This window comes from Enterobacter cloacae complex sp. IR5401 (assembly GCF_049238425.1).
In the GTDB taxonomy this organism is placed as follows: Bacteria; Pseudomonadota; Gammaproteobacteria; order Enterobacterales; family Enterobacteriaceae; genus Enterobacter; species Enterobacter hormaechei_C.
Genome location: NZ_JBMKHN010000021.1, coordinates 1 through 50,114, shown reverse-complemented (window position 1 = coordinate 50,114; position 50,114 = coordinate 1). Strand labels below are relative to the sequence as shown.

The following is a 50,114-nucleotide window of genomic DNA, read 5'->3' as shown; positions in this document are numbered from 1 at the left end:
TATGGTGATCCCCTGGGCGAAATGCGCCTGGTAAGCAGAGTTTTTGAAATGTAAGGCCTTTGAATAAGACAAAAGGCTGCCTCATCGCTAACTTTGCAACAGTGCCACAATGTGCGTAATGACCCCCCTGACCTCCAACCCGTCCTCATCGTCATCAGGTATAGCCCTGAAGTTATCCAGCTTATCGAGTTCCTGGAGACACCGCTTGGGGTGTAGTCGCAATCGCATGATCCTGAATTCTTGTTCCAGGACACAGAGCACCAAAGACCCGTCAACGGGCGTGCCCCCAAAATCTACTATGAGCAGCGCACCAGGCTTTATCCCTTCCCGGAAAGAGTAGGTATCACTTCGAAAAAAGAATACTCCCGGCGCTCCTGTATTACAGTGCTGATCGAGTGACAGCCTGTTTTCCTGGTAGTCGGTTGCTGGCGATGGAAAACCCATTTTTAACGGCCTCCGTTGGGGTTAAAAAGCATGAATGTCCGGTTCTCTCCTTCCTGAGTGGAAATGTCTTTAAAAACGGTCACGTAGGTTTCAATCCACTGATTTGCTTGGCGACAACTCCAGTGAAAATTAATCAGCGCAAGCTGGCTGACAAAGGCTTCTGTCGTAACTGTCTGACGACCGTTCGGCTCACGCTTAATGCTCGCACGCCAGGCTGAGTCAATTTCATAGTGTCTAGGCATGAAAAACCTCCGATCAATATAGCTGTATGCATATGGGTCTTCCCTTGTTGTGGTGGCTGAAGGCATGATAATGGTGTATTTAATCGCCAGAGGTCACCGCCATGGACGAAAAGTCCCTCTACGCTCATATTCTCAACCTGTCCGATCCGTGGCAGGTAAAGTCCCTTTCTCTCGATGAAAATGCCGGTTCTGTTACTGTCACTATTGAGATCGCTGAAAACACCCGGCTAGCCTGTCCGACCTGCGGTAAATCCTGTTCTGTTCACGATCACCGTCATCGTAAATGGCGCCATCTTGATACCTGCCAGTTCACCACTATTGTTGAAGCCGATGTTCCACGAATTATGTGTCCGGAGCATGGCTGCCTGACGTTGCCTGTTCCGTGGGCTGGCCCCGGAAGCCGGTATACGTTGCTATTCGAATCGTTCGTTCTCTCATGGCTGAAAATCAGCACCGTTGATGCTGTCAGGAAGCAACTTAAGCTCAGTTGGAATGCGGTTGACGGCATTATGACCCGGGCAGTTAAGCGAGGTCTTGCCCGGATAAAAAAGCCATTATCCGCCCGTCATATGAATGTGGATGAGGTCGCCTTTAAAAAAGGACATCGTTACATAACGGTGATCTCCGATCGCGATGGTCGGGCGCTGGCCTTAACGGATGATCGCGGCACAGAGAGTCTTGCCGGCTATCTTCGCACGCTCACTGATGGGCAGTTGCTGGCTATCAAAACGCTCTCAATGGACATGAACGCGGGCTATATAAGAGCAGCGCGTATCCACTTACCCAGTGCGGTTGAGAAAATCGCCTTTGACCGCTTCCATGTGGCGAAGCAACTGGGCGAGGTAGTTGATAAAACCCGTCAGAATGAACATCCGCACCTCCCTGTTGAAAGCCGACACCAGGCAAAAGGAACCCGCTTCCTGTGGCAGTACAGCGATAAGTGGATGACCGAATCCCGGCAGGAAAAGCTGATGTGGCTGCGTGCACAGATGAAGCTGACGAGCCAGTGCTGGGCGCTGAAAGAGCTGGCAAAGGATATCTGGAACAGGCCATGGAGCGAGGAAAGACGGAGTGACTGGCAGAGATGGTTGGCGCTGGCGGCTAACAGTGACGTTCCCATGATGAAAAATGCCGCGAAAACGATAGGAAAAAGGCTGTACGGGATCCTGAATGCGATGCGACACAGTGTCTCAAACGGAAATGCGGAGGCACTTAACAGCAAGATCAGGCTGCTGAGGATAAAAGCCAGGGGATACCGAAACCGGGAGCGCTTTAAACTGGGGGTGATGTTCCACTACGGAAAGCTGAATATGGCGTTCTGAGCCTTCCCACCATGATCGGGGAAGACCCATGCATATACAGTATAAAGAATCAGTTTTATTCTTCAACACACTGTTTATTATGTTGTAACTACTCCCTACCTTCAGGTTCATGGTTCATTTTGTTAACGGTCTGTTGCTTCACAGCTTTGCTGATAGTCGCCCGGCTACAACCCAGCACTTTTTGAATCTGGCTCCAGGAGCTGCCGCTCGCAATCAGCCTGTTTATGGCGTCATAGCGAGACTGATTAACCTGGCGGCCTTTATACTTCCCTTCCCTTTTCGCCCTGGCGATCCCCTGCTGCTGCCGTTCCCGGCGCTGTTCATAGTCTCGCCTGGCGACGGCGGCCAGCATATCCAGCAACATATCGTTTATGGCCGAAAACATTCGGCTGTCAAAATCATTGTGACCCGATGCGAGCCAGGTTGTCGGAACGTTGACGGCCACAACCCGGATATCTTTCTGCCGGATCATTTTCTTCAGTGTGTTCCAGTCCTCCCCTACCAGGCGTGAAAGCCTGTCCACATCCTCTACCAGCAAGATATCGTTTTGCTGACAATCTTTCAGGAGCCGGAACAACTCAGGGCGTTCAAGCTTAGAACCTGATTCATTTTCAATGTAGTAGTTACAGATGCTCAGGCCGCGCTCGATGGCGAAGGTATTTATCGTGTCCAGGGCGCGTGTTGCATCCTGTTCAGTCGTGGATGCGCGTAAGTAAGCTCTGACAAAGCCTTTCGGTACTGTTTGAGTCATTATAGGGAACCAGTTCATTTTGAGTTAACCAGACACACCCATACAGTACCCATTTCAGTTGGTTCAGGGAAGGCACACTCAAAAAGAACCAGCAAACAGACCCCAGCCCTATAGTGACAACGTCACACTAAAAATTTACAACATAAAGATGATGTAAAGACACACCAAGATTTACACCATAAAGCGCACATAAAGACACAGCAACATTTACCATGTAAAGACACCATAAAGATAAATATATCTTTATTTGTGCTTTACATGGTAAAGCCATTGCATTATAAAGACACTGTAAAGACAAAAGTATCTTTACGAAAAACACACCATGTAAAGACATTCATATCTTTACATGAGCTTTACAACATAAAGAGAGGGATTCTGAAATGGGTAAAATCTTGCTTGTCGTATCAGATAAAGGTGGGGTAGGCAAAAGCACCTACGTGGCTAACACAGGCTCAATGCTGGTCAACAAAGGTAAGTCGGTAATTATCCTGAAGACAGATAAAAACCACGATCTGTTGAGCTGGAACGAAAAGCGGACAGATAACGGCTTACTCACTATCCCGGTTCACGCAGCTTACGGAAACGTCAGCAACGAAATTAAGCGCCTTAGTAAGCTGTGTGAAGTTCTCATTGTCGATTGCCCCGGCCACGACAGCCAGGAGTTCCGTAGCGCCCTGACAGTATCAGATATCGTGGTGACACTGGTTAAGCCGTCCTCTGATTTCGAAAGCGAAACACTGACCAGTGTTACAGAGAAAATCCGCACCGCTCAGAAAGCTAACGCAGCTCTGGAACCGTGGGTGCTGTTCACCAGAATCAACTCAGCGAAACCCCGCCACAGAAAAGCGGCCATTGATCTGGATAAATTACTGCGTTCGGACAACATCTGGATTCAACCTCTGAAAACCCGGATATCCGAGCTGGATGTGTATGAAAGCGCCTGTAATGAAGGGGCAGGGGTACATGACGTTAGCCGGGCATCGAGCCTTTCAACAGCGAAAGCACAGATTGAACTTGTGGCACAGGAAATTGGCATTTTATAGAAATATCAACAATATTCATCGAAATCTTTACATTGTAAATACACCATAAAGATACTATGATATTTACAATTAATGCATACCGTACAAGGGGAAATTTTCATGGCTTTAAAACTAAACCGCCCGAACATCGATGAATCTCAGCAACCAGCAACAAACGCAGAAACCGCGCGTTTTATCTCCGGCGCTACCAGAGCGCCTGTAGCGGGTAAACCAAAGTTGATGAACTTCAGACTGCCAGCGTACTTTGAGGAGATCCTGGAAGCGGAGGCGCAGAGAACAGGCCAGAGCAAGACAACCGTTCTAAAGGCAGCGCTGGCCGCATTCGATAACCTGGACGAGAACCTGAAAAACCACTGGCTGCTTGAATCTGCAAAATTAGGGTAGCGTTATGGCTAAGAAAAAGAGATATGTTGTGATGGTTAGAGATAAACCAAATACAGCGGCAATCAGCGATTATTAGCCTGGTTAGTATGGTTCGCTAACAGGCATAATAAGGCCGTTGCCTATGACTGCGGAGAATGGATTGTCGAACCATCACATTGGTTAAGAATTGGAAATCCAAAATAGAAAGAAACCTAAGGAAAGAAAAATGTTCATATTCAGATATATTAAAACTCTTATTAATATCTACTTGTTATACATCCAACCGATATTGGGGATGTTCCTTATAGGTATAGGCTTATGGGGGTTCTATGCACCTGATGAGGGAACTTGTACTAATCTCAATATTGAGTTATGCGCTGTATCAGCTATTGATGTTCTGAAGCCTGCTATTTTTGTATTTTTAGGCATTATTACCGTTGCCGGATGGTACTTTACCGAACTTCAGCCGAAGCTAAGGGGGGAGGGCAAGTATATGAAGGTAAAAACAGGTGTAAAACCGGAAGATTTCGTTAAGTAAAAACCGAGCCTAAAGACGTTAACCGTGGGGGATTTATGAATAAATCATGGCTTGAACAACAGGTGCAAAATGAAAAATTAAAAAAAGTACAGGAAGAGAAAAAAGATGGCACTATCCAAAAAGGATTGTACAGGGTTCGTATAAAAGACAAATACAGGTGGGATTTGTGGGAAAATGATTTCAGAGTTGTTATTGCTTATTCGAAAGATGATGCAGAGCTAAAATTTACAGAAATGACAGGTTTTAATGAGCATTACTATATAGAAAGCATTGAAAAAATAGTGCTTTCAGATATAGAAAAAATCTTACTGGAAAACTGAAAAGATAGTTATCCAGAGGTTTAGTTAAATAATGGCGTCAGTTTTTCAACCAGTAGCAGATCGCTTAAACCGTCTAAAGAAACAACTTCTATACCAGAATCAACAAGTGAATCAACTCCACATACTTCACCGAAGCCGATAACCATAATCGGCTTTCGGTCTATCAAATCAAAAATCACCAAAGGCAATATTACACTGTTAATCGCTTCAAACTCCTGAAAAAACATTTCAGAGCCGTATTCGCTGGCAGGAAAAAGAATCTCACTTAATCTCAAACCATAAAAAATATGGTAGTGTTCTTTAAGGTTATCCTTTAAAATATTAACAGCCTTAGAATATTTTTCGTTAATAAACTCTTTAACCTGATATTTCATAACTCTCTCCAACAAGAACCGACTGTAGGTCACCGGGCAAACGTTGCGGAATGGCGTCAGAGACGTCATTTTGCGGCGTTTGCCCTATCCTGCATCGCAGTGAAAAGAACTCGCCTCGTGCGCTATGATTAACCGATGATAAAAGGCTGAAAGAAGCACTGCAAGCCGACTGGATAACATTGTTGCTTCACGGCTGATCATCATTGGTTGCCTCAGTGCTAGTGTGCTTTGCATCAGGAACCAGAAGACGATACCACGGCATTTTTTTGTTAAGCAGCTCCATCAGGGGAGTGGCAAACAAACTCAATCCCCACAGCGTTACGATTACTGGAATCGTGAAATTTTGCGGCGTCCAGAACTGGCGCTCAAGGTGGAACCATGTAACAACACAGAGCATTCCACCAATCCAGAAAATAGCTTTACTGAAAGCCCCCAGGACTGCCAGAGAAATAACAGAGACTAAATGCAGTGCGCCAGCCGTAGCAAGACGTAGATAAAACCAGAACCATTTAGCGTGCCGGATAACCGGGTTACCGTTCGTTTCTCGCAATCGTTTTTTACGTTCCCGGATGATTTCTTTTTTCAGCTTACTTCGTTCGGCTCCCTGCGGAAACTCATATATTTTAGCCATGTTTTGCCTCACTTATTCTTTTTTGGTGGAACGACTTTGTCAAACTCCTCTAAAAATGCCATATCATCTTCCGAAAAGGATGAGGATTTTTCATTTATACTAAACTCAAATCTAAGCATGTGAGCCATTCTCCCTTTTTTCCCAACAACAGAGAAAGATAACTGATTTATTTCCGTTTTCTCAATTATCTCATTAATGCTTTTATTGATAACATCACGAACAAAAAATGAGTATTTAGGATACTTATATTTCTTCTCCCCTTCCTCAATAGTATAAAGTCCCATTTCCTCTTTTAAATCATCCACGGATATATCAAAAGATTTTTTTGAACTATTCTGACTGTAATATTTCCTAATGACTTGATAAAGGTTTGTTGAGTTTACACTGTTCAACAACACAACTGATTTCAATACCTGAGTGGTATATCTATTTTCAGAACCAATCAACTTAGAAAAATATCGCTTAGCTGTATTTGTGAATTTTATCCGTACAGTTGCAAGATGATCGTAATAGGCACAGAATTCTGTTAAGTTTAAATCCAAGCGATCAGGTATTTTATTCTTAGATGATAGTATCCCAAGTTCATCAGCCAAATTTTTTAAATCATCTCTGTTTAAAACTAACGTAGTTGAAGAAAGAACTTTAGCTCCCTCTTTCAGAGCTGCATAAGAGGCATATTTATCTAAAGAAGTAGCTTTTGAAAAAAAGTCAGCATCAACCTCCAAAATATCATCATCTAACATTTCCTTTGTATCAATCTGGCAAAGAGCCAGAAAAAGCACTCTTTTTGCTGAAAGGGAAAGGGATGCAAGAGTTACCCCAACTTCATTTCTATGTCTAACTTTCGTTAATCCCGTTACTGTCTTCACGATAAGCCTCATATAACCTTTCCTATGTAGGCAAATCATAACCCCACAAAGGTTGTAATTCAAGACAACAATACAACCTTTAATTAAAAAACCTCTCACCTTTAGATATGAAGATCTGAGGATCTTCATATCTAAAGATAGCAACAACCGCATGTTTCACTTGATGTTCAGTCAAACTGTGGAAACCGTTAAAAATCTTCTCACCTTACGTGAAAAATCCTCTCATCTTTAGTGAAAAATCTAACTACCTTAACTTAAAAATCTTCTCACCTTACGTGAAAAATCCTCTCACCTTACGTGAAAAATCCTCTCACCTTTAGCAATTTTTTTCCATAATTTTCAGGTAATTGAAGCGAGCTAAGTTTTTAAGTTTTTAAGATCAAGAAGAAAATATAAGGCTTTTAATGCACAGCGTCTGTGGATAACTCAGCATAAATCCAGAGGATAGATCCGTCTGGCCTCCCTGAGCACTGCACCACCAAAAATTGAGCAAATATTAACCTTAGCGCGTAAGTGCTCTATTGAAACCCCGTGGAAATTCCGCTTCCTCGCTCACTCGCGGGCTTCGCCCTGTCGTTCGGCTGCGGCGAGCGGTGTAATCTCTCTAAAAGATCCAGACGGGATCCTTTTCCGATCCAATTCTTAAATGCTCTCAAAAGCCCTCAGAGGCGTTTTAACCGCTTTAACCCGGTCATGGTTCAACGGAGCGGGTAAAATGCGCTTAGAACGTCATACAGCTCGTTTTTAACCTGATCCCTAATCAGGGGGTATAACAGAGGCGGCCAAAAAATCCGGCCTTGCTCGTCAGAGTATCTACCGCGCATTATCCCCGAACGGAAACCCGACCATCACAACACTTGCACAGCTTGCAGCAGTAGCCGGGTTACAGTTCACTCTCAGTAAGCCCAACCACTAACCTTTCAGACAAGCCCCTCATACCGGGGGGATTATTTCTTATGCCAGCAAAATTTCACGACCGGCGAGGATGGCCAAGTGTTTTTTGCTGGCAATTTTCGTGCAGCAGCTGGCGCCCGGATTCATTTTTTGCTGTCAGGCATCAATCGGTTTCAGCAACCCGCCCCGTAATTCGCTGCTAACGCATCTCATAACGCGCAGATACAGCGCCCCGCGCCAGTGTTTCACACTGACCCGGCGTACCGTTCGCAAGCTCACGCGCTAACTGCGACAGGCTAAACATCGTCTGATAGTCAGAAATTGGCCTGGCAGGGGTGAGGGGGGTTATCGCTCTCATTCGGGCTTGTTGGTTCGCCAGTCCTGGCGAACGTCTCCGGCGCGATGTTACGACAGCGCATTATGTAACTACAGTTCGCGCCTCTTTCGGAAATCCCTTCATGCGCGGTAAAGCAATATACATCTTTATGTAATCTTTACAATGTAAAGCATTAAAAATGATTCCATAACCATCATTTGATGGTATAATGAATTTGTTGGTTGGGAATGGTTCCCTGCCAGATTCCAGAAGCCCACACGGGCGGGAGCGAAAAATGAATATTCAGGAAGCATTAAACGTTTTTGGTTTATCCGGTGATCTGACTGAAAAGGACATCAAGGCGGCATACAAAAAAGCGGCTTTAAAATATCATCCAGACCGCAATCCATTGGGTGCCGAGCTGATGAAAGCAGTAAATGCTGCGTTTGATTTTCTCATGGCTAACATTGATAAAATCAATCAGTTTCAAAGCACTGATGAAAACGCACGTTACAACTACGGTGAAGATCTGGAAAAAGTTCTGAATACGCTTTCCGGCCTTACAGGGATTGTCTATGAAGTTATTGGTAATTGGGTCTGGATTAGCGGAGAAACTAAAGAACACAAAGACATTTTAAAGGAAATGGGCTGTAAGTGGGCATCTAAGAAAAAACAATGGTTTTACCGTCCTGAAGAACACAAAAGCCGCTGGAACCGTAAAGAACACAGCATTGAAGAAATTCGTGAAATGTATGGTACAGCGGGTAAACGTAAGGCGTCAGGCTGGACACGTGTAGAAGCAAGCGCATAACCGGAATGGGGGCGAAAGCCCCCTAGAACATGGCAAAGATTGATTCGGAGACACGTTGATGAAAAACAAGACCATAACGGAAGCGGAGCTGATAAACATTTTTGAAAGTTACGGAGCCTACATTTGCCCGGATGAGATCGAAGTTACAGCCAAAGAATGCAATGAAAATGGTTCAGTCTTGCACCGTGGCTTAAACGCAGAAGGATGGGCGCATCTTTTTGCGAAGGAAGAAGCATATCAGCAGGAATGCGAAGCCCAGGAAGCTGCAAGTGATGATGGACACTTTGATGAATAGTCTTAAAACTGCCGTAATTCGATTTACGGCTTTTTTATTGAGTTCAAAAGGCTGAATCGATGAAAGAACAGAAAAATTTCTTTGAACGGTATAAACCGGTGTTTGAAATCGTTTGTCGAATCCTGGGGAACGGCTGGCGTGTAAATCTGCTCGATGATTGCCAGTACAGGATTAAGCTAACCTCACCTGATTTTAAAAATTACTCTATACATATTCGAATGGAGAAAGGAAGGTTAGTTATCATTGGAAGCGTAGATAGTCGCAGCTGGAGAAGTCCTTACCATACTTGCACAGTATCGCCAGAGCGTAACCCTGTAGAAATCGCCGCCGATATTGAAAAGAAAATCCTGTCGGATGCTTTAGATAATGTAGATATGGCGCGAGAGTATGAACAACAGTTACAGCAAAAACGCGAGAAAAAACTGATCCTGAAAGGAATGCTATCTCGTTTAGTGCATCTTGAAAGCTGGCATGGGACATTGACCGGGTTTAAAGTTGAGAATGGGTTAGATGGTAACGTATCAGAACGGGGCGACGGATATGAAATGGTAATTCGTGGCCTGAGTGTAGATCAGCTCATAAAGGTAGCGGGGTTTATTAAACAGCTATGAGGCAAAAAATGAATGAAGTCCTGAGCGACAGGAAAAACAAAGGTAATGTAACATACAGGATTGTTGTGTCTGAAGATGCAACACGTTTGTTTATTGAACTTGAAAAACTGATGAAGGTACGCTCTAAAGAAGCGGATAAAAAAACAACTAAAAAGATTGTTTTCCAAAAATCATTTTATTACGAAGAATTCTCGAACGTTAAAGATGAAATTGATGATCCAATTTTATTGAAATTCTATACAGATACTATTGTGAAGGTACAAAATCATGAGTTTTAAGCCAACACCTGAAGAGGTGAAACAAGCACGTATTAAAGCTGGCTTTACGCAGCAGGAAGCCGCTGAACGGTTTGGTTTTACGTTATCAGCCTGGCAAGCCAAAGAAACATCCGGTAAAACGTCTCGTGGTTTAGCCGCTGGTACGTATGAATTACTTTTGCTCCTGGCTGATGAACATCCAGATTACCAGCTCGTTAAGAGAGAAAAAAATCAGGATAAAGTGACTAAATAAATTGCATTACCATCATATGATGGTATAATTTATTTGTAGGTCGGGAATAGTTCCTTACCATGATCCAGTAGCCCAAACGGGCGGGAGACTAAAATGAACACGTATGTTATCACTTTCCAGGCTTTAAACACTAAGAAAGAAAAAATCACCTGCTCTGCTTTTGTCCATTCAGAAACTCTCTTCCTTGCCGTTCATTCTTTCGAAGATAAAAATCGCGGTCGTGGTTATGTTATCACGTCTGTTAGTGAATTGTTGTCCGAGGAACTGACGGCGAAAAATTCCCTCAAGAAAAATATTAACTTTTGGTTTAATGAGTGTGGTTTAAGTAAATCTGAGGTTATAAACGAAGTAATTAACTGGAAGAATTTCGCATATACCCTTAAAGAACTGGAGGAAGCCAAAAATGAAGCGATAAGAGAACTGCGGAGTTAATCAATTAGGGGTGGTATCAGGTTGTGGAGGCAACCTGATACCGTGACACTCAATTCCCTCGCGAGGAATATAAAATGTCGGAACGCATGTTATCAGCAATACAGACTGTTGAAAAGGGTGGGCGTCCGGTTTTTCCCTTGATGCCATTCTCTGCTTTTCCTGAGTACATGGCATTACTCAGAAAAGCCCTGGAAAAGAAAGAAACAAAAGCACTGATAGAAAAACAGGAGGTGCTATGAAAAAACAGGAGTTTTTAGATTTTATCAGTGCAGAACAGAGGCGGGGAGCTGTCCGGTTTTCGCTGGGATTTAACAGCAAAGGGGAAATTGTATTGCACTGGACTAACGAGGCCGGGTTAAGAGTCTGGAGTATACTAAGCGGTAACAGGGGAAAAAGTCCCAGCCGGGCAAACCGGGAAAGAATGAGTAACCTCCGCCGCTGGCTCCATGATGCCCGGCAGGGCATGGAAGGCGACACACCAGAGGCAGAATAAAATTCCCGTTCCTGAATCGCCGAAGCCCTCCCGTTTACGGGAGGTGCTTTTTTTGTATATTCCGTAAAACAGCGCTCGCGCCCCCTGCCAGGCCATTCGCGTAGCGAATTTATTTCCGCCCAAGTTAGCCGCGAATCCGTTGTCTCCGGTCGCAGACGCACCAGATCACAGCCACGATAGCCTTTCATTTTTTGCATTTCGATGGACGCTGAAGCACAATTTATGTGTGGAGGTAGTTCACTGCGATGCAGGATAGGGCAAACGCCGCAAAATGACGTCTCTGACGCCATTCCGCAACGTTTGCCCGGTGACCTACAGTCGGTTCTTGTTGGAGAGTTTTATGAAAAAAGTTCAATTCAGGATTGAAGAAAGCCAACATGATGATCTACTTGATTGTCTTAAAACACTTTATCCAGATGAACCGGGTTTAACCGTGGCAAAAGGAATGAAGCTGCTTGCCAATGCTTTACTGAAAAGCAAGGTTAAAAATGAAGATGTTAATGTGTCAAAAGACAATGATGATTTTATCAAAACCACAATGTATTTGACAGGGAAACAAAGAACTTTAATAGAGAAAGCGGCTCATCGTCATGGCTGGAATTTATCCAGAGAATGTCGTTATCGAATCCAGACGACACTTGAAAATGAACTTGATTTTTTCGATCAGGAACTTCTGGTGATGAATCGTTGCCGTAATGCAATAGATAAAATAGGGCGAAACTTTCATTATATTATCGTTAATGATAATGCCAGAGTACTTGATAAAGATGGGTTCTATCAGGACGCTGAGCGGTTGAGTTCAGAGATAATGAGTCTCAAAAGTGAGTTTGAAAACTACATTATGTTATGCAAAGGGCGAACTGTTTCTAACAAGGTTGAGGTGTAATCATGGGCGTTTATGTTGACAAGGAATTCAGGGTTAAGCGTAAGTCCTCTGAAGCTGGCCGCAAGTCTGCTTTCGCCCATAAAGTTAAAAATGGTGGTAAAAACTATCAACGCAACGTTCAGGAACGTATCAACCGCAAGGGTGCCAGTAAGGAGGTTGTTGTCAAAATCTCAGGAGGTGCGATTACCCGGCAGGGAGTTCGAAACAGTATTGACTATATGAGCCGGGAGTCAGAGCTGCCAGTGATGAGTGAAAGCGGTCAGGTATGGAAAGGTGATGAGATTCAGGAGGCTAAAGAGCACATGATAGATCGTGCTAATGACCCTCAAAATGTTTTCGATGATAAAGGTAAGGAAAATAAAAAAGTAACCCAAAATATTGTGTTTTCACCGCCTGTATCAGCAAAGGTAAAACCTGAAGATCTGCTTGAGTCTGTCAGGAAAACGATGAACAAGAAGTACCCAAATCATCGTTTTGTGCTTGGCTATCATAACGACAAAAAAGAACATCCACACGTGCATGTCGTTTTTCGTATTCGTGATAATGACGGTAAACGAGCTGATATCAGGAAAAAAGATTTACGGGAAATTCGTACAGGTTTTTGTGAAGAGCTGAAGATGAAGGGCTATGACGTTAAAGCCACTCATAAGCAGCAGCATGGACTTAACCAGTCTATTAAAGATGCGCACAAAACAGCGCCAAAACGACAGAAGGGCGTTTATGAGGTTGTTGATGTTGGCTACGACCATTATCAGAACGATAAAACCAAACCAAAGCAGCATTTCATAAAGCTTAAGACACTGAACAAGGGCGTGGAGAAAACATATTGGGGGGCTGATTTTGGTGAGTTAACCACTCGCGAGAACGTTAAGAAAGGTGATCTTGTTAAGCTGAAGAAGTTAGGACAAAAGGAGGTGAAAATCCCTGCACTTGATAAGAACGGTGTACAGCATGGCTGGAAGACTGCACACAGGAATGAGTGGCAGCTAGAGAACCTGGGGGTTAAGGGCATAGACAGAATCTCTTCATCCAGTAAAGAGCTGGTGCTGAACAGCGCGGAGATGATTAAGAAACAGCAACTCCAGATGAGAAATTTCTCGCAAATAAAACAGTCGATGATTCAAAGCGAACAGAAAGTGAAAATCGGAATTCGTTTAGGATAATTCATACTCTCCGGTAACTTATTGATTAAGATCGATTTATTTATCTTGTTAGCAGAGTTTTTGTAAAAAGTAACTAGCGGTAAAAAATTTAGTTAACTTGACTATAAAATAAGCGCATGGTGATCAATCGATCTGCTTTTTTGTTATCAAATAGCATATGTATCTAGATATAAATAAAATACAAGCACAAACAAAATGAAATGTGTCGTAAATGCGATCTAAAGATCTGCTTGTGTGGTTGAACGCAGCACATGTAGCTGATAAAGTTTTTATGAGATGTAAATTTGTCCTTTTGTTTTTTTTCTCTGATTCGGGGTCATCCGAGTCGAGAGAGCGCCTGAAAGGAAAAACTATGGAATGGTATGTTTTGCAATTCACCACTACGAGATTTGCAGCAGTTTTTGCTCATCTCGAACGCCTGAACTTCTCTTACTTCTGTCCTATGGAGACTGAAAGGTATCGTCGCCCGGATAAGATAATTTCATATCGAGAAAGACGTTTGCCGCTTTTTCCCGGTTATCTTTTTATCCAGGCAGATTTTGAAGAGGTTCATTCCACTACAATAACTGCTATCCCTTACGTACAACGCTTTATCTCATTTGGCGGTGAGCCTTTACCTGTACCAGAAGATGTGATGGCGGAGCTTTTGTACAGACAATCACATACAACAGCTCAGGCAAATCTTTTAAGGAAATCAATTCCACACGATTTTGCTGAAATTCTACTCATGGATAATCCGCAGCAAAGAAGTATGGCTTTCATCCACTACATCACAGAGAGAAGCTTAACCCACAAAATGAAACGGAAGAAAAATGACTGCTACCCGAAAAAAAACCGCAACGAGACGCAAGCCCCAACGTAATACACTCTACCTGCCCTCAGCTTCTCGTGAGGAACTGGATAAAATTGCTCTGGAGCTTGGCTATCGCAGGGGGCGACGTATTTCAAGCTCTGGTGTTGTCCAGTACCTCATAAAAAAATATTCCAGCCAGGCTATTGAGGAGCTGATAAACGAAGACGATGAAGACGATGACGACTTCGATGACTAACCATTCAGTCTAAACTTTCCGCGCTGTTCTGGCCGGGAGAAAATCATGTTATCTACTACTGCTTTTGCGGCGCTTGCTTTGCAATGCGCGGCCAGCGTTCATCCCGATACTGCGCATGAAGTTGCAAGGGTTGAATCTGGTTTTAACCCATATGCTATTGCCGAGATAATACCGAAGGTTGAACGTAAGCCCGGTGACAAAGGCGTAGTGTCCTACTTTCCCAAAACTAAGGAGGCTGCACTCCAGATCGTAAATCAAATTGAATCACGAAATCATCGTTACTCAGTCGGTCTTATGCAAATAACGAGTACGAATTTTGCAAACTTCAATACAACCGCTGAGAAAATGTTTGACCCCTGCGAAAATCTCAAGGTTTCAGAGCAAATTTTGGTGGATTGTTATAAACGTGGTGGCGATATTTTACGTGGCCTGAGTTGCTATTATTCCGGCAATCCAGAAACAGGAACTAAACCTGAATCAGATTTTAATAACACCAGTTATATACAGCGCATAGGGTTTAATCCGCCTGATAACAAAAAAAACTGGGTGGTTCCTTCAGTTAAAGATGCAATCAGAAAGGAGAATGTAACACAGAGTATCAAACCTAAAGAAGTTACCGTATATCCCCAATATGCCATGCGTGGCACTGTTTTAGATGAAAAGGAAACAAACGATGTTAAAACTCAATAAACGTTATTTAACTCTTTCTGTATTTATGGCTGCATTGATGCTTTGTGTAGCAGAACCCGCCTTTGCTGATGATGTATCCACTAAAACAACTGGCTTCTTGCAGAAGATTATCGATTTTCTGACGGATATCCGTAAGCCAGCAATCACCATCATTGCGCTGGTAATTGGTTATATCGCTATCTTCTCACGCCAGCATGCAGCGTGGATTACGCCTTTAATTATCGGGATTATCATCTTTATTGTTGCGCCATATCTGCCTGACTGGTTAGCGTAATATGTAATAAAAGGGGGCGTAAAAATGAGTACCGTTTTTAAAGGGCTGACACGCCCCGCTTTGATTAGGGGGCTGGGCGTTCCGCTCTACCCCTTTCTTGGAATGTGCGTTATCTGCGTTTTGCTTGGTGTCTGGATTCATGAGGCTATGTATGCCCTCATCCTCCCTGGCTGGTATGCCATCAAGCGAGTTACGAAGATAGATGAACGCTTTTTTGACCTGCTTTATCTGCGAATGCAAATCAAAGGTAATCCTCTGGCAAACAAGCGCTTCAATGCCGTCCATTATGCGGGGAGTTCGTACGACGCAGTCGATATATCGAAAGTGGACAATTTTATGAAGCTTAAAGACCAGTCTTCTCTTGAAGAGTTAATCCCGTATTCATCACACATCACTGATAACCTCATTGTTACCAGAAACCATGATCTACTGGCGACCTGGCAGATTGACGGAGCTTATTTTGAATGTGTAGATGAAGCGGATCTAGCCTTGCTTACTGACCAGCTCAATACGCTGATACGTAGTTTTGATGGGAAACCCGTTACCTTTTATACGCATCGTATTCGGGTTAGAAAAGAAGTGCGACCTGTATTTGACAGCAAGATCCCATTCGTCAACAGAGTGATGAACGATTATTACGAATCGCTTTCGGCGGCTGAGTATTTTGAAAACAAATTATACTTAACCGTATGCTATAAACCGTTCAGCGCTGAAGATAAAGTGACGCATTTTCTTTCAAGGAAAAAGGGTAATAAAAATATCTTCGAAGAACCCATTAATGATATGAATGAAATATGTGGCAGATTGAGCACCTATCTCTCCCGGTTTCATTCCCGTCGTCTTGGGTTATATGAAGAAAATAATATAGTTTATTCAGAACAGCTTACGCTGTTCCAGAAACTGCTATCCGGGCGCTGGCAGAAAGTCAGAGTCACCAATAGTCCGTTTTATACATACCTGGGTGGTAAAGACCTGTTCTTTGGTAACGATGCTGGACAAATCACTGCCTCTGACCATGCCCGGTACTTTCGTTGCATCGAGATCAAGGACTACTTTCAGGAAACGGATGCCGGAATTTTTGATGCACTGATGTATCTCCCGGTTGAGTATGTACAGACTTCCTCTTTAACTCCGATAGACAAGCAGTCTGCAATCAAGGCGCTGGATGATCAGATCGACAAACTCGAAATGACCGATGATGCCGCTAAATCCTTGCTCGCTGATTTGAAAGTTGGTCTCGATATGGTCTCCAGCGGCTATATTTCTTTCGGGAAAAGTCACCAGACACTGATTGTTTACGCAGATTCGCCGGAGCGTCTGGTGAAGGACACCAATATTGTAACGACGACCCTGGAGGATTTAGGGCTGATCGTAACCTATTCAACCTTGAGTCTTGGCGCAGCGTATTTTGCTCAGTTACCTGGTAACTACACGTTACGGCCACGCCTGAGTTCTATCAGCAGTCTGAACTTTGCCGAAATGGAAAGCTTCCATAATTTCTTTACGGGCAAGGAGAAAGGAAATACCTGGGGTAACAACCTTATCACCCTGGGCGGCTCAGGAAATGATATTTATAACCTGAACTATCACATGACTACCGAGCATCAAAATTACTTCGGTAAAAACCCCACGCTGGGGCATACCGAAATTCTTGGTACGTCAAACGTGGGTAAAACGGTAGTGATGATGACTAAGGCTTTCGCCGCCCAGCAGTTCGGAACGCCGGAGTCTTTTCCACCTGAGAGGAAATTAAAGAAGTTAACTACAGTATTTTTCGACAAAGATCGGGCAGCGGAACCCGGTATACGTTCAATGGGAGGTGCTTACTTTCGGGTGAAAGAAGGAGAGCCGACTGGCTGGAACCCTGCGGCTTTGCCACCAACCAAACGAAATATTTCCTTTATGAAAGACCTGGTGAGGCTACTTTGTACGCTTAACAGTGAGCCGCTTGATGATTACCAGAACCGCCTGATTTCTGATGCCGTTGAGCGCCTGATGCAGAGGTCAAACCGCTCTTATCCGATCAGTAAGTTGCGACCACTCATTCTGGAGCCTGATGATACTGAAACCCGGCGGCATGGGCTTAAAGCACGCCTGAATGCCTGGGTGCAGGGAGGGGAATTTGGCTGGGTGTTTGATAACCCGGACGATACGTTTGATGTGGACAACCTGGACGTTTTCGGTATAGACGGAACGGAGTTTCTGGATAACAAAGTACTTTCCAGCGCCGCTTCATTCTATCTCATCTACCGTGTCACCATGCTGGCTGATGGCCGCCGACTCCTTATCTACATGGATGAGTTCTGGCAATGGATTAACAACGAAGCGTTCAGAGATTTTGTTTATAACAAACTCAAAACCGCGCGTAAGCTGGATATGGTGCTTGTCGTAGCGACACAATCGCCGGATGAACTAATTAAATCACCTATCGCGGCTGCCGTTCGTGAGCAGTGCGCAACACATATTTATCTGGCGAACCCCAAAGCGAAACGTAGTGAGTACGTAGACGAGTTGGAAGTGAGAGAACTTTATTTTGACAAAATTAAAGCCATTGACCCGTTATCTCGTCAGTTCCTGGTCGTCAAAAACCCACAGAGGAAGGGGGAAAGTGATGATTTTGCGGCTTTCGCAAGACTGGATTTGGGAAAAGCGGCGTATTACCTACCGGTTCTCAGCGCATCGAAACCCCAGCTTGAACTGTTCGATGAAATCTGGAAAGAGGGTATGAAGCCGGAAGAGTGGCTTGATACCTATCTGGAACGTGCAAACCTGATTTAAGGAATCCCTATGAAAAAGCATATCGTTGCGGCACTTATCGCCTCTGTTACGGTTATTTCTGGTGCTCAGGCTGGTGTTCCCGTTGCCATTGATGCAAACCCTGAATGGGCTGTCGAAGCGCAGCGCTGGACAGAACGCCTCAAACAGTGGCAGGACACCGTGAACCACTACCAGAAACAGATTAATGCCTATAAGCAGGAGCTGCTGACCAAAACGGGCATTCGTGATGTTCAGGGACTGGTGCAGTCTGCGCAATCTGTCAGTAAGGAGCTGGAGAATATTTACGACCAGGGGAACTCCTTCATTGATGATTACATTAAGAACCCGGAAGCCACCCTGTCTGAGCAAGCCAGATCACTACTGGCCGATTATAAGGTGACAAACACCTGTAAGGGGCTGGGATATACGGGCGACCTGGTGCGGGGCTGTGAAGCCTCGTTCCTGTCCCAACTGGCGGGGATCGAGTACGGCAATAAGCTGGAAAGTAAACTGCGTGAAGATAATCAGGAAATGGCCGACCTTATCGACCAGGTGAAGAACGCCCAGGACACGAAAGCCACGCAGGACGCGACAAACGCTGTATCTCTGGCAAGCCTGAAATTTAACAAGCTCAAATTTCAGTATGAAATGTATCGCGATAAGCAGCGCGATCTTGCAGAATACAAGGAGAAAATGTTACAGGCTGCTTTCCAGGAGAAACAATTAGGGGCTGTTAATAAAGAAACTCCAGTTGTTGATTATAAGGCAGCATTTGAGCAGCAGAGTTATGAAATGAACTGAGGGGGCATTTTGAAAAAATATGGATTAGTTGCGGCGTTGGGGCTTACATTCTTTCTTACCGGGTGTGAAGAGGTTAAATCTGTAGACTGGTGGCAGTCTCACGTAGACGATGCAACGAAAAAAGTAGCTGAATGCAAAAAGTCTGGGAGTGATAGCGAAAATTGTAAAAACGCTAAGGAAGGTTTGTTTAGGTATAAGCAATTACATCCTAAGCATGTTGACTATAAAGATGCATTCAAAAATGTATTGGGTAAAGATGGAAGTTAAAAGGAGCCACTATGGCAACTTCTAGGTATTTCCAGGCCGCTCATGACGTTATTGTTAAAACTCTTGACCAGTCTTTGACTGGTCAGTTAGATAACTTTTCTTCAATAGCGTCTCAGTTGGGTAAGTATGGTATTTCCATTTATATATTGTGGTATGCTTATACCACAATAGTTGGGAAGCAAAAAACCGCAGTGCAGGATTTTTTATGGAATCTATGTCGATTCTGGTTAATTCTTGTTTTTGTCAAAAATATGGGGGGGTGGTTAGATAGTGCAACTCAGGCCATTGATGGGCTGAAGGAAACATTTGCAGGAGGTGATCCTTGGAAATGGGTTGACGAGCTTTGGGAGAAAGTTCAGCAGGTAGCTGCATATCTTATGTCCAAAGATACTTCGAAGTATGTGAAAACAGATGGGGCAATCGCATCTTTATTAACATATGCTGGAGGGATAATTGCATTATTGCTAACTTCAATAGTTTATCTCGCCGCCGAAGTTACTATTAAGATACTTACTATTACCGCGCCGTTGTTTATTATTTGTCTTTCATTTGGTTTTTTAAGGCAGATGTTTAATAGCTGGCTTCAGTTAATATTTAGCTCATGCTTCATATTCTTGTTTTGTGGACTGGCAATTAAAGCGGGAATGACGTTCCTTAATGGCATTCTGACAATCTCGATAGCTAACGCAGATGAATTAAATCTGATATCAACAGGTGCTCAGGCCGGGGTTGCAGGTGCATTTATGGCCTGGATTATCTGGCAAGCCAAAACCTATGCTTCCCAGCTCGCAGGGGTAGGTGTTGAAGGCGCGATGCAAGGGGCAGCCGCAATGGGGATTGGTGCTGGCGTGTTCGGCGCTTCCCGTATGGGGCGTAATCTGCTTGGTATGGGTAAAAATGCAGGGATTGGCGCATGGAAAGGCGTTCGCCGTCAGGATGGAGGGTTCAACCAGTCTCCTGGTGTATCCGGTAAGTTGGGGAATCTGACCGGGCAGGGCGTTAATATTGGCGCTAAGAGGCTTCGCCAGGCTGCGATAGATGCGGCGAAAAAGAAATATGGAGGTTAACCGATTTATTATTTAAATCTGTCAACTCTGAGTATTCCGCAGTAAATATTCACTCCTCTATTTAGGTTCTCACATTATGAAACTACTTATCACGGCTATCGTGACGCTTTGCCTTGTCGGATGCCAGGCGTCACATAAACAACCTCCGGTATCCGGAAAAAGCGAACCTGTTAATTCAGCAGAGGTAATGCGCAATGGGGTTTAAACTCTCAGGATTAAAACTTCCCGGTTTTAACAAGAAAAAAGAAGTAACAGACTCTTCAACTACTTTTGAAGAGAAAAATGTATTGATGCAGGAGAAAATGAACCGCATTTATAAATTCGGTGGTATTGCAGGAATTGCCGTAGGTGTGTTGTCTCTGCTGGCACTGAATGGAGCGCTACCGTTAAAGAGTACGGTTGTCGAAGCTTATCTTATTAATGGTGTCACTGGCGTTGCTGAAAGACTGACTTCTGTTAAAAAAGAAAACCTCTCTGAAAATGAAGCGCTGGCGAAATACTTCATTACTCAGTATGTGAAGCGTCGTGAAGGGTATAACTATTTCAGTCTCCAGCATGATTATGATTATGTTCTGTTATACAGCGCTGAGAATGTGGCGACGGATTACAACGCTTTAATCAACGGCAACCAGTCACCAAAGGTTATTTATAATAAAGCGGAAAAAACCGCATCTGTTCAGGATAATCCGTCCGTGATTATCAGTCCGTCATCCCGGCGCGATGATAAGGATATGGGAGCATATATCCGGTTTAAATTAACCATTCGAAATGTCGCGACAGGCCAGGATGATTATGAATACTGGAACGTCCGGTTGACCTACCGTATTGAACCACAGGTCGAAATGGCATCGGGTGACCGAAACAATAACCCGCTTAAATTCGTTGTAACGAGCTATGTACGCGATAAAGAAGTGAAAGGGTGAAAACTATGAAAATGAATAAAGGAGCGCTAATTGTGGCGCTTCTGTTGGTGTCGCACGTCTGCCATGCAGCCGTTACGCCAGCAGCCAGCCGTTTTGATCCCCGTAATCAGATTGTCAGTTATAACCCGCAAAACACGACAGTCATAAACAGTGCGGTTGGCTATACAACCACACTGGTATTTGACGAGGATGAAACGGTCATCAGTGCCAGAACCGGCTTTCCCCAGGGCTGGGAAGTGAACAAAGAAGATAACCTGGTGTATCTCGAAGTGAAGCCCGTCAAACAGACCGTACAGAAGAACAGTACCGATGACAATGGCAACCAGTCTTCAGAGGTGGTCAGTGTAGCCCTTGATCCTGAAAACGACCTGGAACGCTGGCGAACAAACCTGTTTGTTCGCACAACAAAACGTAATTACAGCATGGAGCTGAACGCCCGAACGTTCCGGCAGCCGGATAAGATCGCGTTTGTTGTTAATTACCAGTACCCGCAGGAACGCCGGAAGGAGCAAGCCGAAATCGAGAAGAAACGGATTGAGGCTCTTAACAAGCGGCAGGAGGAGCAGGCAATCAACCGTTCTCTTGAAAATGCGAAGTCGCCCAAGAACTGGGATTACTGGAAGCGGGTAGCTGACGGCAGCCAGTCAATCAGCCCGGATTATGCGTATGACGATGGCCGCTATACCTGGTTTGGCTTCAGCCCCCTGAAGAAAATCCCCAGCGTCTTTGTTATGAGCGGCGAACAGGAAACGCTGACTAACCCGGTAGTCAAAAACAGCGGTAGTTTCACCGTTGTTGGTGTTCCTGTAGACCAGCGCTTTGTTTTGCGTATGGGAAATCAGGTTGTTGGGGTTGAAAACCGGGGCTTTGGCAAAGTCCGTCTTCCGGCAGGAGATACCGTTTCCCCGAACGTTGAGAAAGAGGTGATCCAGTGAGCGAACAGGAAAATAAAATCCCGACCGCTGTAGAAATTGAACAGGCACTACGGGAACGGCATCAGAAAGAAATTGAGCAAAACGATAAAACGGATAAGGGAGATGAAGATGACGGTAAATCAGTAAAACGCCTGGGTATCGAGAAGCTTAAAAAATCGCGTAAGGGGCTGGTGATTATTGTGGCCGCTTTCCTTCTGCTGGCCGCCGGGGTGTCTGTCTACTATATCCCGTCGATTATTCGTGCAATGTCCAGCGGTGATGATAAGCCTGCCAGTAATGCGGTATCTACTGGTTCAGTAAAACGCGCGACAGGACTCAGCGATGATGTTGATCCATTCAACACCAGGGAAGAACCGGCTAAGACGGAAGAACGGAAGGAAAGCAGCGGCAAAGCGGAAACGCCACCGGAAAAAGTACAACAAAACTTCAGTCGTGCGCTGGATGTGGCCTATGGGGGGAGCAGCTCTGCTTCCTCAAATTCCGGTGGTAGCTCATCAACGGCCAGCAATACCAGGAACGAGGGGGACGGCAGTGACAAACAGGCAGAGGTTCAGCCTGTTAATGCAGGGCAACCCGCGCAGCTTTCTAAAATTACGCGCGTTCCTTATGACCCTAACCTTTTCATTCCTGAAAATACCGCGATTAAGTGCTCGCTGGACAGACGATTTATTTCTGATCTGGCTGGCAAGCTGGTCTGTACGATTAATGAGGACGTATACAGTGCAAACAGGAATGTAAAGCTAATTGAAAAGGGAACAGCCGCATATCTGATGTATAAAACGGGCACGTTCAATCATGGTCAGGGAGCCGTGTTTATCGCTGCTACGAAGCTTAGAACACGTAAGGAACCTTTCATTGATATTCCGCTGATTGATACACAGGCGGCGGGAGCGCTGGGTGAGGCCGGGGCTTCAGGCTGGATTGACACACATTTTGCAGATCGCTTTATGGGCGCGATGATGGTTGGCATGATCCCCGATGTGGCACAGGCCGCAAGTGGAGCGGCTAAAAGTAATAAAGACAATCAGACCGACTATACAGCTAACAGTCGCCAGGCTTTTGCTGATATAGCACGCGAAGCGTTTGCAAACAGCGTAAATATCCCTCCAACGCTTTATAAAAACCAGGGGGAAATCATTACTCTGATCGTTGGTCAGGATTTGGATTTCTCCAGCATCTACAAATTAAAAATGGTGGGTACCCGGAGGTAATTTGATAACGCTGGATATCAAAGAGTTTTCAATGCTGTTAGGAATAAGGGAAAGCGAAATATACCATCATATTCGTAAGGGCATACCAATAAATGGCGTTCCTTTCCCCAAACCACTGAAACAAATCAAAACGCATCGATTTAATTACGAAGAAGTCATGCGTTTTATTGAAGATCTTAAAGGAAAAGGTGAATTATGAAGGATGCAGAGAACAGACATATTGTTTATGAAATAATAGATGAATACTTCCACCACTGGCTTAATGAAGTCGATGGTTTAACTGAAATCGCGGTAAATCGGCCTGATGAACTGTTTGTTAAAGTGAGTGGGAAATGGCAGCAGCATGAATTAAAAATGGATTTTAAAGATTGTATGTCATTTGCAGGGGCAATTTCTGATTATCATGATGGTGGGTCGGTTACGCCAGAATATCCCTTACGTTCTGTTACGCTCCCCGGAGGGGAGCGTGTACAAATAGTTATTCCCCCGGCAACGGAACGGGAAACGGTGTCTATTACAATCCGTAAGCCGTCCAGTGTGTTTATCGACCATGATACCTTTGTTAAACAAGGGTTTTACTCAAGGCTAAATCAAGGGGGGAAATTCAGGGATAAAGAAGATGAATTATCTTCAATGTTTAAAGATAATTGTTTTGAACAATTTGTCCCTGAATGCCTGGTTAAGGGTAAAACGATGGTATTTTGTGCCGGAACGGGGGCGGGTAAAACCACCTTTGCAAATGCCTGTCTTCAGTACATACCCCATCATTTACGATGTATTTCAATTGAAGATACAGATGAAGCAAAGTTCAGGTTCCACAAAAATCATGTGAAATTGTATTACCCGTCAGAAGGGGAAAGTAGCACTGTCAGTTCCGCTTCTCTTTTACGTTCTGGTTTTCGTATGAACCCGGACAGAATCCTCATGACTGAGGTTCGCGGCGCGGAAGCCTGGGATTTTCTCAAAGGCTCAAGTTCCGGCCATGCAGGGAACCTTACAACCGTCCATGAGAGCACCCCTGAAGATGCTGTGCTTGGACTGGTTCAACGGTGCTATATGAACCCTGAATGTCAGAATTTGCCTTATAACATTATATTGCGGAGGGTGTTAAGCAACGTCGATGTGATTATGAGTATTAAGTACATCGATGAGGAAGATAACCGATTTGCATCGGGTATTTACTATCGTGATATTCATTTTCAGGAATACTTTGAAAAGCTGAAGGAGTGATTATGTCTCTGAAACTACCCGATAAAGGCCAGTGGGCTTTTATCGGTCTGGTTATGTGTCTTGTGACGTATTATACTGGCTCAGTTGCTGTTTACTTCCTGAACGGAAAAACGCCGCTTTATATATGGAAGAATTTTGATTCCATGCTGCTGTGGCGGATAATAACAGAGAGTAATATACGGACAGATATCAGGTTAACCGCAATCCCCTCTCTTTTATCAGGTATGGTTTCGTCTCTCATTGTGCCTGTTTTTATTATCTGGCAACTGAATAAAACGGATGTTGCTCTTTATGGTGACGCGAAGTTTGCCAGTGATAATGATTTAAGAAAATCGAAACTTCTGAAATGGGAGAAAGAAAACGATACTGATATTCTTGTAGGTGCATATAAAGGTAAATACCTGTGGTATACCGCACCAGATTTTGTATCACTTGGCGCAGGAACCCGCGCAGGTAAAGGGGCTGCAATAGGTATTCCAAACCTGCTGGTCAGGAAACATTCCCTGATTGCATTAGATCCAAAACAGGAACTGTGGAAAATCACCAGTAAGGTACGTGAAAAACTGCTGGGTAATAAGGTCTATCTTCTTGACCCTTTCAACAGTAAAACGCATCAGTTTAACCCGCTTTTCTATATTGATTTAAAAGAAGAGAGCGGGGCTAAAGACCTGCTGAAGCTGATTGAGATCCTGTTCCCGTCTTACGGTCTGACCGGAGCGGAAGCACACTTTAATAACCTCGCGGGGCAGTACTGGACGGGGCTGGCAAAATTGCTTCATTTCTTTATTAACTACGACCCCTCCTGGCTTGGTGAGTTCGGGCTTAAACCTGTTTTCTCAATTGGTTCTGTAGTCGATTTGTACAGCAACATCGACCGGGAGCTGATACTCAGTAAGCGAGAAGACCTGGAGGGAACAAAAGGACTTGATGAAAACGCGCTGTATCATCTGCGCGATGCCCTGACCAAAATCAGGGAGTATCACGAAACCGAAGACGAACAACGTTCGAGTATTGATGGTTCGTTTCGTAAGAAAATGAGTCTGTTTTATCTTCCGACTGTTCGCAAATGTACAGACGGCAATGATTTCGACCTTCGCCAGTTGCGCCGGGAAGATATCACTGTTTATGTTGGCGTTAATGCTGAAGATATGTCCCTGGCCTATGACTTCCTCAACCTGTTCTTTAACTTCGTTGTGGAAGTCACGTTACGAGAAAACCCTGACTTTGACCCGACACTGAAACATGACTGTCTGATGTTCCTGGATGAGTTTCCGTCTATTGGTTACATGCCAATCATTAAAAAAGGTTCGGGTTATATTGCCGGGTTTAAACTCAAACTTCTGACGATTTACCAGAATATCAGTCAGCTTAATGAAATCTATGGTGTTGAAGGTGCCAAAACGCTGATGAGTGCGCATCCCTGCCGGATTATCTACGCTGTCAGTGAAGAAGATGACGCTAAAAAGATTTCGGAAAAGCTGGGCTATATCACCACCAAATCGACAGGTTCAAGCAAGACAAGCGGACGCTCAACGTCGAAAAGCAGTTCAGAAAGTGAGGCGCAGCGCGCCCTTGTGCTCCCGCAGGAGCTGGGAACGCTGGATTTTAAAGAAGAATTTATCATTCTTAAAGGTGAAAACCCGGTTAAAGCTGAGAAAGCCCTCTACTTCCTCGACCCGTATTTTATGGACAGGCTGATGATGGTAAGCCCCAAACTTACCGAGTTAACCGCCTCTCTGAATAAGACTAAAAAAGTATTGGGTGTTAAAGGGCTTAAATATCCTTCTAAAGAAAAAATGCTCTCCGTCGGTGAGCTGGAGTCAGAGGTTTTACTATGAAAAAAATGTTAATGGTCAGTGTCCTTTTTCTCTCTGCCTGTTCCTCTCCGCCTGAACCACCACAGGTTGACTGGGAACAGAATCCTGAAACGGTGAATACACAATTAATGGACTGGCAACCGACATACTCAGTTATTAAATCAGACAAGGTTAATTCATCGTGGGTTAAGGTTATCCATAATTTCAGGCCTGAAAACCGCCTTTACGATGATGCTGTTTTTTATTCTGTTGCACATTCTGATTCAGTGATTGTTGAAACCAGTAACGGAACAGACTTTTTCACAGCTAAAAACTGGTTGAGGGCGAACGGTGCAAACGGTGTCATACAGTATCGTTATAAAATGAACTGTTTTTCTTGCCGGACTACCAGTGTTTATTTATCACGATAACGCCGGATTAATAAAATTCTTGTAATTTTATTGAGCCGGGGTTGAACAACCGCAGGGCGTTAGTTGCCCGTTATCCATGAGGTGTATATGAAAAAGACCGTAACCACGGCAGTGCTGCTTTGTGCGTTCGCTGCCGGAACTGCTCATGCTGAGGAAAAGGCCGACCCGAACGATCCATGTGCAATGGTGTTATGCCTTGCCGGAAAACTTGACGGAAGTAGTCCGGCAGAATGTGACCCGATGTATAAAAGTTTTATGTCAATCAGGAAAAAGAATAAACATGGTTTTTTACCCGATCACACGGCAGATGCCAGAAAGAAAAAACTAAATGAATGTCCTGCGGCTGATGCAGGTACAGTAAGTAAAATTATTTCAAGCTTTGGCCGATTGAAAAACTTTTAATTCTGTTTGATTTAATTCTGATGTGAATACGCAAGTTTCAGGTTTGAGACTGGAACTTGCGAACATTTTTTACAGGGGTGGGAGGATGAAAATTATTAACGTACCTGATGCAAGAAGTGTGAGAATTGCCGGAATTGAAATTATCGATAGTGTCAAATCGGTCGCTTCTGTTTTTACTGAAATTTTGTTGTTTATGGTCTGGTTTCCGGCAATTGTCTATGGGCTTTATCGTTTTGTTATCGTTTTGTGGGATGCTTCCTTAAAGCCGCAATCGCTCATTGAGTTTATTAATTTCATGGTTGAGTTATACAGCTATGTACTTCCTTCGTTGGCTGTTATCGCAGTGGCTTTAGTCGTCGTTTTATCCATTTTTAAAAGACTCTCAGCAATATGGGAGGGAAGAAAGCAATGAGACATTTTTTTAATGTTCTTTCCTTTGCTGTTGCCCTGTTGCCAGCTACATTGTGTGCTGCTCAGATTCAGGGGAAAGTTATTCGCGTTCTCGATGGAGATACCATCGAAGTTAAAACACTACCCGCGAAAATTGTTGTGTATGAAGTTCCGATTCGAGTCCGATTGATAAATATCGATGCACCGGAAAAAAAACAACCCTTTGGTCGCTGGTCAACCAATCAACTTAAAGCCCTGCTGGCAGGGCAATCAGTTACCGTCTCTTATACGCAAACAGATCGCTACGGGCGAGTCCTGGGACGAGTGGTGACAGCGAACGGCACTGAGGCTAACCGCCAGCAAGTGCTAAAAGGGGCTGCATGGGTTTATGACAGGTACAACACCGATAACTCATTACCGGCTCTGCAACGGGAAGCTCAGACACAGAAGCGCGGCCTGTGGGCTGACAGTAATCCCGTTCCTCCGTGGGAGTGGCGTCATAAACAAAACTGACGCGCTTCGCTTGTCCAACCCCTCCTCTGCCTGAAGAAAATCTTCAGGCAACGTCACGGTTTTTAATATACATGGTGCGCATATGGGTAAATTAACTCTGGTAGAGCAGGCTTTACGGCTCCATAAAGAATATTACGGTGAAGATAATTTTGGTACTGTCGTAAAGGATTGTGATTACTATCCTAAAGTGGCAGAGATTTTTATAAACAGAAAGAATCGTAAAATTTATTCGAATCTTGATATCGAACCCGTTGCTTCAACCGTCGTTCATACGGGAAGTAGCCCTGTTATGGCTAAAGCCGGGAGGATTAAAAAGCTTATGTTTAAAGATGGTTCGGGAGCATACCGGATTCATCTTGGTCAAAATGAAGTGGTTCATATTATTCGCTTCATTCTTAACTCTAAAGTCAGAATGGAGTACGCAGTTGGCACAACCAAAAGTATGTCGATGCTTCATAATCTTTGCGAAGCTGGACGCGCTAAATTAAACCGCTCTTTACCCCGTAAAGGTATCTGGAAAATCGGGTGTTACGACGGCGTTTATTATCACGGTAAGGCAAGGAAGGAAGAAATAGAAAACGCTTTACGTTTTTCTGTTCATCCAAAGTTTAATGAGCTGGAGAATGACTTTAATCAGTTCTTTTCGGATATTGATTTCTACACCCGTTATGGTCAGTCAGGAATGCGAAAAGTGCTTTTTACTGGTCCTCCGGGCACAGGGAAAACGACTATCGCAAAAGCTTTGGGGGCAAAATATCAGGATAAATATGTATTTGTTTATGCTGATGATTACTTTAAAGATGTTTGCTATGCCGCAGCTCAAAAGAAAATACCCGTTATCATAATAGCTGAAGAGGTTGATGAACTTTATCGGGCTGATGCCGGAACGTTAAGTTTTCTTGATGGGGCTGATACACCGCGAAATCTTGCCGGGACATATGTTATTTTTTCAACGAACTATCCTAACCGGATTGATCCGCGCATCAGAAAACGCCCTGGCAGAATTGACAGAATCATATCTGTAGGTGCTTTTCGGACTAAAGCCGCTGCCGCTTGTGCCAAAATGTACTTACCAGACGATATAAATATTGACCTTAAAGAACTTGGCGCGGTGCTGGACAGAACGACTCCTGCTGAAATAAAGGAGATAATAAATATTGCTATTGGCATGATTCGCGGAACAAAAAACGAATTAACAGTAGATGTAATCAAGAATGCGCGTGCCTTTTTGAAAGGAACCCTTGACCTTAGTGTGCAGGAGGCAGAAGAAGACATAGAGGAAAGGGAAGAAATCTTTAAAAAGAATGGTGCGCAGCCTGACTATTCAAGTTACCTTGAGGATTGATTAATGAGACTTTTTATTGCAGAAAAACCGTCTTTAGCAAAGGCTATTTTTGAAGGACTGGGCGGAAATCCCAATACAGAAAAGAAAAACGGCTATTTTGAACACGGTTCTGATGTCGTTACCTGGTGTTATGGTCATATGCTGGAGCTTTACGACCCACAGGATTATGACGACAAATATTCCAACTGGCGTTATAGTGATTTACCCATTAAAGCGGTTTATCCGCCAAAATATAAAATCAAGCCTGAATCAGAAGCACAGACCCGCATTATTTTGTCTCTTATCGATAAAGCCGACAGCATCGTTCATTCAGGCGACCCCGATGATGAAGGATGTTTGCTGGTTGATGAGATTCTGGGTTATGCCGGAAACAAGAAACCCGTCCAGCGACTGCTTGTTGCCGACCTCAACCTTGCGCCAGTGCAAAAATCACTGTCGAATTTACAACCTAACGATAAATTTCGCGGTATGACGTTAAGCGCCCTGGCGCGTTCCCTGTGCGATCAGGGTTTTGGCTATAACATGACGCGGGGATGTACATTAAAAGGCCGTGAGAAGGGCTATGACGGCGTTCTGAACGTTGGCCGGGTACAAAGTGCCGTTCTTGGTCTGGTGAACATGCGCACGCTGGCGAACCAGAATCACACAGAAAGCTTTTATTACGATGTATTCGCCAGTCTGTCGATGAACGGGCATCAGATTAAGGCGAAATATCAGACAACAGACGACGATCAGATAGACGAGAAAAAACGCCTGATCTCCGAAGCTCAGGCCGCGCATATTGCCGGACGTGTTACGGGTAAGGATGCTATTGTTACTATCGCGACGACAAAGCCGGAAAATAGCAAGCCTCCGCTTCCGCTTAACCTTTCCACGCTTCAGCAGCTCTGCGCAAAGCGATTTGGTTATTCTGCAAAAGATACGCTCGATGTGATGCAGGGGCTGTATGAAACTCACAAGCTTCTGACCTATCCACGTTCTGACAATCGCTATCTTTCAGATGAGCATTATTACCAGGCCGGAGATATTGCCACTGCTATAGCGGCCACCGTACCCGAACTGGCGTCTGCGATCGTAGATATGGATAAAGGCCAGAAACACAAAGCCTTTAATGCCAGTAAGATTGAGGCGCACCACGCCATCATCCCGACGACAAAAAGCGGAGCCGGTATTCAGCTTAATGAAAAAGAGCGGAACGTTTATAACCTGGTGTCCGTCTACTTTATCGGGCTGTTCTACCCGGATGCGATCCGCAACAAGACGAAAATCCACTTTGATATTAAGGGGGATACCTTTACGGCCACACAGAGCGTTCTGGTACAAAAGGGCTGGGAAGCGCTGGGTAAGGATAGTGATGACGAGGACGAAACCGAAGATGCCGGAACGGACGGTTTTGACCTTTCATTGCTGAAATTTAATGACAGCGGCCTGTGTGAATCGGCAGACGTGGACAAGAAAAAGACTACACCACCTCGCTATTTCACAGAGTCAACGTTACTGGCCGCCATGACGAGTGCGGCAAAATTCATTGATGATCCGGCTCTCAGAAAGGCGCTGGAAGCGAAAGACGAGGGCAGCAGTGATCGTGGCAGTATCGGAACGGAAGCCACCCGCGCGGGTATTCTTGAGAAACTGGCGGCAAATACCGGGCTTATCTCCATCGAAAAAGAAAAGGGGTATTCGGAGCTGGTATGGAAAACCACAAAACAAGGCCAGGAGTTTTGCGCTGCACTGCCTCCTGAAATCACTAAACCGGATATCTCCGCTCTGTGGGCTGAAAAGCAGTCTCAGATCAAAGCCGGAGAGCTGACAGTTGAGGAGTTTATTAAGGAAAATGATGAGTACGTCCAGGGGTTAATCGACGAGCTGGACAGGAACGGAATTTCGATTTCTTCAAATGCCACGCCCTGCCCGGTTTGTAACAACGGTTTCCTGCGTAAGCGTAAGGGGCAAAATGGCTTTTTCTGGGGATGCTCCTGCTACCCTGAATGCAAGACAACATTCCCGGACAAAGACGGCAAACCGGATATGGAAGCAAAATCCAGATCAGAAGGTTCCATGTCCCGGCTCGAAGCCCCCTGCCCTTCATGCAGTAAAGAAATTATTATCCGGCCTAAAGGCTTTTTCTGTTCCGGGTGCGAGTTTAAAATCTGGTCTGAAGTGTCAGGAAAAAAACTGACACAAAATCAGGTTGAGACATTAATCAAAAAAGGTAAAACCGGAGAGATTAAAGGCTTTACCAGTAATAAAACCGGGAAAAAGTTTGACGCTGCAATTGTTTTGCAGGATAAAACTACGGGTAAACTTGGGTTTCAGTTCAGTAAAAAATAAGGATTAACTCGATGAGTGAAAATGAAACGTTTGACGCAACAAAAAAGCTACTCCTGAATATTCGCTCTGTTCGTGTTTTTGCGCGAGAAACCAGCTTTGAACAACTGCTGGAAATGCAGGAAAAGCTTAACGCCGTGATCGAAGAACGTCGTGAAGAAGCAGAGCGTGAGGCAGCAGAACGCGCAGAGCGCGAAAGAAAGCGCCAGGAACTGCTCCAGTTGATTGCCGGAGAAGGTTTTTCACCGGAAGAACTGCTTGGCCTGTCCGAAGATGCGCAAAAAACACGCAAAAAGACGTTGCCAAAAGCGCCGCCTAAATATCAGTTTGATGAAAACGGCGAAACGAAATACTGGTCTGGTCGTGGCCGGACACCAAAACCAATCGACGAAGCGTTAAAAGCTGGCCGTTCTCTTGATGAGTTTCTCATCAAAAAAGATGCTTCCAGCACTGCTGGTGACGAACAGTAATCTAACAAGCCTCTGACACTGCGTCAGAGGCTTTTTTTTAGCAAAAAGGGCGCGGGGGGTTATGGTGAAGAAATCTTTGGATATCTTCGCGGGGATAAGGGAAGTAGTCTCTGATATCTTTGGTTTCTAACTTACCAGTGCAGTGATACGTCTGAAAATAGATCCACTCTGCTATTGTTTTGTAGATGTGATTTCCCATGTTCGCGCTTTGAGAACCATACTGCATGACTTGTGCATCCAGGTCATTACACATCTCCGGCGGAGTGAGTACATGATATGTCCTGCATAACAGCGGGCGGTAATTGTAGATTGAGCATGTTCCCTTCTCAGACAAAAACGGACATTTTGACTCATGCCCGGTCGTAAGCGGGTTGTCTCTGGCAGTAAGTTTACTTGCTTGTGCAATATGTGTTGCCTCAAGCGCGGTTAAATGAACATCCATTTTACAGCACGAAGAGCACCCCTTTTGACAGGAGGTAAACGTGCTCACAAATTCTTTGTTAAAACGATCCAAAAAGGCGTACATCTGTTTTAACTTGAGGTAAATATTACCGGATTGAGTATTGAGTTTATTTATGAGTGCCTTTAACTCATCGAAATACTTATCAGGTACGGGTTTCAGATTGGTATAGCCGGGTAATGTTTCGCCTGGCTCCAGGTGGATCACTGAGTTAGGTTTGATATCCATTGCTTTTGCTTCCTATATTCTTCTCGCGCTGGTTGTTCATTTGACACTAAAACAAGCGTCATACAATGGCAAGGTGTCAAGCCCAGCAGTAAATCACGCTTGCCAGCAAACCAGTTTCCTGCAGCCGGTTTGGCCGTTGATTTTTGCCAGCAATATTACCCGCTCGATGCCCGCCCTGGGCGTGAAATTGCCAGCAAAAAAGATTGCCGCTATCAAAGGTGTGGTTTATATTATCTGTATCGTACGATACAGATAATGGAGAAGCTTAATAGATGACTGAAAAAATCACTGACGAGGAACTGGCAGATTTGTTGGAGGCGCTCAAAAGAGCACATGGTATGGGCGTTTGTTCAAAGGCGGTTAAGCTGGCACAGCGTTGCGCTGATGTGTTCCCTGCTATTGTTGCAGAGTTACAGGAATATCGGAACGCCGCTAAGCGAACTTCAGCATGACAAGAGCCACGGAACGCGCTTACAGCGAGCTACAACAGGCGTTTGATTTCTATAACCAGCGCCTTTTTGACGGCGAACTCCCTGACTGTCTGATTACGTTCCAGCGCGGCAAGAACACAATGGGCTATTTCAGTTACAGGCGCTTTGTTGCTGCTGACGGCAGCGGCAGGATGATTGATGAAATCGCCCTCAATCCTGAATACTTCCCGGTGTACCCGCTTATTGAAGTCATGCAAACGCTGGTTCATGAGCAGTGCCATATGTGGCAGTACCACTACGGCAACCCGTCGCGTAAGACGTACCACAATGCGCAGTGGGCGGCAAAAATGGAAAGTATCGGACTTATGCCCTCCTCCACCGGGAGACCTGGTGGTGCGAAAGTCGGCCAGAAGATTAATGACTATCCGATCCCTGGTGGCCGCTTCCAGCGCGTCACACTGGAACTGTTCCAGGGGCAATTTGCTTTGAGCTGGTTTGATCGCTTCCCTGTCCAGGTCGAACAACAAAAAGATATGACCGCCGTAATAGAGCAATGGCGCGAAACGCTTGCTCTGGCGCATCAAAATGCTGAGGCCGGGATTGATATAGAAGCGGTGCTTTCTATGGCTCTGCTGCCGTCAGTGTCACCGCAGAACGGGAGCCATTCAGATGATATGGCCGGGAGCAATGACAATGATTTGTCAGTTGCAGCATTTGAGGACAAGCCAAAACGAAATAAAGTTAAATATCAGTGTCGCGGGTGTGGCGCTGCCGTGTGGGGCAAAGCCGGACTGAATATTGAATGCGGCGATTGCGAGCTGGCTTTCATCGAAAATTAATTGCCAGCAAATTTTCCCGGTCACATCTGTTGGCCAGTGTTTTTTGCCAGCAAAGTTTCTTCCCGGGTTCGCGCCGGCAGCGCAAAAATGACAGCAAAAGAGGGGTATCATGGGGCATTACACAATCAGAACGAATGACGACGAAGATCAGGCCATTAAAAAGGCGCAGGAAGCGACCGGACAGGCATCAGCCAGCAAAACCTTTATGACGGCTATCCTTGAGCTTCAGCGTAACAGAGACGAGATGGCGCAGCTACGGCGTGAACTGGCGCAGGAAAAAGCGCGGAGTCAGGAGCTGGTATCATCGGTAAAACAATTCCGTTCCAGCCTGAACAATCTGTTTGATCTGGCTGACAACCCTTAAATAACAAGGAGCGAAACGTGCATACCACAAATGCGATTATCCTGTGCCTGGTGTCATATCCCTGCATCGTTGCATGGGTTATCTATAAAAACAGATTTGTCGATTACTTGTTTTTAACTCTGCTTGCTTGTTTGGGGAGCATTTTTTCAGTCGTATTGTATAAACAGCCCGACTACTCATTGACCATATATCAGGCCGTTGCTGTCGGCTATGCTGCCGTGATCATGCCAACGGTGTTAGTTTTGAGTGTCGTTAATATCTTCATGGGAAAAGCAGAGAGAACGTGCAAATGAATACACTGGCTGCACTGGAAAATACGTTTCGTGATATGAGAAAGCATGGCTGCCAAACAGTCATGGTCACGCAGTCTTTAGCTGATTTTGGCCGCTACAGCTATAAACCGCGCCCTGCATTTCAGGACTGGATCGAACGGCTGAAGACTGGCGAACGTCTGCCGCGAGGCCGTTACTTTGTTGGCAAGAAGCCTGGTGGCCGCCTGGTGCTCATTGATGAATTGGGGGGAACATGGACAGAAAAAGTAACAGTGATTCATACCAACGCTGGATGATAGAGAAGGCTGACAAAAGGGAAAGGACGCAAATCAGTATGTCGTTCGTAAAGATGAAGGACGTACTTTTTAACGTGCTGGCTATCGGTACTGTTTTAGCAGCCCTGGTGGTGATCTTTTATGAAGTGCAAAGCAGCTTATAAATTGATGGCCGTTGACAATGAATGTCATACTACCTGACCGGGCAATGCCGGAAGATTTCTTTCACGGGTGATGGTTTGTGATCCCGGCATTGTTCCGGCGCTCTCTCGTAAATTCTCGCGCCCAATCCCCCTCGCAAAACCTCAGAATTCACGTAACGCACCGCGATTTCGGCAACCATCAACCCTAACGTCCTTATGTTGTTGGGTTTGCCGCAGAACAATTTATTCATTTAAAATAGATTTAAACGAAGCGGGAAACCGCAGACGTAAAAAAACCGACTGGTGAGGTCGGCTTTTTTACGGTTCCGGTGCGAGCTGGTAACTCAGCCCGGAAGGGAAACTCTCTACAACTGACAATAGTATGATAATCCGTGAAGCCTGATTATGCAATATGACGGGCAGTGACTGTGCGTTAACGGTTTGCCTGAACGTTAGATAAACGTATAATCAGAGGGTTAGCTCTGTGGTGAGTCTCTCCCTGCATTCCGCTAAATGCGGCATGAACAGGTTCAAAGTCCTGACAGGTAATACAGGTGGTGCTGGTTATCTGTGCTCTGGCAGGAGTGAGACTCTCTACAACTGACAAGACGAAGAGAAGCCGTGGTGACAGGCAGTGTAAGAGCAAGCCACGGTGTCTTTACTCCATTTATGGAGAAAACGGATGATTAACCTGTTAATCATCGTTCTGAGGGCGGTAGCGGCGCTTGCAAACGCGCTGATTGCCATTCTGGAACTGATCCGCCAGTTCATCGACTAATGAACACGGAAACGTAATTAAGGCCGGAGGAACACCACCTCCGGCCTTTAATAAAAATATAGTTTAGTTACAACATTCACTAGTCTGTACTAACCACCACACACCTGACCTTCTGCGCACAAGTTACCTTTAATCACTCCTAAACAGGCATTTCATGAAACTCCCCTGTTCTTGCATCGGTAACAGGGGTCTGACGCTCAGTGGAACGAAAACTCACGTTAAGCAACGTTTTCTGCCTCTGACGCCTCTTTTAATGGTCTCAGATGTCCTTTGGTCACCAGTTCTGCCAGCGTGAAGGAATAATGGCCGAGCATATTGATATGTCCGTGGCAAAGCGGGGAGAGGCGTGCGATATCTTCATCATTCAGTGTTTCACCCTGCGCCCGGAGATGATCCAGGGCTGCCTGCATATAAATAGTGTTCCATAACACGACGGCGTTAGTGACCAGCCCCAGTGTGCCCAGTTGATCTTCCTGACCGTCGGTATATCGTTTTCTTATCTCACCTTTTTGACCGTGACAGATGGCTCTGGCAACGGCATGGCGACTTTCTCCCCGATTAAGCTGGGTCAGAATGCGCCGGCGGTAATCTTCATCATCAATATAATTAAGCAGATACAGCGTTTTGTTGATGCGCCCCACTTCAATGATTGCCTGAGTCAGTCCGGAAGGACGTTCACTTTTCAGCAATGAACGGACCAGCACTGAAACCTGTACTTTGCCCAGCTTCAGGGAGCCAGCGGTCCGGATCATTTCGTCCCACTGAGGGGTTCTAGGGATTTTCCGTCCAAAAACGACAAAGTGCTCTGGAGGCCCCGCCGTCTGTGGCCTCCAGAGGGGTATTACTTTTTTCGAGATCCCTATTTGGGCTCTGTTTGAGTAAGATTTAGTCTTTTTGGGCTAAATCCATGGCATTCGAAGAACGTGTCCAAATCTTGTCCGAGGCAGAACAAGATGAGTTATATGGACCCCCCGCTTTCACCTCCGCCGACCAACGCTTCTTTTTCTCGCTGAACGATAAGGAACTGGCGATCGCTAAAAGCCTCCGTCATCGGGGCCAGCGTTACATGCTGGTGGTACTGCTGGGCTATTTCAAAGCCAAGCCGGTGGTGCTGAATCCCGGCTTTCATCAGATCAAGCAGGACCTCAAATACGTTTATCAAACCGTTCTACCAGGCCCAGGCTGTAGACCCTTTAATCTCACGCCAAAAGAGAACGAACGGATTTACCAACGTGTTTTCCAGCTCTGCAACTACCAGCGCTGAAATGTCAAAGACCATGGAGCGGCGTTGAGAGATTACTTATCCCAGCAAGCCAGAGCCTGGACAGCGCCTAGGCACCTCTTCGATGCGGCCAATGAATATTGTTCGGGGCAGAAGATCGCAATCCCTGCCTACAGCACGCTGCAAAAGATCATCAGTCAGGTGGTGGGAGACGAACAGGAACACATGGCCGCGCACCTTGAGCGTGCAATGTCACGCGGTCTTAAGCAAGCACTGGCGGAGCTCGTGAACGGCACAGGTCCACTGCCGTTCCGACAGTTGCGACAATCGGCTCGTAACTTCACCGGAACCGAGTTGGAGAAAGAACTGATTGTCTATCGCCATATCCAGCATTGGATGCCGGAAGTGGATCTGCTGTTGAGCACGCTATCACTGTCGCAGAAAAATCTGCAACACCTGGCAGAGAAAGTCGACTACTACGGTGCCAAACTGAAACGTCAAACCGTAGGCAGCCAATGGCTGTATTTATTGTGCTATCTTCAAACGCGATGGCAGCAAGCGCTGGAACGTATTGCCGATGGCTTTGTGCATCATGTCAGACAGACCAAACAGAAGGCAAAGGATTATGCGCAGGAAGCGGTGTTTAAGGATTGGCAAAAAGCAGCTAAAAATGTCAGCAAGGCAGCTGAAGTACTGCACCTGTTCATTGATGACAGCATTGATCTGCAACTACCGTTTGCAACAGTAAGACAGCAAGCACTGAGCCTGCTGACCAAAAGGGATCTGGAATCTGTATGTCTCTTCCTGAACGAGCAGCGACGATCGGTCGATGAAGCCATGTGGCAGTACTGCGACGAGAAAGAAAGTCTGCGGAAAGGTTTGCTGCGAGAGTTGTTCCTATGTCTGCGCTTCGAAGGCTGCGACGGCACCCAGCACTTAGCGGCCGCCTTGGCGAAAACACAAAACGAACTCAACGGCCAGGACGCTCAGTTGCAAACTGCCGACACCAGACTCCTTTCCAAAAAATCACGTGAATTCCTGCTGGATGGTGAAGGGAATATCCTGATCGATCGTTATGAGTGGTTCCTCTATCAACAGATTCCTGATCGCCTGAATGGCCAGCTGACGCTGCCTGATATCACTAAATACCGGGCACTCGACGCCGACCTGATCGACGGGGAACATTGGCGAAAAAACAAATATACGCTGCTTCAACAGAGCCATTTTACAAAATTAGCGGAGGAGCCTGAAAAGCTGATCAAACAGATGGCCATGGAATTGGATACCCGTTTGTACGAAGTCGGCGAATATCTTGAACAGGAAGACAACCGGAATATCATCTTGCGTAATCCGCAGGGTAAACGCTTCTGGCGCCTGCCTTCGGCCAGCAAACATCATCTGGTCAACAATCCCTTCTTCCAGCAAATTCCCACAACGGGGATTGCGGATGTACTGCGCATGGTTGATCGTGACACCGGTTTCATTGACTGCTTCGCTCATGTGCTGGGTTCCCAATCCAGAAGCCGTTCCCATGAATATGACCTGTTGGCAATTCTGGTCGGCAATGCAACCAATCAAGGCATTTACGGCATGGCACAGATCTCTGATCGTACCTATGATCAGCTCAGCACTATCCAGGCGAACTATCTTCGCCTGGAAACATTGAATGCTGCTAACGACAACATCAATAACGCGACAGCCAAGCTACCCATCTTCCGGTACTACAACATCCAGGAAGATGTGATCCACGCCAGTGCCGATGGTCAAAAGTTCGAAGCCCGGCGCGAGACCTTCAAAACCCGTTATTCGTCGAAGTACTTTGGCACTCAAAAAGGTGTTTCTGCCATGACCTTGATCGCCAATCACGCTGCGATCAACGCCAGAGTGATCGGCGCCAACGAACATGAATCGCACTACATCTTTGATTTGTTGATGAGCAATACGTCAGACATCATTCCGGATGTGCTCTCAACCGATACCCATGGGGTGAACCATGTGAACTTCGCGTTACTGGATCTGTTCGGATACCAGTTTGCCCCACGCTATGCCCAGGTTGGCAAAGTGATCAATGACATGTTTGATGTCAAGGAAGACAAAGAACACCGAATTCAGCTGTGCTTAAAAAAGCCAATCAATACCCATCGTATTGCGCAGCACTGGGATACCATCCAACGGATTGCAGTATCACTTAAGCAGCGGAAAACAACGCAAGCCACCTTGGTGAGAAAGCTCTCGGAGTACAAGCGCAATCACCCGCTGCTGGAAGCCCTGACGGAATACAATCGCCTGGTGAAAGCGAATTATCTACTGTGCTACATCGATGATGCCAGTTTAAGAAACTATGTTCAGCGCGCGCTGAACCGGGGAGAGGCCTATCACCAACTGCGTCGGGCCGTGAGCAGCGTCAATGGGGATCAGTTCCGGGGCAGTTCAGACGAAGAAATCCAGCTATGGAATGAGTGCGCTCGCCTGGTCACCAATGCCATCGTTTACTTCAACTCCAGGATACTCAGCCAGCTGTTGACCAGCTTCGAATACCAAGGAGATACCAAGAGAATAGATATCGTCAAACAGGCATCCCCTGTGGCCTGGCACAACATTAACCTCAAGGGGACTTACCACTTCGAATTGAGCGAAAAATTGCCAGATCTGGAGGAGCTTATGCGCTCAATCGAGGGATATTTACCCGTCAGCGAAAAGTAATACCCCTCTGGAGGCCACGGACGGCGCGGCCTCCAGAGCACTTTGTCGTTTTTGGACGGAAAATCCCTAGAACCCCATTATCTAAAAATACTTAATTGTCTTTTAACGTCGCTAAATTTTAAATAAATAAGTGAAGAGTGTTAGTGGAGCCACTGATTTAAAGTTGGCAGAGTAAAACTTGAAGTGCGACATAAACCACCTAATTAATTTAAAGGGTTTATGGAGTATATAAAATTGTCATACCATCATCTTAACTTTGAAGATCGTACTGCATTAATGCTTGAGTCAAGAAAAGAAGGCTTTTCAGCCAGAAAATTTGCTGAACTCATTAAAAGACATCCTAGTACGATCTATCGTGAGCTTAAAAGAAATAGCATCAATGACGTTTATCAAGCTCGATATGCTTCTGATAACACCTTCGCTAGACGTAGACGTGGTCACAGAAAACTCAAAATCGATTCAATCCTCTGGAAATTTATTGTTGAAGCGATCCGTTGTTTATGGTCTCCTCAGCAAATAGCAAAGCGTTTAAAGACATTTCCTGATTTGGATCAAACAATGAATGTAAGCCATACAACGATTTATTCAACGATACGAGCATTACCAAAGGGTGAGTTGAAAAAAGACTTATTATCCTGTCTACGTCATGAAAATAAAAAGCGAAAAGCTAACGGTGAACCTAAAAAAGATTCTATATTACAGGATATTAAAACTATTCATGAGCGCCCAGCCGAAGTTCAAGAAAGAAAAATACCGGGTCATTGGGAAGCTGATTTAATTAAAGGTAAAGACAATAAAAGTTCGATAGCAACACTTATTGAACGAAATACACGGCTCTGTATCTTGGCAACATTACCTGATGCAAAGGCAGAATCAGTGCGCAAGGCTTTAACTGAAGCTCTGAAATATTTACCTGCAGAACTGCGTAAAACGTTGACCTATGACCGTGGACGTGAGATGTCAGAACATAAAATACTCGAAGAAGATTTAGGCATAGATGTATATTTCTGTGACCCACATTCACCCTGGCAAAAAGGCACATGCGAAAATATGAATGGTTTAATTAGGCAATATTTACCTAAGGAAGGTGCGAACAAGTCCCTGATATGAGATCATGTTTGTCATCTGGAGCCATGGAACAGGGTTCATCATGAGTCATCAACTTACCTTCGCCGACAGTGAATTCAGCAGTAAGCGCCGTCAGACCAGAAAAGAGATTTTCTTGTCCCGCATGGAGCAGATTCTGCCATGGCAAAACATGGTGGAAGTCATCGAGCCGTTTTACCCCAAGGCTGGTAATGGCCGGCGACCTTATCCGCTGGAAACCATGCTACGCATTCACTGCATGCAGCATTGGTACAACCTGAGCGATGGCGCGATGGAAGATGCTCTGTACGAAATCGCCTCCATGCGTCTGTTTGCCCGGTTATCCCTGGATAGCGCCTTGCCTGACCGCACCACCATCATGAATTTCCGCCACCTGCTGGAGCAGCATCAACTGGCCCGCCAATTGTTCAAGACCATCAATCGCTGGCTGGCCGAAGCAGGCGTCATGATGACTCAAGGCACCTTGGTCGATGCCACCATCATTGAGGCACCCAGCTCGACCAAGAACAAAGAGCAGCAACGCGATCCGGAGATGCATCAGACCAAGAAAGGCAATCAATGGCACTTTGGCATGAAGGCCCACATTGGTGTCGATGCCAAGAGTGGCCTGACCCACAGCCTAGTCACCACCGCGGCCAACGAGCATGACCTCAATCAGCTGGGTAATCTGCTGCATGGAGAGGAGCAATTTGTCTCAGCCGATGCCGGCTACCAAGGGGCGCCACAGCGCGAGGAGCTGGCCGAGGTGGATGTGGACTGGCTGATCGCCGAGCGCCCCGGCAAGGTAAGAACCTTGAAACAGCATCCACGCAAGAACAAAACGGCCATCAACATCGAATACATGAAAGCCAGCATCCGGGCCAAGGTGGAGCACCCATTTCGCATCATCAAGCGACAGTTCGGCTTCGTGAAAGCCAGATACAAGGGGTTGCTGAAAAACGATAACCAACTGGCGATGTTATTCACGCTGGCCAACCTGTTTCGGGCGGACCAAATGATACGTCAGTGGGAGAGATCTCACTAAAAACTGGGGATAACGCCTTAAATGGCGAAGAAACGGTCTAAATAGGCTGATTCAAGGCATTTACGAGAGAAAAAATCGGCTCAAACATGAAGAAATGAAATGACTGAGTCAGCCGAGAAGAATTTCCCCGCTTATTCGCACCTTCCCTAAAGGGATTGATTTAAATCAGGCAGATCAGCATTATTTAAATCAAGTTGCCATGTCACTGAATACTCGTCCTAGAAAGGCGTTAGATTGGCTTACACCATTAGAGAAATTTGCTCAGCTTGTTGATTATCATATGGCTTTTGAAACTGTCGCACCTCATGTTTGAATTCGCCCCATATTTTTGCTACAGTGAACCAAATTAAGATCATCTATTTACTAGGCCTCGCATTTGCGGGGTTTTTAATGCTGAATAAAAGGAAAACTTGATGGAATTGCCCAATATTATGCACCCGGTCGCGAAGCTGAGCACCGCATTAGCCGCTGCATTGATGCTGAGCGGGTGCATGCCCGGTGAAATCCGCCCGACGATTGGCCAGCAAATGGAAACTGGCGACCAACGGTTTGGCGATCTGGTTTTCCGCCAGCTCGCACCGAATGTCTGGCAGCACACTTCCTATCTCGACATGCCGGGTTTCGGGGCAGTCGCTTCCAACGGTTTGATCGTCAGGGATGGCGGCCGCGTGCTGGTGGTCGATACCGCCTGGACCGATGACCAGACCGCCCAGATCCTCAACTGGATCAAGCAGGAGATCAACCTGCCGGTCGCGCTGGCGGTGGTGACTCACGCGCATCAGGACAAGATGGGCGGTATGGACGCGCTGCATGCGGCGGGGATTGCGACTTATGCCAATGCGTTGTCGAACCAGCTTGCCCCGCAAGAGGGGATGGTTGCGGCGCAACACAGCCTGACTTTCGCCGCCAATGGCTGGGTCGAACCAGCAACCGCGCCCAACTTTGGCCCGCTCAAGGTATTTTACCCCGGCCCCGGCCACACCAGTGACAATATCACCGTTGGGATCGACGGCACCGACATCGCTTTTGGTGGCTGCCTGATCAAGGACAGCAAGGCCAAGTCGCTCGGCAATCTCGGTGATGCCGACACTGAGCACTACGCCGCGTCAGCGCGCGCGTTTGGTGCGGCGTTCCCCAAGGCCAGCATGATCGTGATGAGCCATTCCGCCCCCGATAGCCGCGCCGCAATCACTCATACGGCCCGCATGGCCGACAAGCTGCGCTGAGCCATGGCTGACCACGTCACCCCCAATCTGCCATCGCGCGATTTCGATGTGACAGAGGCGTTTTATGCGAAGCTGGGCTTTGCGACGAGTTGGAAGGATCGCGGCTGGATGATCCTGCAGCGCGGCGGTTTGCAGCTCGAATTCTTCCCCTATCCTGACCTCGACCCAGCTACGAGCTCGTTCGGCTGTTGCCTGCGGTTGGATGATCTCGATGCCATGGTGGCATTGGTGAACGCGGCGGGAGCCGAGGAAAAAAGCACCGGCTGGCCGCGCTTCAAAGCTCCGCAACTGGAGGCGAGCGGCCTGAGGATCGGCTACCTGATCGATCCCGACTGCACGCTGGTGCGGCTGATCCAGAACCCCGACTGACCGCATGCCCGCGAAAATCAAGATTTGCGGGATCAGCACACCCGAGGCGCTCGATGCGACCATCGCGGCGCGGGCGGACTATGCCGGGTTGGTGTTCTATCCAGCGTCGCCCCGTGCGGTTACGTCGAATGTCGCGGGCGCTTTGACATCGCGCGCAGCTGGCCAGATCGCCATGGTCGGTTTGTTCGTCGATGCGGATGATGCTGTCATCGCCGACGCACTGGTGGCAGCCAAGCTGAACGCGCTGCAGCTGCACGGTTCGGAATCGCCCGAACGCGTGGCCCAGTTGCGCGCGCGGTTTGGCAAGCCGGTGTGGAAGGCGCTGCCCGTCGCCAGCGCCAGCGATGTCGCACGCGCCGCAGCCTATGCCGGGGCGGCGGACTTGATCTTGTTCGACGCCAAGACCCCCAAAGGCGCGCTGCCCGGCGGCATGGGGTTGGCGTTCGACTGGTCGCTGCTGGCCGGATATCGCGGTGCCTTGCCGTGGGGGCTGGCAGGCGGGCTAAATCCGACGAATGTTGCCGAGGCGATTGCGCGCACCGGAGCGCCGCTGGTCGATACCTCCAGCGGCGTCGAAAGCGCGCCGGGCGTCAAGGATACCGACAAGATTACCAATTTCGCCTTTGCGGTGCGCTTGGCCTAAATCGCGTCGATCAATAGGCGTCGTTCAGCGCAAAGATCGGCTTGCGGGTGCGCCACTGCCCTCGGGTGAAGTCGGGAAAATCTAACGTGCGATTGCCCTCAGCAATCGATTGTTCCGACAGAGGCGTGATCGCGCTCCAGGCCAGCGCGTCGTAAATGTCGATTGGCATCGGGGCCTTGGCCTTCAGCGCCTCGACAAAAGCGTGGATCACGAACCAGTCCATCCCGCCATGCCCGGCCCCTGCCGCCAGATCGGCGTAGCGTTTCCATAGCGGGTGATCGTATTTCGCAAACCAGCCCTCGGCAGGCTCCCAGCGGTGCGGCTGTGGGCTCTTGCCCTCCAGATAGATCGACTTGTTGACGTCCATCCACAGCCCCTCGGTGCCTTGCACCCGAAAGCCGAGAGAATAGGGGCGCGGCAGCGAGGTGTCGTGGCACAGCATGATCGTTTCACCATTAGTGCAGCCGATCATGGTGTTGACCACATCACCCAGTGCGAATTTCACCTCGGCGTTGGGATGATCGGCAGAGCCGTTCTTGACGACATAATCATGCAGCCCGCGCGCCTTACAGCCGAAGCCGCCAGCGCCCGCTTCGCCCGGCAACGCGACCTTCAGGGTGCGGGTCTGCGGCGGGTAGCACACGCCGGCATCGGCGCAGCCCTGGTACTTCACGGTCAGGGTGGTCGCGCTCGCGCCGGCCGCGGGCGTGCCGGTGAGGGTGCCGAGCAATTCCTTGCGGTAGGTTTCGACGTCGCCGAAGAATTCGTCGCGGTAGGCCTTGCCCTTCGGCAGCGCCATGGTCGCGCCGGTGAAGGCGGCATCGGCCTTGACCGAGGTGCGGTGCCGGTACAGGTAATAGCCGTCGGCGATCCGCCAGCGCACCTCGATGCGGTCCGGCGCGGTGGCCTGCGCGGACAGGACGAAGACCTCGTCGACCGGCGGCAGTTCGAAGTCCTGGGCGACGGCCGAGGTCGCGGGCAGCGCAAGCAGCAGGGCGAGCCCGGCCAGCCAGCGGCGCAGGCGGATCGTGGATGCGGTCATTGGCTCAGTTTACCGGTCGGCTCTCGGCGGCCAGCCATTGCAGGTATTCGGGCAGGCCGGACGCGGCTTCGACCGCGAGCAGCTCCGGGAGTTCGTAGGGATGCAGTTGGCGCAGGCGTTCCTGCAGGGCGGGGTAGGCCTCGGCACTGGTCTTGACCAGCAGCAGGACCTCGGCCGCGGCCTCGACCTTGCGTTGCCAGCGATAGACCGAACGCAGGCCGGGCAGGAGGTTGACGCAGGCGGCCAGGCGCTCGGCCACCAGCGCGGTGGCGATGCGCTCGGCGCTGTCGGCGTCGGGACAGGTGCAGAAGCAGATCAGGGCGCTCACCGGCATAGGGTAGCGGCTGCCCCGATCCGGCGGGCCTGGCGGACATCCGCGTGCGGCCCTTGAAAGTCGGCGGGCCCGCCCCATCTCGGTGGCATGCCGGGTTCGCCCGGTTCTGTTGTCCGCGGTTTGGCACTCGCTTCGCGCGACTGCTAAAATCGCCGGGTTTTTCCACGTCAATCAACCATTTACCGAGGTTGCCATGTCCAATATCAAGCCGCTGCACGACCGCGTGGTCATCAAGCGCATGGAAGAAGAGAAGCTGTCCGCCGGCGGGATCGTGATCCCGGATTCGGCCACCGAGAAGCCGATCAAGGGCGAAGTCGTCGCCGTCGGCACCGGCAAGGTGCTGGACAACGGCCAGGTCCGCGCGCCGCAGGTCAAGGTCGGCGACAAGGTGCTGTTCGGCAAGTACAGCGGCACCGAAGTGAAGCTGGACGGCGTCGAGCTGCTGGTGGTGAAGGAAGACGACCTGTTCGCGATCCTCGGCTGATCGCGCGTCGCTCCCACACATTTCTCATCCGAATAATTTTTCGAGGTAATTCGCAATGGCTGCCAAGGACATTCGTTTCGGCGAAGACGCGCGCTCCAAGATGGTGCGCGGCGTCAACGTGCTCGCCAACGCCGTGAAGGCGACCCTCGGCCCGAAGGGCCGCAACGTCGTGCTGCAGAAGAGCTACGGCGCGCCGACCATCACCAAGGACGGCGTCTCCGTCGCCAAGGAAATCGAACTGGCTGACGCGTTCGAGAACATGGGCGCGCAGATGGTGAAGGAAGTCGCTTCCAAGACCTCCGACAACGCCGGCGACGGCACCACCACCGCCACCGTGCTGGCGCAGGCGTTCATCCGCGAGGGCATGAAGGCGGTCGCCGCCGGCATGAACCCGATGGACCTGAAGCGCGGCATCGACCAGGCGGTGAAGGCCGCGGTCGGCGAACTGAAGTCGCTGTCCAAGCCGTCGTCGACCAGCAAGGAAATCGCCCAGGTCGGCGCGATCTCCGCGAACTCGGATGCCAACATCGGCGACCTGATCGCGCAGGCGATGGACAAGGTCGGCAAGGAAGGCGTGATCACGGTCGAGGAAGGCAGCGGCCTGGACAACGAACTCGACGTGGTCGAGGGCATGCAGTTCGACCGCGGCTACCTGAGCCCGTACTTCGTCAACAACCAGCAGTCGATGTCGGCCGACCTGGATGATCCCTTCATCCTGCTGTACGACAAGAAGATCTCCAACGTGCGCGACCTGCTGCCCGTCCTCGAGGGCGTGGCCAAGGCCGGCAAGCCGCTGCTGATCGTGGCGGAGGAAGTCGAAGGCGAAGCGCTGGCGACCCTGGTGGTCAACACCATCCGCGGCATCGTCAAGGTCTGCGCGGTGAAGGCCCCGGGCTTCGGCGACCGTCGCAAGGCGATGCTGGAAGACATGGCGATCCTGACCGGCGGCGTGGTGATTTCCGAGGAAGTCGGCCTGTCGCTGGAGAAGGCCACCATCAAGGACCTCGGCCGCGCCAAGAAGATCCAGGTGTCGAAGGAAAACACCACCATCATCGATGGCGCCGGCGAAGGCGCGGGCATCGAGGCGCGCATCAAGCAGATCAAGGCGCAGATCGAGGAGACCTCCTCCGACTACGACCGCGAGAAGCTGCAGGAGCGCGTGGCCAAGCTGGCCGGCGGCGTTGCGGTGATCAAGGTCGGTGCCGCCACCGAAGTCGAGATGAAGGAAAAGAAGGCGCGCGTCGAAGACGCCCTGCACGCGACCCGTGCGGCCGTCGAGGAAGGCATCGTCCCGGGCGGCGGCGTCGCCCTGATCCGTGCCAAGGCGGCGATCGCCGGCATCAAGGGCGTGAACGAAGACCAGAACCACGGCATCCAGATCGCCCTGCGCGCGATGGAAGCCCCGCTGCGCGAGATCGTGACCAATGCCGGCGATGAGCCGTCGGTCATCCTCAACCGCGTGGTCGAAGGTTCGGGTGCGTTCGGCTACAACGCCGCCAACGGCGAGTTCGGCGACATGATCGAGTTCGGCATCCTGGACCCGACCAAGGTCACCCGCACCGCGCTGCAGAACGCCGCGTCGATCGCGGGCCTGATGATCACCACCGAAGCGATGGTGGCCGAGGCCCCGAAGAAGGACGAGCCGGCGATGCCGGCCGGCGGCGGCATGGGCGGCATGGGCGGCATGGATTTCTAAGCCCCGCGATCCATCAAGCAAGACCACAAAGCCCGGCCTCGTGCCGGGCTTTGTGCGTTCTGGCGTCCGAGGCGGGAGACTTCCTACCCGCCCCGCGGCAATGTCTGACGCGAAGATCAGAAAACGCCGATATGAACGCGTGCTCGCGGGCGCAACCCTGAGCAGCCGTCCCTGCAACGGAGCGCTGCGTGCCGCGCCTGACCGCACCCCGGCGGCAGGCCGAGGTGTGCGCGCCACTGCCGGCCGCCCACGCCGCTGCGCGTTACGCGCGCCACCTGCCCGAGCGCACGCTGCTGTACGCGCTAGTGCAGGCGCACTACCCGGACTTCATCGCGCGTCTTGAGGCCGAAGACCGCCCGCTGCCCGAGTATGTGCGCGAGGAGTTCGAGACCTACCTGCGCTGCGGCGTGCTCGAGCACGGCTTCCTGCGCGTGGTCTGCGAGCACTGTCGTGCCGAGAGGCTGGTGGCGTATTCCTGCAAGAAGCGCGGGCTGTGCCCGAGCTGCGGCGCACGGCGCATGGCCGAGTCGGCGCGGCATCTGGTGGACGAGGTGTTCGGCCCGCGGCCGGTGCGGCAATGGGTGCTGAGTTTCCCGTACCCGTTGCGCTTCCTGTTCGCCAGCAAGCCTGAGGCGATCGGCCCGGTGCTGGGCATCGTGCATCGTGTGATCGCCGGTTGGCTTGCCGATCAGGCCGGCGTGCCGCGGGATACGGCGCAATGCGGCGTGGTGACCCTGATCCAGCGCTTCGGCAGCGCGCTGAATCTCAACATCCACTTCCACATGCTGTGGCTCGACGGCGTGTACGAGGACACCACCGAGCGTCCGCAGCGCAAGCCGCGCCTGCACCGCACCCGTGCGCCCACATCGGCGCAACTGACGGAACTGGCCAACACCATCGCGCATCGCGTGTGCCGGCACCTGTCGCGCCGCGGCTGGCTCGAAGGCGAAGACGAATCCGTGTTCCTGTCCGACAGCGCGGGTAGCGACGACGGCATGGATGGGCTGCGGATGAGTTCGATGACCTACCGCATCGCCACCGGTCGCGACGCTGGCCGCAAGGTCGTCACGCTGCAAACGCTGCCTGGCGACGCCGGTCCGCTGGAGGGCGACGCCGGCAAGGTCGGCGGCTTCTCGCTGCATGCCGGCGTGGCCGCGGAAGCACACGAAAGCCACAAGCTCGAAAAGCTGTGCCGCTACATCACGCGCCCGGCGATCAGCGAGCAGCGGCTATCGATCTCGCCACAGGGCAGGGTGCGTTACCAGCTCAAGACGCCGTGGCGCAATGGCACCACGCATGTCGAATGGGATGCGGTGGACTTCATCGCCAAGCTGGCGGCACTGGTCCCGCCGCCACGCGCGCATCTCACCCGCTTCCACGGCGTATTCGCCCCGAATGCAAACCTGCGCGCGCAGCTGACGCCCTCGGGGCGCGGCAGGCGGCCTGCGGGCGATGCGGCGCCAGTGGACGTCAGCGCCCACGACGAGCCGCGCAGCCCCGAGCAGAAGCGCCGTGCGATGAGCTGGGCGCAACGGCTCAAGCGGGTCTTTTCCATCGACATCACCACCTGCGCCCACTGCGGCGGCGCGGTGCGGATCGTCGCCAGCATCGAAGACCCCAAGGCCATTCGCGCCATCCTCGCCCACTTCGAGAAACACGGCGCGCTGGAGCAAGCGCACTACCGGCCCGCAGCGCGCGCCCCGCCGCCCGCCGCGTGATGAGGCGCCGGCCACACAGCCGGCAGCCAAGCCAGAGTCCGATCCGATGCGGCCACGACCCCGCAGGGCTGCGCTCGGCCCTGTGCCGGGATTCGGTGAGAAATGGCTACGCACTGAGCCGCTGCGTGGCCCCGCGATGTCGAAAACCCACGCATGAACCCCCGATCTGTGCCCGATCTGTGCCCAAAGCGGCGCTTGCGCGGCCGCTTCCTACCCGCCAGACTCGCCAAAAAGGGCGGTTGAACTTCCTATACCCATATCCCACTTTAGGTTTGGCAGCACCTTTTCAATCAGGTGGTTGTTTACACCAATCCAGCTATTGGCCAATTGAATATTGGTTTCGTCTACTTTTTTTGATTTTTTAAACAGCTTGGTAAAACCGAGTGCCAAAACAGGGGGACCATGTAAAAACGTGCTTCCTGTAATGACTGAACCAACTGTGAGTCCTTTACTGACTTTTTGCGGCACTGTTGCAAAGTTAGCGATGAGGCAGCCTTTTGTCTTATTCAAAGGCCTTACATTTCAAAAACTCTGCTTACCAGGCGCATTTCGCCCAGGGGATCACCATA

General features: G+C 48.3%; 59 protein-coding genes and 5 pseudogenes. 53 read left to right on the top strand and 11 right to left on the bottom strand.

Annotation, left to right across the window (positions count from 1 at the left end; all coding sequences use genetic code 11):
• Window positions 1–87: 87 nt before the first annotated feature.
• Both ACOTX1_RS21525 and ACOTX1_RS21520 read right to left on the bottom strand, forming a co-directional pair.
• Window positions 88–444: a S24 family peptidase gene (locus ACOTX1_RS21525; protein WP_004199403.1), complete on the bottom strand. Its 357-nt coding sequence runs from the start codon at window positions 442–444 to the stop codon at window positions 88–90.
• A 2-nt stretch (window positions 445–446) separates the two neighbouring features.
• Window positions 447–686, bottom strand: coding sequence for a hypothetical protein (locus ACOTX1_RS21520; RefSeq protein ID WP_001549892.1), 240 nt, complete (start codon window positions 684–686; stop codon window positions 447–449).
• A 101-nt stretch (window positions 687–787) separates the two neighbouring features.
• Between ACOTX1_RS21520 and ACOTX1_RS21515 the strand changes: the two genes are divergently transcribed.
• Window positions 788–2,008, top strand: a complete 1,221-nt coding sequence (locus tag ACOTX1_RS21515; protein ID WP_000343760.1) for an ISL3-like element ISKox3 family transposase — start codon at window positions 788–790, stop codon at window positions 2,006–2,008.
• Between the two features lie 88 nt (window positions 2,009–2,096).
• Here the strand turns inward: ACOTX1_RS21515 and ACOTX1_RS21510 are convergent, their stop codons facing one another.
• Complete coding sequence (locus ACOTX1_RS21510; RefSeq protein ID WP_001549893.1) at window positions 2,097–2,759, bottom strand: recombinase family protein; 663 nt, start codon at window positions 2,757–2,759, stop codon at window positions 2,097–2,099.
• A gap of 380 nt (window positions 2,760–3,139) precedes the next feature.
• Between ACOTX1_RS21510 and ACOTX1_RS21505 the strand changes: the two genes are divergently transcribed.
• From ACOTX1_RS21505 to ACOTX1_RS21490, 4 genes are all read left to right on the top strand, one after another.
• Window positions 3,140–3,802: a division plane positioning ATPase MipZ gene (locus ACOTX1_RS21505; RefSeq protein ID WP_000516402.1), complete on the top strand. Its 663-nt coding sequence runs from the start codon at window positions 3,140–3,142 to the stop codon at window positions 3,800–3,802.
• A 99-nt stretch (window positions 3,803–3,901) separates the two neighbouring features.
• Window positions 3,902–4,186 (top strand): hypothetical protein, encoded by a 285-nt coding sequence (locus ACOTX1_RS21500; RefSeq protein ID WP_001185481.1) that lies wholly within the window; start codon window positions 3,902–3,904, stop codon window positions 4,184–4,186.
• Window positions 4,187–4,391: 205 nt separating this feature from the next.
• Window positions 4,392–4,703 (top strand): hypothetical protein, encoded by a 312-nt coding sequence (locus ACOTX1_RS21495; protein WP_000469598.1) that lies wholly within the window; start codon window positions 4,392–4,394, stop codon window positions 4,701–4,703.
• Between the two features lie 35 nt (window positions 4,704–4,738).
• Window positions 4,739–5,023, top strand: a complete 285-nt coding sequence (locus ACOTX1_RS21490) for a hypothetical protein (protein WP_001043731.1) — start codon at window positions 4,739–4,741, stop codon at window positions 5,021–5,023.
• 20 nt (window positions 5,024–5,043) lie between these two features.
• On the opposite strand, the gene ddp1 (ACOTX1_RS21485) is transcribed toward ACOTX1_RS21490, so the two are convergent.
• The 3 genes from ddp1 (ACOTX1_RS21485) to ACOTX1_RS21475 form a co-directional block, all read right to left on the bottom strand.
• The gene (ddp1, locus tag ACOTX1_RS21485; protein ID WP_000877224.1) at window positions 5,044–5,397 is read right to left on the bottom strand and encodes a DNA distortion polypeptide 3; all 354 of its coding nucleotides are present in this window, start codon (window positions 5,395–5,397) and stop codon (window positions 5,044–5,046) included.
• 187 nt (window positions 5,398–5,584) lie between these two features.
• Window positions 5,585–6,028: a hypothetical protein gene (locus ACOTX1_RS21480; protein WP_001074369.1), complete on the bottom strand. Its 444-nt coding sequence runs from the start codon at window positions 6,026–6,028 to the stop codon at window positions 5,585–5,587.
• 8 nt (window positions 6,029–6,036) lie between these two features.
• Window positions 6,037–7,050: a replication initiation protein gene (locus ACOTX1_RS21475; RefSeq protein WP_001348704.1), complete on the bottom strand. Its 1,014-nt coding sequence runs from the start codon at window positions 7,048–7,050 to the stop codon at window positions 6,037–6,039.
• 610 nt (window positions 7,051–7,660) lie between these two features.
• On the opposite strand from ACOTX1_RS21475, the pseudogene ACOTX1_RS21470 reads away from it, so the two are divergent.
• From ACOTX1_RS21470 to ACOTX1_RS21315, 32 genes and pseudogenes are all read left to right on the top strand, one after another.
• Window positions 7,661–7,813: pseudogene (locus tag ACOTX1_RS21470) on the top strand (DNA-binding protein); the annotation flags it as partial.
• Between the two features lie 589 nt (window positions 7,814–8,402).
• Window positions 8,403–8,918, top strand: a complete 516-nt coding sequence (locus ACOTX1_RS21465; protein WP_001025390.1) for a DnaJ domain-containing protein — start codon at window positions 8,403–8,405, stop codon at window positions 8,916–8,918.
• Between the two features lie 58 nt (window positions 8,919–8,976).
• Window positions 8,977–9,213: a hypothetical protein gene (locus ACOTX1_RS21460; RefSeq protein ID WP_000792381.1), complete on the top strand. Its 237-nt coding sequence runs from the start codon at window positions 8,977–8,979 to the stop codon at window positions 9,211–9,213.
• Between the two features lie 59 nt (window positions 9,214–9,272).
• Entirely contained in the window at window positions 9,273–9,824 is a 552-nt protein-coding gene (locus tag ACOTX1_RS21455) for a hypothetical protein (protein ID WP_000662998.1), read from the top strand.
• 65 nt (window positions 9,825–9,889) lie between these two features.
• Window positions 9,890–10,102, top strand: a complete 213-nt coding sequence (locus ACOTX1_RS21450; protein WP_004208549.1) for a hypothetical protein — start codon at window positions 9,890–9,892, stop codon at window positions 10,100–10,102.
• A complete protein-coding gene (locus ACOTX1_RS21445) occupies window positions 10,092–10,334 on the top strand; it encodes a hypothetical protein (protein WP_000008707.1) in 243 nt (80 codons plus the stop codon). The genes ACOTX1_RS21450 and ACOTX1_RS21445 overlap by 11 nt, the downstream gene beginning before the upstream one ends.
• A gap of 93 nt (window positions 10,335–10,427) precedes the next feature.
• Complete coding sequence (locus ACOTX1_RS21440; protein WP_001099725.1) at window positions 10,428–10,766, top strand: hypothetical protein; 339 nt, start codon at window positions 10,428–10,430, stop codon at window positions 10,764–10,766.
• A gap of 74 nt (window positions 10,767–10,840) precedes the next feature.
• Window positions 10,841–11,005, top strand: coding sequence for a hypothetical protein (locus ACOTX1_RS21435; protein ID WP_000004083.1), 165 nt, complete (start codon window positions 10,841–10,843; stop codon window positions 11,003–11,005).
• Window positions 11,002–11,259, top strand: a complete 258-nt coding sequence (locus ACOTX1_RS21430) for a hypothetical protein (RefSeq protein WP_004199355.1) — start codon at window positions 11,002–11,004, stop codon at window positions 11,257–11,259. Before ACOTX1_RS21435 ends, ACOTX1_RS21430 begins: the two co-directional genes overlap by 4 nt.
• A 340-nt stretch (window positions 11,260–11,599) precedes the next feature.
• The gene (gene ddp1, locus ACOTX1_RS21425) at window positions 11,600–12,145 is read left to right on the top strand and encodes a DNA distortion polypeptide 1 (RefSeq protein ID WP_001348698.1); all 546 of its coding nucleotides are present in this window, start codon (window positions 11,600–11,602) and stop codon (window positions 12,143–12,145) included.
• Window positions 12,146–12,147: 2 nt separating this feature from the next.
• A complete protein-coding gene (gene mobP1 / locus ACOTX1_RS21420; RefSeq protein ID WP_004199101.1) occupies window positions 12,148–13,308 on the top strand; it encodes a MobP1 family relaxase in 1,161 nt (386 codons plus the stop codon).
• A 352-nt stretch (window positions 13,309–13,660) separates the two neighbouring features.
• Complete coding sequence (locus tag ACOTX1_RS21415; protein WP_000455437.1) at window positions 13,661–14,170, top strand: transcription termination/antitermination NusG family protein; 510 nt, start codon at window positions 13,661–13,663, stop codon at window positions 14,168–14,170.
• Window positions 14,121–14,357 carry a hypothetical protein gene (locus ACOTX1_RS21410; RefSeq protein ID WP_275379652.1) on the top strand — a complete coding sequence of 79 codons (237 nt, stop codon included), beginning with the start codon at window positions 14,121–14,123 and terminating at the stop codon, window positions 14,355–14,357. Before ACOTX1_RS21415 ends, ACOTX1_RS21410 begins: the two co-directional genes overlap by 50 nt.
• A gap of 45 nt (window positions 14,358–14,402) precedes the next feature.
• Window positions 14,403–15,047, top strand: a complete 645-nt coding sequence (locus tag ACOTX1_RS21405; RefSeq protein ID WP_000953538.1) for a lytic transglycosylase domain-containing protein — start codon at window positions 14,403–14,405, stop codon at window positions 15,045–15,047.
• Window positions 15,031–15,321 (top strand): TrbC/VirB2 family protein, encoded by a 291-nt coding sequence (locus ACOTX1_RS21400; protein WP_000916156.1) that lies wholly within the window; start codon window positions 15,031–15,033, stop codon window positions 15,319–15,321. Before ACOTX1_RS21405 ends, ACOTX1_RS21400 begins: the two co-directional genes overlap by 17 nt.
• A 24-nt stretch (window positions 15,322–15,345) precedes the next feature.
• Complete coding sequence (locus tag ACOTX1_RS21395) at window positions 15,346–18,099, top strand: VirB3 family type IV secretion system protein (protein WP_015060057.1); 2,754 nt, start codon at window positions 15,346–15,348, stop codon at window positions 18,097–18,099.
• Between the two features lie 9 nt (window positions 18,100–18,108).
• On the top strand, window positions 18,109–18,879 hold the full coding sequence (locus ACOTX1_RS21390) for a type IV secretion system protein (RefSeq protein WP_000716326.1): 771 nt from the start codon (window positions 18,109–18,111) through the stop codon (window positions 18,877–18,879).
• Between the two features lie 9 nt (window positions 18,880–18,888).
• Window positions 18,889–19,146, top strand: a complete 258-nt coding sequence (locus ACOTX1_RS21385; protein WP_000759841.1) for an EexN family lipoprotein — start codon at window positions 18,889–18,891, stop codon at window positions 19,144–19,146.
• Window positions 19,147–19,157: 11 nt separating this feature from the next.
• Complete coding sequence (locus tag ACOTX1_RS21380; RefSeq protein ID WP_000235886.1) at window positions 19,158–20,213, top strand: type IV secretion system protein; 1,056 nt, start codon at window positions 19,158–19,160, stop codon at window positions 20,211–20,213.
• Window positions 20,214–20,407: 194 nt separating this feature from the next.
• Window positions 20,408–21,136: a virB8 family protein gene (locus tag ACOTX1_RS21375; RefSeq protein WP_004199085.1), complete on the top strand. Its 729-nt coding sequence runs from the start codon at window positions 20,408–20,410 to the stop codon at window positions 21,134–21,136.
• Window positions 21,137–21,141: 5 nt separating this feature from the next.
• The gene (locus tag ACOTX1_RS21370) at window positions 21,142–22,071 is read left to right on the top strand and encodes a TrbG/VirB9 family P-type conjugative transfer protein (protein ID WP_000783386.1); all 930 of its coding nucleotides are present in this window, start codon (window positions 21,142–21,144) and stop codon (window positions 22,069–22,071) included.
• Window positions 22,068–23,282: a VirB10/TraB/TrbI family type IV secretion system protein gene (gene virB10, locus ACOTX1_RS21365; protein WP_001295060.1), complete on the top strand. Its 1,215-nt coding sequence runs from the start codon at window positions 22,068–22,070 to the stop codon at window positions 23,280–23,282. Before ACOTX1_RS21370 ends, virB10 begins: the two co-directional genes overlap by 4 nt.
• A 1-nt stretch (window position 23,283) precedes the next feature.
• Window positions 23,284–23,481, top strand: a complete 198-nt coding sequence (locus ACOTX1_RS21360; RefSeq protein WP_000629109.1) for a DNA-binding protein — start codon at window positions 23,284–23,286, stop codon at window positions 23,479–23,481.
• On the top strand, window positions 23,478–24,512 hold the full coding sequence (gene virB11, locus ACOTX1_RS21355; protein WP_000650512.1) for a P-type DNA transfer ATPase VirB11: 1,035 nt from the start codon (window positions 23,478–23,480) through the stop codon (window positions 24,510–24,512). Before ACOTX1_RS21360 ends, virB11 begins: the two co-directional genes overlap by 4 nt.
• 2 nt (window positions 24,513–24,514) lie before the next feature.
• Window positions 24,515–26,350, top strand: coding sequence for a type IV secretory system conjugative DNA transfer family protein (locus ACOTX1_RS21350; RefSeq protein WP_000053822.1), 1,836 nt, complete (start codon window positions 24,515–24,517; stop codon window positions 26,348–26,350).
• On the top strand, window positions 26,347–26,739 hold the full coding sequence (locus ACOTX1_RS21345) for a cag pathogenicity island Cag12 family protein (protein WP_000738524.1): 393 nt from the start codon (window positions 26,347–26,349) through the stop codon (window positions 26,737–26,739). Before ACOTX1_RS21350 ends, ACOTX1_RS21345 begins: the two co-directional genes overlap by 4 nt.
• Window positions 26,740–26,826: 87 nt before the next feature.
• Window positions 26,827–27,141: a TrbM/KikA/MpfK family conjugal transfer protein gene (locus ACOTX1_RS21340; RefSeq protein WP_000754496.1), complete on the top strand. Its 315-nt coding sequence runs from the start codon at window positions 26,827–26,829 to the stop codon at window positions 27,139–27,141.
• An 85-nt stretch (window positions 27,142–27,226) separates the two neighbouring features.
• Window positions 27,227–27,553, top strand: a complete 327-nt coding sequence (locus ACOTX1_RS21335) for a hypothetical protein (protein ID WP_004208538.1) — start codon at window positions 27,227–27,229, stop codon at window positions 27,551–27,553.
• Window positions 27,550–28,044 (top strand): thermonuclease family protein, encoded by a 495-nt coding sequence (locus ACOTX1_RS21330; protein WP_001215543.1) that lies wholly within the window; start codon window positions 27,550–27,552, stop codon window positions 28,042–28,044. Before ACOTX1_RS21335 ends, ACOTX1_RS21330 begins: the two co-directional genes overlap by 4 nt.
• A gap of 82 nt (window positions 28,045–28,126) precedes the next feature.
• A complete protein-coding gene (locus ACOTX1_RS21325; RefSeq protein ID WP_000517490.1) occupies window positions 28,127–29,389 on the top strand; it encodes an AAA family ATPase in 1,263 nt (420 codons plus the stop codon).
• Between the two features lie 3 nt (window positions 29,390–29,392).
• Window positions 29,393–31,720, top strand: coding sequence for a type IA DNA topoisomerase (gene topB, locus ACOTX1_RS21320; RefSeq protein ID WP_004199098.1), 2,328 nt, complete (start codon window positions 29,393–29,395; stop codon window positions 31,718–31,720).
• An 11-nt stretch (window positions 31,721–31,731) separates the two neighbouring features.
• Window positions 31,732–32,187, top strand: coding sequence for an H-NS family nucleoid-associated regulatory protein (locus tag ACOTX1_RS21315; RefSeq protein WP_001293458.1), 456 nt, complete (start codon window positions 31,732–31,734; stop codon window positions 32,185–32,187).
• A gap of 37 nt (window positions 32,188–32,224) precedes the next feature.
• On the opposite strand, the gene ACOTX1_RS21310 is transcribed toward ACOTX1_RS21315, so the two are convergent.
• Entirely contained in the window at window positions 32,225–32,875 is a 651-nt protein-coding gene (locus tag ACOTX1_RS21310) for a YkgJ family cysteine cluster protein (RefSeq protein ID WP_000351937.1), read from the bottom strand.
• Between the two features lie 272 nt (window positions 32,876–33,147).
• Between ACOTX1_RS21310 and ACOTX1_RS21305 the strand changes: the two genes are divergently transcribed.
• From ACOTX1_RS21305 to dqlB, 6 genes are all read left to right on the top strand, one after another.
• Window positions 33,148–33,327, top strand: a complete 180-nt coding sequence (locus tag ACOTX1_RS21305; protein ID WP_000136657.1) for a hypothetical protein — start codon at window positions 33,148–33,150, stop codon at window positions 33,325–33,327.
• Window positions 33,324–34,145: a SprT-like domain-containing protein gene (locus ACOTX1_RS21300; protein WP_000196235.1), complete on the top strand. Its 822-nt coding sequence runs from the start codon at window positions 33,324–33,326 to the stop codon at window positions 34,143–34,145. Before ACOTX1_RS21305 ends, ACOTX1_RS21300 begins: the two co-directional genes overlap by 4 nt.
• 109 nt (window positions 34,146–34,254) lie before the next feature.
• Window positions 34,255–34,509 carry a hypothetical protein gene (locus ACOTX1_RS21295; protein WP_000510385.1) on the top strand — a complete coding sequence of 85 codons (255 nt, stop codon included), beginning with the start codon at window positions 34,255–34,257 and terminating at the stop codon, window positions 34,507–34,509.
• Between the two features lie 17 nt (window positions 34,510–34,526).
• The gene (locus ACOTX1_RS21290; RefSeq protein WP_000557557.1) at window positions 34,527–34,802 is read left to right on the top strand and encodes a hypothetical protein; all 276 of its coding nucleotides are present in this window, start codon (window positions 34,527–34,529) and stop codon (window positions 34,800–34,802) included.
• The gene (locus ACOTX1_RS21285) at window positions 34,799–35,077 is read left to right on the top strand and encodes a hypothetical protein (RefSeq protein ID WP_001093608.1); all 279 of its coding nucleotides are present in this window, start codon (window positions 34,799–34,801) and stop codon (window positions 35,075–35,077) included. Before ACOTX1_RS21290 ends, ACOTX1_RS21285 begins: the two co-directional genes overlap by 4 nt.
• A gap of 804 nt (window positions 35,078–35,881) precedes the next feature.
• The gene (gene dqlB / locus ACOTX1_RS21280) at window positions 35,882–35,977 is read left to right on the top strand and encodes a DinQ-like type I toxin DqlB (protein WP_000609145.1); all 96 of its coding nucleotides are present in this window, start codon (window positions 35,882–35,884) and stop codon (window positions 35,975–35,977) included.
• Between the two features lie 251 nt (window positions 35,978–36,228).
• On the opposite strand, the pseudogene ACOTX1_RS21275 reads toward dqlB, so the two are convergent.
• Window positions 36,229–36,741 (bottom strand): annotated as a pseudogene (locus tag ACOTX1_RS21275) (Tn3 family transposase); the annotation flags it as partial.
• 143 nt (window positions 36,742–36,884) lie between these two features.
• Here ACOTX1_RS21275 and ACOTX1_RS21270 point away from each other — a divergent pair.
• The 7 genes and pseudogenes from ACOTX1_RS21270 (at window position 36,885) to ACOTX1_RS21240 (ending at window position 44,271) form a co-directional block, all read left to right on the top strand.
• Window positions 36,885–39,902, top strand: a pseudogene (locus ACOTX1_RS21270) (Tn3-like element IS3000 family transposase).
• 219 nt (window positions 39,903–40,121) lie between these two features.
• Window positions 40,122–40,985: pseudogene (locus ACOTX1_RS21265) on the top strand (IS30-like element ISAba125 family transposase); the annotation flags it as partial.
• Between the two features lie 67 nt (window positions 40,986–41,052).
• Window positions 41,053–42,033, top strand: coding sequence for an IS5-like element IS5 family transposase (locus tag ACOTX1_RS21260; protein WP_000019402.1), 981 nt, complete (start codon window positions 41,053–41,055; stop codon window positions 42,031–42,033).
• Window positions 42,034–42,163: 130 nt separating this feature from the next.
• Window positions 42,164–42,346 (top strand): annotated as a pseudogene (locus tag ACOTX1_RS21255) (IS30 family transposase); the annotation flags it as partial.
• Between the two features lie 100 nt (window positions 42,347–42,446).
• Window positions 42,447–43,259: a subclass B1 metallo-beta-lactamase NDM-1 gene (locus ACOTX1_RS21250; RefSeq protein WP_004201164.1), complete on the top strand. Its 813-nt coding sequence runs from the start codon at window positions 42,447–42,449 to the stop codon at window positions 43,257–43,259.
• 3 nt (window positions 43,260–43,262) lie between these two features.
• Window positions 43,263–43,628, top strand: a complete 366-nt coding sequence (ble, locus tag ACOTX1_RS21245) for a bleomycin binding protein Ble-MBL (protein ID WP_004201167.1) — start codon at window positions 43,263–43,265, stop codon at window positions 43,626–43,628.
• Window positions 43,629–43,632: 4 nt separating this feature from the next.
• Window positions 43,633–44,271, top strand: a complete 639-nt coding sequence (locus ACOTX1_RS21240; protein ID WP_004201168.1) for a phosphoribosylanthranilate isomerase — start codon at window positions 43,633–43,635, stop codon at window positions 44,269–44,271.
• A gap of 10 nt (window positions 44,272–44,281) precedes the next feature.
• Here ACOTX1_RS21240 and ACOTX1_RS21235 read toward each other — a convergent pair whose 3' ends face one another.
• Both ACOTX1_RS21235 and cutA read right to left on the bottom strand, forming a co-directional pair.
• Window positions 44,282–45,313 (bottom strand): protein-disulfide reductase DsbD domain-containing protein, encoded by a 1,032-nt coding sequence (locus ACOTX1_RS21235; RefSeq protein ID WP_004201169.1) that lies wholly within the window; start codon window positions 45,311–45,313, stop codon window positions 44,282–44,284.
• Between the two features lie 4 nt (window positions 45,314–45,317).
• On the bottom strand, window positions 45,318–45,647 hold the full coding sequence (gene cutA, locus ACOTX1_RS21230) for a divalent-cation tolerance protein CutA (RefSeq protein WP_004201171.1): 330 nt from the start codon (window positions 45,645–45,647) through the stop codon (window positions 45,318–45,320).
• A gap of 193 nt (window positions 45,648–45,840) precedes the next feature.
• Here cutA and groES point away from each other — a divergent pair, with 193 nt between their 5' ends.
• The 3 genes from groES to ACOTX1_RS21215 all read left to right on the top strand — a co-directional run bounded on the left by groES (window position 45,841) and on the right by ACOTX1_RS21215 (window position 49,545).
• A complete protein-coding gene (groES, locus tag ACOTX1_RS21225) occupies window positions 45,841–46,131 on the top strand; it encodes a co-chaperone GroES (RefSeq protein WP_004201172.1) in 291 nt (96 codons plus the stop codon).
• 55 nt (window positions 46,132–46,186) lie between these two features.
• On the top strand, window positions 46,187–47,827 hold the full coding sequence (gene groL, locus ACOTX1_RS21220) for a chaperonin GroEL (protein WP_004201176.1): 1,641 nt from the start codon (window positions 46,187–46,189) through the stop codon (window positions 47,825–47,827).
• Window positions 47,828–48,063: 236 nt separating this feature from the next.
• The gene (locus ACOTX1_RS21215) at window positions 48,064–49,545 is read left to right on the top strand and encodes an IS91 family transposase (protein ID WP_032723056.1); all 1,482 of its coding nucleotides are present in this window, start codon (window positions 48,064–48,066) and stop codon (window positions 49,543–49,545) included.
• Between the two features lie 210 nt (window positions 49,546–49,755).
• Here the strand turns inward: ACOTX1_RS21215 and ACOTX1_RS21210 are convergent, their stop codons facing one another.
• Window positions 49,756–50,055, bottom strand: a complete 300-nt coding sequence (locus ACOTX1_RS21210) for a hypothetical protein (RefSeq protein ID WP_032072054.1) — start codon at window positions 50,053–50,055, stop codon at window positions 49,756–49,758.
• Window positions 50,056–50,114 lie beyond the last annotated feature (59 nt).

Coding starts and splice junctions, on each gene's coding strand:
- ACOTX1_RS21525 (WP_004199403.1), bottom strand. CDS start 444: ATGGGTTTTCCATCGCCAGCAACCGACTACCAGGAAAACAGGCTGTCA.
- ACOTX1_RS21520 (WP_001549892.1), bottom strand. CDS start 686: ATGCCTAGACACTATGAAATTGACTCAGCCTGGCGTGCGAGCATTAAG.
- ACOTX1_RS21515 (WP_000343760.1), top strand. CDS start 788: ATGGACGAAAAGTCCCTCTACGCTCATATTCTCAACCTGTCCGATCCG.
- ACOTX1_RS21510 (WP_001549893.1), bottom strand. CDS start 2,759: ATGACTCAAACAGTACCGAAAGGCTTTGTCAGAGCTTACTTACGCGCA.
- ACOTX1_RS21505 (WP_000516402.1), top strand. CDS start 3,140: ATGGGTAAAATCTTGCTTGTCGTATCAGATAAAGGTGGGGTAGGCAAA.
- ACOTX1_RS21500 (WP_001185481.1), top strand. CDS start 3,902: ATGGCTTTAAAACTAAACCGCCCGAACATCGATGAATCTCAGCAACCA.
- ACOTX1_RS21495 (WP_000469598.1), top strand. CDS start 4,392: ATGTTCATATTCAGATATATTAAAACTCTTATTAATATCTACTTGTTA.
- ACOTX1_RS21490 (WP_001043731.1), top strand. CDS start 4,739: ATGAATAAATCATGGCTTGAACAACAGGTGCAAAATGAAAAATTAAAA.
- ddp1 (WP_000877224.1), bottom strand. CDS start 5,397: ATGAAATATCAGGTTAAAGAGTTTATTAACGAAAAATATTCTAAGGCT.
- ACOTX1_RS21480 (WP_001074369.1), bottom strand. CDS start 6,028: ATGGCTAAAATATATGAGTTTCCGCAGGGAGCCGAACGAAGTAAGCTG.
- ACOTX1_RS21475 (WP_001348704.1), bottom strand. CDS start 7,050: ATGCGGTTGTTGCTATCTTTAGATATGAAGATCCTCAGATCTTCATAT.
- ACOTX1_RS21465 (WP_001025390.1), top strand. CDS start 8,403: ATGAATATTCAGGAAGCATTAAACGTTTTTGGTTTATCCGGTGATCTG.
- ACOTX1_RS21460 (WP_000792381.1), top strand. CDS start 8,977: ATGAAAAACAAGACCATAACGGAAGCGGAGCTGATAAACATTTTTGAA.
- ACOTX1_RS21455 (WP_000662998.1), top strand. CDS start 9,273: ATGAAAGAACAGAAAAATTTCTTTGAACGGTATAAACCGGTGTTTGAA.
- ACOTX1_RS21445 (WP_000008707.1), top strand. CDS start 10,092: ATGAGTTTTAAGCCAACACCTGAAGAGGTGAAACAAGCACGTATTAAA.
- ACOTX1_RS21440 (WP_001099725.1), top strand. CDS start 10,428: ATGAACACGTATGTTATCACTTTCCAGGCTTTAAACACTAAGAAAGAA.
- ACOTX1_RS21435 (WP_000004083.1), top strand. CDS start 10,841: ATGTCGGAACGCATGTTATCAGCAATACAGACTGTTGAAAAGGGTGGG.
- ACOTX1_RS21430 (WP_004199355.1), top strand. CDS start 11,002: ATGAAAAAACAGGAGTTTTTAGATTTTATCAGTGCAGAACAGAGGCGG.
- ddp1 (WP_001348698.1), top strand. CDS start 11,600: ATGAAAAAAGTTCAATTCAGGATTGAAGAAAGCCAACATGATGATCTA.
- mobP1 (WP_004199101.1), top strand. CDS start 12,148: ATGGGCGTTTATGTTGACAAGGAATTCAGGGTTAAGCGTAAGTCCTCT.
- ACOTX1_RS21415 (WP_000455437.1), top strand. CDS start 13,661: ATGGAATGGTATGTTTTGCAATTCACCACTACGAGATTTGCAGCAGTT.
- ACOTX1_RS21410 (WP_275379652.1), top strand. CDS start 14,121: ATGACTGCTACCCGAAAAAAAACCGCAACGAGACGCAAGCCCCAACGT.
- ACOTX1_RS21405 (WP_000953538.1), top strand. CDS start 14,403: ATGTTATCTACTACTGCTTTTGCGGCGCTTGCTTTGCAATGCGCGGCC.
- ACOTX1_RS21400 (WP_000916156.1), top strand. CDS start 15,031: ATGTTAAAACTCAATAAACGTTATTTAACTCTTTCTGTATTTATGGCT.
- ACOTX1_RS21395 (WP_015060057.1), top strand. CDS start 15,346: ATGAGTACCGTTTTTAAAGGGCTGACACGCCCCGCTTTGATTAGGGGG.
- ACOTX1_RS21390 (WP_000716326.1), top strand. CDS start 18,109: ATGAAAAAGCATATCGTTGCGGCACTTATCGCCTCTGTTACGGTTATT.
- ACOTX1_RS21380 (WP_000235886.1), top strand. CDS start 19,158: ATGGCAACTTCTAGGTATTTCCAGGCCGCTCATGACGTTATTGTTAAA.
- ACOTX1_RS21375 (WP_004199085.1), top strand. CDS start 20,408: ATGGGGTTTAAACTCTCAGGATTAAAACTTCCCGGTTTTAACAAGAAA.
- ACOTX1_RS21370 (WP_000783386.1), top strand. CDS start 21,142: ATGAAAATGAATAAAGGAGCGCTAATTGTGGCGCTTCTGTTGGTGTCG.
- virB11 (WP_000650512.1), top strand. CDS start 23,478: ATGAAGGATGCAGAGAACAGACATATTGTTTATGAAATAATAGATGAA.
- ACOTX1_RS21350 (WP_000053822.1), top strand. CDS start 24,515: ATGTCTCTGAAACTACCCGATAAAGGCCAGTGGGCTTTTATCGGTCTG.
- ACOTX1_RS21345 (WP_000738524.1), top strand. CDS start 26,347: ATGAAAAAAATGTTAATGGTCAGTGTCCTTTTTCTCTCTGCCTGTTCC.
- ACOTX1_RS21340 (WP_000754496.1), top strand. CDS start 26,827: ATGAAAAAGACCGTAACCACGGCAGTGCTGCTTTGTGCGTTCGCTGCC.
- ACOTX1_RS21335 (WP_004208538.1), top strand. CDS start 27,227: ATGAAAATTATTAACGTACCTGATGCAAGAAGTGTGAGAATTGCCGGA.
- ACOTX1_RS21330 (WP_001215543.1), top strand. CDS start 27,550: ATGAGACATTTTTTTAATGTTCTTTCCTTTGCTGTTGCCCTGTTGCCA.
- ACOTX1_RS21325 (WP_000517490.1), top strand. CDS start 28,127: ATGGGTAAATTAACTCTGGTAGAGCAGGCTTTACGGCTCCATAAAGAA.
- topB (WP_004199098.1), top strand. CDS start 29,393: ATGAGACTTTTTATTGCAGAAAAACCGTCTTTAGCAAAGGCTATTTTT.
- ACOTX1_RS21315 (WP_001293458.1), top strand. CDS start 31,732: ATGAGTGAAAATGAAACGTTTGACGCAACAAAAAAGCTACTCCTGAAT.
- ACOTX1_RS21310 (WP_000351937.1), bottom strand. CDS start 32,875: ATGGATATCAAACCTAACTCAGTGATCCACCTGGAGCCAGGCGAAACA.
- ACOTX1_RS21305 (WP_000136657.1), top strand. CDS start 33,148: ATGACTGAAAAAATCACTGACGAGGAACTGGCAGATTTGTTGGAGGCG.
- ACOTX1_RS21300 (WP_000196235.1), top strand. CDS start 33,324: ATGACAAGAGCCACGGAACGCGCTTACAGCGAGCTACAACAGGCGTTT.
- ACOTX1_RS21295 (WP_000510385.1), top strand. CDS start 34,255: ATGGGGCATTACACAATCAGAACGAATGACGACGAAGATCAGGCCATT.
- ACOTX1_RS21285 (WP_001093608.1), top strand. CDS start 34,799: ATGAATACACTGGCTGCACTGGAAAATACGTTTCGTGATATGAGAAAG.
- dqlB (WP_000609145.1), top strand. CDS start 35,882: ATGATTAACCTGTTAATCATCGTTCTGAGGGCGGTAGCGGCGCTTGCA.
- ACOTX1_RS21260 (WP_000019402.1), top strand. CDS start 41,053: ATGAGTCATCAACTTACCTTCGCCGACAGTGAATTCAGCAGTAAGCGC.
- ACOTX1_RS21250 (WP_004201164.1), top strand. CDS start 42,447: ATGGAATTGCCCAATATTATGCACCCGGTCGCGAAGCTGAGCACCGCA.
- ble (WP_004201167.1), top strand. CDS start 43,263: ATGGCTGACCACGTCACCCCCAATCTGCCATCGCGCGATTTCGATGTG.
- ACOTX1_RS21240 (WP_004201168.1), top strand. CDS start 43,633: ATGCCCGCGAAAATCAAGATTTGCGGGATCAGCACACCCGAGGCGCTC.
- ACOTX1_RS21235 (WP_004201169.1), bottom strand. CDS start 45,313: ATGACCGCATCCACGATCCGCCTGCGCCGCTGGCTGGCCGGGCTCGCC.
- cutA (WP_004201171.1), bottom strand. CDS start 45,647: ATGCCGGTGAGCGCCCTGATCTGCTTCTGCACCTGTCCCGACGCCGAC.
- groES (WP_004201172.1), top strand. CDS start 45,841: ATGTCCAATATCAAGCCGCTGCACGACCGCGTGGTCATCAAGCGCATG.
- groL (WP_004201176.1), top strand. CDS start 46,187: ATGGCTGCCAAGGACATTCGTTTCGGCGAAGACGCGCGCTCCAAGATG.